Origin of the sequence: Paramicrobacterium fandaimingii, assembly GCF_011751745.2 — a bacterium.
Lineage (GTDB): Bacteria > Actinomycetota > Actinomycetes > Actinomycetales > Microbacteriaceae > Paramicrobacterium > Paramicrobacterium fandaimingii.
The window spans coordinates 1,647,793-1,705,463 of record NZ_CP061170.1 but is presented as its reverse complement, the minus strand read 5'-3'; the positions used below and the strand labels follow the sequence as shown (position 1 = coordinate 1,705,463).

Sequence of the window (57,671 nt, the reverse complement as noted above, 5' to 3'; positions counted from 1 at the left end):
TCGGCCTCATCGTCGGTTGGATCTTGAAGAAGGTCGGTTTCGGAGTCAACGGACCTCGCTATCTGCCGAAGGACCACTGAACCGGTGACTGATCTCCTGGCGGAGCTCACAGAAGGAGCGCGGGCCGATGCTCGTGCCCGAGAGCAGGCCCTGCCTCTCGAGCGCATTGAAGCCGCGGCTGTCGCGGCTGCTCCCGCCCGTGATGCGCTTGCCGCTTTAGCACCGGCCGATCGAGTGAAGATCATCGCAGAGGTCAAACGCGCCAGCCCCTCCCGCGGCGATCTTGCAGAAATCCCTGACCCGGCGCGGCTCGCATCTCTCTACGAGGAAGGTGGCGCCAGCGCGATCAGCGTGCTGACAGAGGAGAGACGCTTCAAGGGTTCTCTTGATGACCTCCGTTCGGTGAAGTCGACAGTGTCGATCCCCGTGTTGCGCAAAGATTTCGTGTCGGAACCGTACCAGGTGCTCGAGGCACGCGCGGCGGGCGCAGACATTGTGCTGTTGATCGTTGCGGCGCTCCATCAGACGCGGCTGCGCACGCTTCACGATCTCATCGTCGGCCTTGGAATGACGGCGCTCGTCGAAGCGCACACGGCTGAGGAGCTCGAGCGAGCTCTCGAGCTCGATGCGAAACTCGTGGGAATCAACGCCCGGAACCTTAAGACGTTCGAGCTCGATCGCGATCTGTTCGGCACCCTGGCCGAGACGATTCCCTCCGGAGTGATCAAGGTCGCCGAATCAGCGGTCGCCGCTCCGAAAGACGTCGCTCACTACCGGCAGTCGGGCGCGGATGTCGTTCTCATTGGGGAAGCGCTTGTCACGAGCGACCCCGTATCAACACTCACAACCTTCTTGGCGGTCTGACCATGTCTCTGCGAAACAGCTCGGGGCCCTACTTTGGCGAGTTCGGCGGCCGCTTCGTCCCCGAATCGCTCATCGCCACCCTCGACGAACTCACGACAGCCTGGGAGGCTGCAAAAGCCGATCCGGAGTTTCACCGCGAGCTCGATGCCTTGCTGCGCGACTACGTCGGCCGCCCCTCGGCCATCACCGAAGTTCCGCGCTTTGCTGAGCACGCAGGCAACGCGCGAATCATCCTCAAGCGCGAAGACCTCAACCACACAGGCTCGCATAAGATCAATAACGTTCTCGGGCAGGCGCTTCTCACAAAGCGCGTGGGAAAGACACGCGTCATCGCTGAGACAGGTGCAGGGCAGCACGGCGTCGCGACGGCAACGGCCGCAGCGCTTTTCGGTCTGGACTGCGTCATCTACATGGGTGAGGTCGACACAGAGCGACAGGCACTGAATGTTGCACGCATGCGCTTACTCGGTGCCGAGGTGATCGCCGTCAAGACGGGGTCGCGCACGCTCAAAGACGCCATCAATGAGGCAATGCGCGACTGGGTGACCAACGTCGAGACAACAAACTACATCTTCGGAACCGTCGCCGGTCCGCACCCGTTCCCCGCAATGGTGCGCGATCTCCAGAAGATCATCGGCGAAGAGGCACGCGAGCAGGTACTGGCCCTCACCGGGCGGCTTCCGGATGCTGTCACAGCATGCGTCGGTGGAGGGTCGAACGCAATGGGAATCTTTCACGCATTCCTCGACGACGCCGACGTCGACCTCTATGGGTTCGAGGCGGCTGGAGACGGTGTTGACACGCCGCGCCATGCCGCGACGATCACGAAGGGGAGGCCCGGGATGCTGCACGGCGCCCGAAGCTTCCTCCTGCAGGACGACGATGGACAGACGATCGAGTCCCATTCGATCTCGGCGGGTCTCGACTACCCCGGTGTCGGCCCAGAACACTCCTGGCTTGCCACGTCTGGACGCGCTATTTATCGCCCGGTCACCGATGCTGCGGCCATGGATGCACTCAGGCTGCTCAGCCGCACTGAAGGAATCATTCCGGCAATCGAATCGGCGCACGCACTTGCCGGCACGATGACCCTTGGTCGGGAACTCGGGCCAGATGCGGTCATTCTCGTCAGTCTCTCTGGCCGCGGCGACAAAGACATGGAGACCGCGGGATCCTACTTCAATCTGATCGACGAAGGAGCCGAGCAATCGTGACCGGTGTATCCGAGACGCTTCGGGCAAAACGAGAATCGGGCGATGGCGCTCTCATCGGGTATCTTCCCCTGGGATTTCCGACTGTCGACGAGAGCATTGACGCCGCCATCGGCATTGCCCGTTCCGGTGTCGACGTTCTCGAGCTTGGCGTCCCCTATTCCGACCCCGTCATGGACGGCCCTGTCATTCAATCTGCAACGCAGCGTGCCTTGGCGAATGGTTTTCGTCTCTCTCACATTTTCGAAGCGGTGAGGCGCATCACGGCGGAATGCGATGCTGACGTGCTGCTGATGACCTATTGGAACCCCGTGGTTCAGTATGGCGTCGAACGGTTCGCCGATGATCTGCTCGATGCGGGCGGTGCCGGCCTGATCACGCCGGATCTCATTCCGGACGAAGCATCCGATTGGCTCGCGGCGTCGGAGCGCACGGGCCTTGATCGAGTATTTCTTGCTGCACCGTCTTCGAGCGATGCGCGGCTCGCACAGGCCGTGGAATTCAGCAGGGGCTTCGTCTACACCGTCTCCACGATGGGCATCACCGGCGCCCGCACCGACGTCGATGCGGCGGCACGCACCCTCGTATCGCGGCTACGCGATGCCGGAGTGGAGAATGCCTGCGTCGGACTGGGAATCTCGACTCCCGAACAGGTTCGAGAGGTGTTGGAATACGCCGACGGAGCCATCGTCGGTTCAGCGCTCGTGAGGGCGCTGGGCGACGGCGGCGTCGATGCCGTCAGCGCACTCGCCGCACAACTTGCCTCTGGTACGACGCGCACGCGAAAAACTTTGAAAGGCTCATGGTGACCCTTCCCGCAAGCATTCCGAGTCCCGACGTCAGCTTCATTCAGCTGGGGCCGTTCACGATTCACTTCTATGCCCTCTGCATTCTCGTTGGAATCATCGCGGCGACGCTGATCACCAACGCCCGCCTCACACGACGTGGCGCCGAGCCCGGAATCATCATCGACCTTCTGCTCTGGGTCGTACCGCTTGGCCTCATCGGCGCACGCATCTTCCATGTGCTGACGCACCCAGACGACTACTTCTACCCCGGGGCAGATCTGCTGAGAACTCTCTATATCTGGGAGGGCGGCATCGCTATCTTCGGGGCGCTGATCGGTGGTGGAATCGGTGCGTGGATCGGCTGCCGGGTTCTTGGACTGCGCTTCTCGGTTTTCGCCGACGCGCTGGCGCCCGCCCTGCTTGTCGCTCAGGCATTCGGCCGTTTTGGCAACTGGTTCAACCAAGAGCTCTTCGGCCTGCCAACCGATCTCCCCTGGGGGCTCGAGATCGACGCGTCAAACCCCGCGTACCCGGTCGGCCTTCCCGCGGGCACCCTCTTTCACCCGACGTTCCTCTACGAGGTCATCTGGAACCTTCTCGGTGCCGCTGTGATCGTTTGGCTCGGCCGCCGATTCACTCTGCAATGGGGGAGACAGCTCGCGGTCTACCTCATCTGGTACGGGGCCGGACGTGTTGTCTGGGAGTCCATCCGCATCGACCCGAGCGAGGTATTTCTCGGACTGCGGGTCAACGTGTGGGCCGCCCTCATCGCCGTGGTTCTCGGCATCGTCATCTTCTTTGTTCAGGCCAGACGGCACCCTGGCCTCGTTCCGAGCGCGTATCGGCCCGGACGTAACACGACCGAAACAGACGGAGAGTTAGACTCAGATTCCCCTGATTCGGTGTATGTCGATCTCAGTGACGATGCTGATGGAGTCGTCGATCAGGGAGAGCCAGCCGCCACAAGCGAGCGAGACTCGTTGAACCGGACCTGAGCGGCCACCGCCCGCCGGGCTCCACATCAGACCAGCACTGTCTGATTTCCCGGCGGGACGCAGCAGCCCCGTCTTAACGCCGACTGAGGGCCCTGCGATTGATGACCACTCACACTCCGTACTCCCGGTTTAGCCTCGTACCTGAAAAACAGGGGCTGTATGACCCGTCCTGTGAAAAGGACGCCTGTGGACTGGCCATGGTTGCCACGTTGCGTGGCAACGGCGGCCACGACATTATCGACGCTGCGCTGATGGCGCTGCGCAACCTTGAGCACCGCGGTGCCGTCGGCTCCGATGCGGGCACCGGTGACGGCGCCGGCATCCTCACCGAGATCCCTGACGTTTTTCTGCGCTCCGCAGTGGCGTTCGACCTCCCCGACGCTGGCGAATATGCCGCAGGGCTCGTCTTCCTTCCGACAGACGACGATGAGCGCACCGCTGAGAAGCGCTCCATCGAGTCGATTGCCGCCGAGGAGGGTCTGGTCGTGCTCGGCTGGCGCAGCGTTCCGACCGCGCCAGCGCAGCTTGGTCGACTTGCACGGCAGGCAATGCCCGTGATCGAGCAGCTCTTCGTGTGCACCGGTGCGTCAGCACCGGGTGACACTCGAGAGTCCGGTGTGGAACTCGACCGCATCGTCTATCGGCTCCGAAAGCGCGCAGAGCGCGAAATCGGGGCCTATTTTGTTTCTCTGTCGTGCCGCACGATCGTCTACAAAGGCATGGTCACGACGTTGCAGCTCGAACCGTTCTACCCTGATCTTGCGGACGAGCGTTTCGCCTCCCGCGTGGCGATTGTGCACTCCCGGTATTCGACGAACACGTTCCCGTCGTGGCCTCTCGCCCAGCCGCTGCGAATGATGGCCCACAACGGCGAGATCAACACGGTGCAGGGAAACCGCAACTGGATGCGTGCTCGACAGTCTCAGCTGGCATCAGAGCTGCTCGGGGATCTCACACCGCTCCTGCCGATCATCACAGACGGCGCGAGTGATTCCGCCTCATTTGACGAAGTGCTGGAGCTTCTCACTCTCACCGGACGGTCGCTTCCGCACGCCATGCTCATGATGGTGCCCGAAGCGTGGGAGAAGCGCACCGATCTCGATCCGACGAGACGTGCCTTTTTCGAGTATCTCTCTATGCAGATGGAGCCGTGGGACGGGCCAGCAGCTCTCACATTCACCGACGGCTCCGTCGTTGGTGCAACGCTCGACCGCAATGGGCTGCGCCCGGGGCGCTGGCTCGAGACCGACGATGGACTCATCGTGCTCGGAAGCGAGATCGGTGTGATCGATGTCGCTCCGGAGAAGGTCGTGCGCAAGGGCCGCCTGCGGCCTGGGCAAATGTTTCTCCTCGATCTCGACGAGGGGCGCATTATCGACGACGACGAGATCAAGGACTCGCTCGCGGCATCCCGCCCGTGGGGCGACTGGCTCGAGCAGGGCCGCATCAACCTTGCGGACCTGCCCGAGCGCGAGCACGTCATTCACACTCCGGCATCGGTAACCAGACGTCAGCGCACCTTTGGGTACACAGAAGAAGAGGTGAACCGCATCATCAAGCCCATGGGCGCCACCGGTGCGGAGCCTCTCGGGGCGATGGGAACCGACACTCCGATCGCTGCCCTCTCTGACCGGCCGCGGCTTCTGTTCGACTACTTCACACAGCGATTTGCCCAGGTGACAAACCCGCCTCTCGATTCCATCAGAGAACGGGTCGTCACGTCGTTGACGCTCACGCTCGGCCCCGAACGGAATCTTCTCGTCTCTGGGCCGGAGCATGCGCGGCAGATCGTTCTCGATTTTCCCGTGATCGACAACGATCAGCTGGCAAAGATCGAGCACATCGACCCGCTCCCCGGCGGCACCACGACGGCCATCGTCCGCGCCCTGTACCGCTTCGACGAGGGAGACAATGCCCTACGGAACCGTCTCGATGCGATAAACACCGAGGTGGATGCTGCCATAGCCTCGGGCGCTCATTTCATCGTTCTGAGCGACAGGGACTCCACAAAAGACCTGGCGCCGATTCCCTCGCTGCTTGCCGTAGCTTCCGTTCACCATCACCTGATTCGCGCCCAGAACCGCATGAAAGTCGGTCTCATCATTGAAGCGGGAGACGTGCGCGAGGTTCACCATGTTGCAACGCTCATCGGGTATGGAGCATCTGCCGTGAACCCGTACCTCGCGATGGAGACGTGCGAAGACCTCGTGCGCCGGGGAGAGATCACGGGCGTGACGGCAGATGCCGCTGTGGCGAACGTCATCTCCGCTTTGGGGAACGGTGTGCTCAAGATCATGTCGAAGATGGGAATCTCGACGGTGTCGTCATACGCGGGCGCTCAGACGTTCGAGGCAGTCGGCCTCAGCCAAGAACTCGTCGATGCCTACTTCACCGGAACGGTAACGCGGCTCGGAGGCGTCGGACTCGACGTTCTTCAGAGTGAGAACCTCGCCCGACACTCGTCTGCATTTCCGGCGAATCCGCCGAGCCGCGCCCACGAACGCCTCGACACGGGCGGCGAATACCAGTGGCGGCGTGACGGCCCACCGCACCTCTTCAACCCGGATACTGTCTTCCGGCTCCAGCATGCGACACGGTCTCGCCGTTATGACATCTTCAGGCAATACACCGATCTGATCGATGACCAGGCGGAACGCCTCATGACGATCAGGGGCCTCTTCGGTTTCGTCGAGGGCCAGCGTCCGCGCGTTCCGATTGACGAGGTCGAATCGGTAGCCGAGATCGTCACGCGCTTCTCCACGGGTGCCATGAGCTACGGTTCGATCTCACAGGAGGCCCACGAGACACTCGCGATCGCCATGAACCGCCTCGGTGCGAAGTCGAACACCGGGGAAGGCGGCGAAGATGTCGACAGGCTGCTTGACCCCGAGCGACGAAGCGCGATCAAGCAAGTGGCCTCGGGCCGATTTGGCGTGACAAGCATGTATCTCACGCACGCTGACGATCTGCAGATCAAACTCGCGCAGGGCGCGAAACCGGGGGAGGGCGGGCAGCTTCCGCCGGGGAAGGTATACCCGTGGGTCGCGAGAACGCGTCATGCGACCGCGGGCGTCGGGCTGATTTCTCCGCCGCCGCACCACGACATCTATTCGATCGAAGACCTCAAGCAGCTCATCTTCGACCTCAAGCGGGCGAACCCGCGAGCGCGTGTGCATACGAAGCTGGTGAGCGAAACAGGCATCGGGGCCGTCGCTGCCGGCGTGGCAAAGGCGCTGAGCGATGTCGTGCTCATCTCCGGACACGACGGGGGAACAGGCGCGAGTCCGCTGAATTCGCTGAAGCACGCGGGAACACCATGGGAGCTCGGGCTCGCCGAGACACAGCAGACGCTCCTGCTCAATGAGCTGAGAGATCGTGTTGTCGTGCAGGTCGATGGTCAGCTGAAGACCGGGCGAGACGTGGTGATCGCAGCGCTGCTTGGTGCCGAGGAGTTTGGGTTCGCGACGGCACCCCTCGTGGTGTCCGGGTGCGTCATGATGCGCGTCTGCCATCTCGACACGTGCCCTGTCGGGGTCGCCACGCAGAACCCCGAACTGCGTCAGCGCTTCTCGGGGAAGCCTGAGTTCGTGGTGACGTTCTTCGAGTTCATCGCCCAGCAGGTGCGTGAGTACCTTGCCGACCTCGGATTCCGCAGTCTCGACGAGGCGATCGGGCATGCCGAAAGCCTCGACACGAGCCGCGCTGTCGCGCATTGGAAGGCAGATGGTCTCGATCTCACGCCCATCCTCGGCGATCGATCGGATGCAGGTCATGATGGCGCCACGGCGCTGCACCATATGCGCGATCAGAATCATGAGCTCGACAAGCACTTCGACGTCGAGCTCATTCGCCGAAGCTCGCCAGCGCTCTCGGGGGGCGAGGCCGTCGACATCGGCCTGCCCGTCGCGAATACGGACAGGGCAGTCGGAACGATGCTCGGCAACGAGGTAACGCGCAGATTTGGCGCCAACGGTCTGCCCGAGAATACGATAACCATGACGTTGAACGGCTCCGCCGGGCAGTCTTTCGGGGCGTTCGTTCCGTCGGGAATCACACTTCGGCTGAGCGGCGATGCGAATGACTACGTGGGCAAGGGGCTCTCTGGGGGCCGCATCGCCATCCGCCCGGACGATGCCGCAACATTCAGCCCCGAGAAGAACGTGATCGCAGGCAACGTGGTGGGTTACGGTGCCACAGCCGGAAGCATGTTCATCAACGGCGTCGTGGGGGAGCGGTTCCTCGTTCGCAACTCAGGGGCGACAGCCGTCGTCGAGGGCGTCGGCGACCATGCTCTCGAATACATGACCGGAGGACTCGCTGTCATTCTCGGCACCGTCGGTCGAAACCTCGGCGCGGGCATGTCGGGCGGAAGCGCCTATGTGTATGACTTCGATGAGGCGTGCCTCAACCGTGAGGCCGTTGCTGCGGGAGAGCTTGAGCTCTCGGCGCCCGGGCCGGGCGATCGCGAGATCATCGCGGATCTTCTCAGGCAGCATCTCGCAGAGACACGATCGCCGCTGGCAGCGCGACTTCTCGACGACCTCGACGCGACGGTCTCCGCGTTCGTCAAGATCCAGCCGCGGGATTACACGGCGGTACTCGAAACACGACAGCATGCGATCGCCGAGGGTCTTGACCCAGACAGCGACGAAGTGTGGAAGCGCATCAGGGAGGCAACCCATGGCTGATCCGCGGGGATTCATGAAGACGACGGAACGCGAGCTTCCCAAGCGCAGGCCCGTTTCTGTTCGCATTATGGACTGGAAAGAGGTGTATGAACGGCAGGATGCTGACCAGCTGCAGCGTCAAGCAGGTCGCTGCATGGACTGCGGCATCCCGTTCTGCCACAAAGGCTGTCCCTTGGGAAACCTCATTCCCGAGTGGAACGACCTCACGTGGAAAGGCGACGCGCGTGGGGCATCCGATCGCCTTCACGCAACGAACAACTTTCCCGAGCTCACCGGCCGACTCTGCCCCGCCCCCTGCGAGAGCTCGTGCGTGCTCAGCATCAACCAACCGGCCGTCACCATCAAGCAGATTGAGGTGTCGATTGCCGACCAGGCCTTCGACAGCGGTTGGATCGACGCCCAGCCTCCCGAGAGGCTCACGGGAAAGACCGTTGCCGTCGTCGGCTCAGGCCCCGCTGGGCTCGCTGCTGCCCAACAGCTCACCCGTGCCGGCCACACGGTCGCCGTCTACGAGCGTGACGACAGAATCGGGGGACTCCTGCGGTACGGCATCCCCGACTTCAAGCTCGAAAAGCAGGTTCTCGACAAGAGGCTGAAGCAGATGCGCGAGGAGGGCACCCGCTTCCGCCCCGGAGTCAGCATCGGAACCGACATCAGCTGGGAGGAGCTTCGCGCGCGATTCGACGCGGTGGTCATCGCCACAGGCACCCCCGTCGCACGCGACCTCGAGATTCCCGGTCGCGAGCTCGACGGTGTGCATGTCGCCATGGATTACCTCGTCAGGTCGAACCATGCGGTCGCAGGCGACGACGTGCCCAGTCCGATCTCGGCGACAGGCAAACACGTTGTCGTTCTCGGCGGAGGAGACACCGGCTCTGACTGCATCGGCACCGCACACCGTCAGGGCGCAGCATCCGTCACAAATCTTGCGATCGGGCGTCGCCCGGCCGGAGAACGGCCCGAACATCAGCCGTGGCCGATGATGCCGACGATCTTCGAGGTTCAGACCTCTCACGAAGAGGGAGGTGAAAGGGAGTATCTGGTCTCCACTGTCGAGTTCGTGTCAGACGATTCCGGAGCTGTGCGCGCGCTGCGCGTGGCAGAGACCGAGTACCTTGACGGTCGCCGCGTTCCGAAGGCCGGAACGGAGTATGAGATTCCCGCGGATCTGGTGCTGCTCGCGCTGGGCTTCACGGGCCCGGAGTCCGACACGGAGACGACACAGCTGGGAATCGAGCTGGGCGAAACCGGAGCGTTCACGCGCGCTGCGGACTACCAGACGTCCTCCCAAGGGGTCTTCGTCGCCGGCGATGCCGGGCGCGGACAATCGCTGATCGTCTGGGCAATCGCCGAGGGCCGTTCAGCGGCGGCGGCCGTTGACCGGTATCTTGAAGGGGAGAGCGAATTGCCGTGGCCCGTCGCACCGACGGATCGGCCCCTTGCACTCTGATACCGCGTTCCGGGCGAACTCGGTGTTGTTCTAGTCAAACCAGCGCATTCCCCCTGCGCAGGACATGGAGAAACTCATACATGAGACGAGCAAAGATCGTCGCAACCCTCGGGCCCGCGACATCCAGCTACGAAAAGATCCGCGCATTGATCGACGCGGGCGTCAACGTGGCTCGGATGAACCTGAGCCACGGAAGCTATGACGTCCACGAGGGCGTCTACGCGAATGTGCGCAAGGCGGCAGCCGACATGGGTAAGCCCATTGCCGTACTTGTCGACCTGCAGGGACCGAAGATCCGTCTCGGCACCTTCGCAAACGGGCCGCACGAACTCGCAGAAGGCGACATCTTCACAATCACCACAGAGGATGTTGTCGGTGACGCGACCATCTGCGGCACGACGTTCAAGGGCCTGCCCAACGATGTCTCCCCAGGCGACTTTCTGCTGATCGATGACGGCAAGGTGCGCGTGCAGGTTCTCGAGACCGACGGCGTTCGCGTCAAGACAAAGGTCATCGTTCCCGGTCCGGTGTCAAACAACAAGGGAATCAACCTTCCCGGCGTCGCTGTCAATGTCCCCGCGCTCTCGGAGAAAGACGAGGCAGATCTGCGTTGGGGGCTCAAGCTGGGCGCGGACTTCATCGCGCTCTCGTTCGTGCGCGACGCAGCAGACATCGATCGGGTGCACGAGATCATGAACGAAGAGGGCATCACCCTTCCCGTGATCGCGAAGATCGAGAAGCCTCAGGCCGTCGACGCCCTTGACGGAATCATCGACGCCTTCGACGGCATCATGGTCGCTCGTGGCGACCTCGGTGTCGAGCTCCCTCTCGAGGCCGTTCCTCTCGTGCAGAAGCGTGCGGTCGAGCAGTGCCGTCGCATGGCGAAGCCCGTTATCGTCGCGACGCAGATGCTCGAGTCCATGATCTCCAGTCCCGTGCCGACGCGCGCGGAGACCTCCGACGTCGCGAACGCGATTCTCGATGGCGCAGACGCCGTCATGCTGAGCGGTGAGACAAGCGTCGGCGAATACCCCGAGATCACCGTTCAGACGATGGCGCGGATCATCGCGACAACCGAAGAGCACGGTCTCGATCGCATTGCGCCGCTGGGAAGCAAACCGCGCACTCAGGGAGGCGCTCTGACGCTCGCGGCATCTGAGGTTGCCGATTTCGTGGAGGCACGCTTTCTCTGCGTCTTCACGGAGTCAGGCGATTCGGTGCGGCGCATGGCTCGACTCCGCACGAAGATTCCGGTGCTCGGGTTCACACCAAATGAGGCGATCCGTCGTCGCATGCAGCTCAACTGGGGCATCGAGTCGTTCCTCGTCGACACCGTCACGCACACGGATGAGATGTTCGGGCAGGTCGATGACATTCTGCTGGCGAAGGGCCTAGCCGCAGAAGGCGAGAAGGTCGTCGTGATCTCGGGATCACCTCCCGGAATCTCCGGTTCGACGAATGACGTTCGCGTGCACACCATGGGTGACGTGCACCAGGAGGTCGCGCCGGCGTACGCGCTGCGCAATAACCACAAGCAGTAAGTAGCTCACGACACAGCGAATGGATGCTGTCTGGCACAACGCCAGACAGCATCCATTCTGTTCTGCGGTACGCCACGCGCGAAACGCCCGGCCCCGCAGATCGACAGTCGCAACGCACAGGGCGCGACAAAGCCCGGCGGTTCGCCCGCCCAGAAATTGTCGCGACATCCACGAAAATCCGCGAGAAGACGCCGGAAATCCGAGAGAATTCACGACGTCTTCTGCTGTGCCGGTGGTGGGATTCGAACCCACACGCCCGTGAAGGCAAAGCATTTTGAGTGCTCCGCGTCTACCGTTCCGCCACACCGGCTGACACAACCTCGACAAGCGTATCGTAGGATTCTAGAGTGACTGAGCAAGAGACAACCGCAAACGCCCCCCGCCGCGTCGTCGTCGCCGAGGACGAATCGCTGATTCGCCTCGACATCGTCGAGATCCTCCGTGACAACGGATTCGAAGTGGTCGGAGAGGCTGGTGATGGTGAGACGGCCGTGGCTCTGGCAACTGAGTTGCGCCCCGACTTGGTGGTCATGGACGTCAAGATGCCGAAGCTCGATGGCATCTCCGCTGCTGAGCGCCTGAGCAAGGCTCAGATCGCGCCCGTCGTGCTGCTCACCGCGTTCAGCCAGAAGGACCTTGTCGAGAGGGCATCCGAAGCCGGAGCACTCGCCTACGTTGTCAAGCCGTTCACGCCGAACGACCTGCTTCCCGCGATCGAGATCGCCCTCAGCAGGCACCAGCAGATCATCACGCTCGAGGCTGAGGTCGCCGACATGGTCGAACGCTTTGAGACGCGCAAGCTCGTCGACCGCGCCAAGGGTCTGCTCAACGAGAAGATGGGTCTCAGCGAACCCGAGGCATTCCGTTGGATTCAGAAGGCATCGATGGATCGCCGGCTGACCATGCACGACGTCGCAGAAGCGATCATCGAACAGCTCAGCGCCAAAAAATAGCGTACTTCACACGATTCTGAAGCCCGCACAGGTATGCCCTGTGCGGGCTTCTTCACTGGTACGACACGCGCGATCCGTGCCATGCCGGGCTGCGTCTCAATCACGTAACGGCCGCGTGCCCCTTTGACACGCTGTGAAATCCAGCCGTATCGTACAGAACACTGACCCCAAACGAGGATATTCCCTCACGAAAGGTATCCGTGAACCACAAAAGAAGACTGCTTGCCAGCGGTGCGATGTTCGCTTCGCTCGCCCTGATGACGGGCCTGACGGCATGTTCGAGCGACAGCGGCGGGGGAGAATCCGATGCCGCTCTCGAAGAGTCATACGTCGTCGCGACGGACACATCGTTCGTGCCGTTCGAGTTCAAGCAAGACGGCGAGTACGTCGGCTTCGACATCGACCTCATCAACGCCGTTGCTGACGAGGCTGGCTTCAAGGTCGACCTGAAGACCACGAACTTCGATGGGATGATTCCCGGGCTCCAAACCGGAACCTTCGACATTGCGATCGCGGGCATGACCATCAAGCCCGAACGCGCGAAGAAGGTCGACTTCTCTGATCCCTATTACAAGTCGGGCCTTCGGATCGGCGTCCCCGTCGACAATGAAGACATCACCAGCGTCAAAGATCTCGAGGGCAAGAACATTGCGACGCGCCTCGGCTCCACAAGCGCTGATTACATCAACAACAACATTGAAGGCGCGACGGCCCAGACGTTCGAGCAGCTCGACCAGGCCTACCTGGCCGTGCAAAATGGCACCTCCGATGCCATTCTCTACGATGCTCCGAACGTCGCGTATTACATCCAGACAAAGGGCAAGGACAGCCTGAAGATGGTGGGTGAGCTCCTTGAGGCGCAGGACTACGGCATTGCTATCGCACAGGGCAACGAGAACCTCGTGAAAGCAATTGACAAGGCACTCGCAACGCTCAAGGAGAACGGCACATACGACGAGCTCTACGAGAAGTGGTTCGGCGAGGCTCCGCCAAGCGACGAATAGTCCACGACGGTAGATCAGAAAATCACACAATGCGCAGCGGGCACGTAGAGTATCTCCACGTGCCCGCTGCCTGTGAGAGGTAGAAATGATTCATACAATCTCATTCGATTGGCTCGGTGTCGTCGAATTCTTTCCCATTCTGCTCGTCGGCTTGTACTACACACTGCTCGTATCCGTTGTCGGGCTACTCATCGGGTTCGTGCTCGGCGCGATCTTCGGGCTTGGCAGAATCTCCCGAAATAAGATCATTTATGGGGCATCGACCGTGTACGTCGAGGTCTTTCGCGGGGTCCCGATTCTGATCCTGGCAATTTGGGTGTTTTACGCGCTGCCGCTGGTGCTCGGCTTCAATATCGCCCCCCTTGTCGCCGGAATTATCTCCATTGGTCTCAACTCGGGCGCATACATTGCCGAGGTCGTCCGCGGCGCCGTGCAATCTGTCGAGAAAGGGCAGATGGAGGCCGGACGTTCACTCGGAATGAGCCATCACTTCACGATGCAATACGTCATCTGGCCGCAGGCGTTTAAGCGCATGATTCCCCCTCTCGGCAACCAGTTCATCGTCAGCATCAAGGACACGTCCGTCCTCTCGGTGATCCTCGTTCCCGAATTGGTGTTCCAAGGGCGCACAATCGTGGCGAGCCACTTCAACGCACTCGAAATCTACACGGTGGTCGCGGTAATCTACCTTGTCGTCACCATCACCCTGTCCAAGGTGCTCAATATCACCGAGAAGAGGCTGACATACTCATGATCATCCACGTTGCAGACCTGCATAAGAAGTTCGGTGATAACGAGGTACTCAAGGGAATCAACTGCGACGTTGAGCCTCAAGAGGTCGTCTGTGTTATCGGTCCGAGCGGCTCGGGAAAGAGTACGTTTCTGCGCTGCCTGAACATGCTCGAAGACATCACGAGCGGCGAAGTTGTCATCGATGGCCAAAGCCTCACGGACAAGAACGCGGACATCAACGCTGTGCGCACCGAGATCGGCATGGTGTTTCAGCAGTTCAACCTCTTCCCGCACAAGTCCGTTCTCGAGAACATCATGCTTGCACCCCAGAAGGTGCGCAAGCTCTCGACGGCAGACGCTCGTGAGCGCGGCCTCAAACTGCTCGACAAGGTCGGTCTTGGCGACAAGGCTGACGCCTACCCGGCGCAGCTCTCCGGCGGGCAGCAGCAGCGCGTCGCCATTGCGCGGGCTTTGGCGATGGAACCGAAGATGATGCTCTTCGACGAGCCGACGAGTGCCCTCGACCCGGAGCTTGTCGGTGACGTGCTCGCCGTCATGAAGCAGCTCGCGCTCGAGGGAATGACGATGGTCGTCGTCACCCACGAGATGGGCTTTGCTCGCGAGATGGGCGACCGCGTGATCTTCATGGATGACGGATACGTCGTCGAAGAGGGCAAACCAGATCAGATCTTCGATGCTCCCGCTCACGAGCGCACGAAGGCATTCCTCGACAAAGTTCTCTGACGAAAATCGTCGCGTGAAAGGCTCGCCCGATCATCGGGTGAGCCTTTCGGCGTTAAGACGTCGGGCGGTCTTTGATCATGTTCGTGATGCGCAGCGTCGAGCAGCGTCGGCCCTGATCGTCTGAAATCGCGATTTCGTGTACGGTGACACTCCGCCCCAGGTGAATGGGCGTGCAGACGCCGGTGACCGTGCCGCTTGTCGCTGAGCGCGTGTGCGTCGCGTTGATATCGATGCCGACAGCGAGCCTGCCCTCGCCTGCATGGAGATTCGCCGACATCGACCCGAGAGATTCGCCCAGCACGACATACGCTCCGCCATGCAGCAGCATTGCGGGCTGCGTATTCCCCGCGACAGGCATCGTCGCAACCGCGCGCTCGAGCCCGAATTCAGTGAACTCGATGCCCATCTTGTCGGCGAGAGCGCCCAATCCGCGCTGGCGCACAAACTCAAGGGGGTCGGATGCTGACTGGCTCATGTATACCTTCGAACTCGCATTCCCCAGCCGATGTCGTCTCCGACTTGTAGGCTGGGACCTGTGTCGGACAACGAAAAGCCTACCCTGCTCGTGATCGATGGCCATTCGCTGGCCTTCCGTGCGTTTTACGCACTGCCGGTCGATAGTTTTCAGAACAGTGAAGGGCAGCACACGAACGCCATTCATGGCTTCATCGCTATGCTGCTCAATCTTTTGAAGAACGAAAAGCCGACGCACATCGCCGTGGCGTTCGACATCTCTCGCTACTCATTCCGCACGCGTGAGTACCCCGAATACAAGGGCACTCGCGGAGAGACGCCTCCGGAGTTCATTGGTCAGATTCCGCTTCTGCAAGAGGCGCTCAAGGCGATGAACATCACAACGATCTCCATCGAAGACTTCGAGGCAGACGACATTCTTGCGACGCTCTCGGTTCGCGGCACTGATGAGGGTTATAGCGTGTTCGTCGTCTCGGGCGATCGCGACACGATTCAGCTTGTGAACGAGAACGTCACGCTTCTCTACCCGTCGAGGCAGGGCGTCACCGATCTCACCCGCTACGACCCGGCCAAGGTCAAAGAGCGCTACGACATCGAGCCCCACCAGTACCCCGAGATCGCCGCCCTCGTCGGTGAGACGAGCGACAACCTCCCCGGCGTGCCCAAGGTCGGCGAGAAGACCGCAGTGAAGTGGCTGCACCGGTTCGGCAGTCTCGATGAGATCATCGCGCATGCAGACGAGATCACCGGCAAGGTTGGCGAAAGCTTTCGGGAGCACAAAGAGAATGCCGTTCGCAATCGCTGTCTGAACCGTTTGGTCACCGATGTTGAGCTCCCGTGCGAGATCGCCTCACTCGAGAAGGAGCCAATCGACCAGGCAGCCGTGCGCGAGATCTTCGCGAAGCTCGAGTTTCGCTCTCTCCTCGATCGTGTGATGAAACTCGAAGGGGTCGAGAACTCTGAGCCGGTTGCGCCCATCGTCACGGCGCCTGATGCACAGAACCTTCTCGACGAAGAACTGGGAGCGTGGCTGACGCGTCAGTCGCAAGCGAGCACGAACGGGCTCGCCGTCTCTGTTGAGGTCATCGACGATCGACCTGCCTCCATCGGGGTGTCAGGGGAAACGGAATCTGTCGCCCTCGCCTGGCAGCCGGATCGAGCCGATTACGCACCGTTCGAGGCGTGGCTCGCCGACGCGAGCATCCCCAAGGTGATGCACGGCGCAAAGGCACAGCTCAAAGCGCTCACTCGAGCGGGACTCACCGTGAGGGGACTATCCTTCGACACCTTCATTGCCGGGTGGCTTCTCCGCCCGAGCGGGCAAGAGAAGACCCTCTCCGACCTGGTCTTCCGCTATCTCGACGAGAAGCTTCCCGAAGCCGATCCCAATCAGCTCGTCCCCGAGGTCGAGCCGTCGACAGCTGCGGCACTCGCGTGGTTTACGCACCGCCTCGTCGAACCGCTGCTCACGCGCCTCGATGACGGTTCTGCGCGTGTGCTCCGTGATATCGAGATGCCGATCGTGAATGTGCTGGCCGCAATCGAAGCCAGGGGAGTGGCCATGGATGCTCCCGCCCTCGACACGCTCTCCGAGTCGCTGGGTGTTACGGCACGTGAGCTCGCGGAGAAGGCCTTTGCCGAGATTGGGCGTGAGATCAATCTCGGTTCGCCGAAGCAGATTCAAGACGTGCTCTTTGACCAGCTTGAGATGCCGACGACCCGTGCAACCAAGACGGGGTACTCAACGGATGCCGCGTCGCTTGCCGACCTTCAGGCATCGCACCCGCATCCATTCCTCGGCCTTCTGCTTGAGCATCGCGATGCAACGAAGCTGCGGCAGATCGTTGACACCCTCGTCAAAGCAATCGGCGACGACGGCCGCATTCACACGTCGTACGTGCAGACCGGAACCTCAACCGGGCGAATCTCGTCAACAGATCCCAACCTTCAGAACATTCCCGTCCGTACCGAGGCCGGGCGCCGCATTCGCGAGGCCTTCCGCGTCGGTGCACCATATGACAGCCTCCTCACGGCGGACTACTCGCAGATTGAAATGCGCATCATGGCGCACCTGTCAGAAGATCCAGGGCTGATTGAGGCGTTCCGCACCGGAGAAGATCTCCACAGGTTCGTCGGCGCTCGCATCTTCGGTGTCGAGCCGGCAGATGTCACCTCGGAGATGCGCTCGAAGGTGAAGGCGATGTCGTATGGCCTTGCCTACGGGCTCAGCGCTTTCGGTCTGTCTCGCCAGCTGCGCATCGACAACAAAGAGGCGAAACAGCTCATGGCCGACTATTTCGAGCGATTCGGAGCAGTGCGCGATTACCTGCGCAACGTCGTCGAGCAGGCGAAGATCGATGGCTACACCACGACGATCTTCGGCCGCCGCCGACCGTTCCCCGACCTGAAGAGCCCCAATCGCACCCTGCGTCAGAATGCTGAACGCGCGGCGCTCAACGCGCCGATACAGGGCTCTGCTGCAGACATCATCAAGATCGCGATGAACGAGATTGAGAACGACATTCGCGAGGCACAGCTCACGAGTCGCATGCTCATGCAGGTGCACGATGAGCTGGTATTCGAGGTCAGCGACGGAGAACACCAAGAACTTGAGCGCATTGTGCGAACGCGCATGGGCGATGCTGCACAGCTCAGCGTCCCTCTCGACGTTCAGGTGGGCTACGGCCCAAACTGGGATGCTGCCGCTCACTGATTGCACCGCGTCAGCCGTCCCCCATACCCTCGAGATATGACTGCACAACAGAAGAGAAGCGCGACGGCAATCGACGCGGTCGCTGAAGGCTGGGTCGACACACTCGTCGACCTTGAGCCGACTGCAGGAACGTACATCGGTCGCAACGAAGCGAACGACCGTTTCTCCGACTATTCGCCCGAGGGAATCCAGAAACTGCGCGAGTCGCTCGCACGTACCAAATCTGCTCTCGATGCGCAGACCGCTGTCGACGACGTCGACAGCGTGACGAAAGAAGATCTGGGCCGCGAACTCGACCTGTCAATCGAGACGCTCGATGCCGGTCTGCCCCTTCGCAACCTCAATGTCATCGAATCGCCGTCACAGGAGATTCGAGAAGCCTTCGATCTCATGCCGACCGACACTGTCGATGATTGGTCAACGATCTCGGCACGTCTCTCCCGCGTTCCCGAGGCCATCTCCGGTTACCTCGAGACCCTCCAGAGCGGAATCGAGCAGGGCATCACGCCAGCACGACGCCAGGTGTTCGAAGTCGCAGCGCAGGCACGCAAAGTTGCAGCATCCGATGGTTTCTTCTCGACATTCGCCGCGTCTGCCTCACCGGCAGATGGCTCGCTTCCGTCCTCGCTCGCAGCCGACCTCACAGAGAGAGCAACACGCGCGGCCGAAGCATACGGCCGGCTCGCGAGTTTTTTGACAGATGAGCTCGCCGGCGCGGCAACCGAACGCGACGCCATCGGCCGCGAGCTGTACGCGCTGCGATCACGTCAGTTTCTCGGAGCGACGATCGACCTCGACGAAACATACGAATGGGGAATCGAGGAGCTGGCGCGCATGGTCGACGAGCAGGAGTCGATCGCAAGGCAGATCAAGCCTGGGGCAAGCGTGCTCGAGGCAATTGAGCACCTCGAGCACGATGAGAGTCGCAAGCTTCAGGGGACCGACGCTCTGCAGAGGTGGATGCAGGCGACGAGCGATCGTGCCGTCGCCGATCTGGGGAAGGACCACTTCGACATCCCAGACGAGATCAGGACGATCGAGTGCATGATCGCGCCGACGCAGGAAGGCGGCATCTACTACACCGGTCCAACCGACGACTTCTCGCGCCCTGGCCGCATGTGGTGGTCTGTTCCCGAGGGCGTCACGGAATTCGATACCTGGCGCGAGCTGACGACCGTGTACCACGAAGGCGTGCCAGGGCATCATCTTCAAATCGGGCAATCCGTCTATAATCGCGACTCGCTGAACTCGTGGCGCCGACTTCTCGCGGGAACCTCGGACCATGCGGAAGGCTGGGCGCTGTATGCGGAGCGGCTCATGGAGCAGCTTGGGTACCTCGATGATCCAGCCGACAGGCTCGGGATGCTTGATGGACAGCGCATGCGGGCGGCCCGAGTTGTTCTCGACATCGGCGTGCATCTCGAAAAGCAGCGTCCCGATGGTGCCGGTCCGTGGACGGCCTACTACGCCTTCGACTTTTTGGGACGCAACGTGAACATGAACGAGGGTTTCGTCCGTTTTGAAGTCAATCGGTACCTCGGGTGGCCAGGTCAAGCTCCGTCGTACAAGGTCGGGCAGCGCATTTGGGAGCAGATGCGTGACGACGCTCGCGCGGCGGAGGGGGAGTCATTCGACATCAAGGACTTCCATCGTCGCGCCCTCGCCCTCGGCGGCGTCGGGCTCGACACCCTCAAAAACGCGCTTACCGTCTGATGCTGGAGATTCCAGCGCAGAATTCGCTTCACGCCGTTTGATTCGCGCGCCGAATCCCCGCTATGATGGAGTGTCACTTCTGTGACGTCCTATCCGCCTGCCCATCGCGTCAACGAACCACTCGCGAATCGGGCCTGACAACATGTCCACCCTGGAGCATTTACTTATATGACAACCGCAACGACCGCCAAGCAGGTCGCTATCAACGACATCGGATCTGCTGAAGACTTCCTGGCAGCGGTCGAGAAGACACTGAAGTTCTTCAACGACGGAGACCTCATCGAGGGCACAGTCGTGAAGATCGACCGCGACGAGGTTCTCCTCGACGTCGGATACAAGACAGAGGGCGTCATTCCCTCTCGCGAACTTTCCATCAAGCACGATGTCGACCCCACCGAGGTCGTCGAGGTCGGCGACAGCGTTGAAGCGCTCGTTCTCCAGAAGGAGGACAAAGAGGGCCGCCTCATCCTGTCGAAGAAGCGCGCACAGTACGAGCGCGCCTGGGGCGATGTCGAGAAGATCAAGGAATCCGACGGCGTCGTGACCGGTCAGGTCATCGAGGTTGTCAAGGGCGGACTGATCGTCGACATCGGCCTCCGTGGCTTCCTCCCGGCCTCGCTCATCGAGCTTCGCCGTGTTCGCGACCTGACCCCGTACCTCGGGCAGGAGCTTGAGGCCAAGATCCTCGAGCTCGATAAGAACCGCAACAACGTCGTGCTGTCACGCCGCGCGCTGCTCGAGCAGACGCAGTCCGAGAGCCGCACGTCGTTCCTGAACAACCTCCACAAGGGCCAGGTTCGCAAGGGCATCGTCTCGTCGATCGTCAACTTCGGTGCGTTCGTCGACCTCGGTGGCGTTGACGGCCTCGTTCACGTTTCCGAACTCAGCTGGAAGCACATCGAGCACGCCTCAGAGGTTGTCGAGGTTGGCCAGGAGGTCACCGTTGAGATCCTCGAGGTCGATCTTGACCGCGAGCGCGTCTCGCTGTCGCTCAAGGCGACGCAGGAAGACCCGTGGCAGGTGTTCGCACGCACGCACGCGATCGGTCAGATCACGCCGGGCAAGGTCACCAAGCTCGTTCCCTTCGGCGCATTCGTTCGCGTTGCCGATGGCATCGAGGGTCTCGTTCACATCTCCGAGCTCAGCTCGAAGCACGTGGAACTCGCCGACCAGGTGGTTTCGGTCAACCAGGAAGTCTTCGTCAAGATCATCGACATCGATCTTGAGCGTCGCCGCATCTCGCTGAGCCTCAAGCAGGCAAACGAGGGCGTCGACCCCGAGGGCACCGAGTTCGACCCGGCCCTCTACGGCATGGCAACGGAGTACGACGACGAGGGGAACTACAAGTACCCCGAGGGCTTCGACCCCGAGACCAACGAGTGGCGCGAAGGCTTCGAGACTCAGCGCGAGAAGTGGGAGCAGGATTACGCTGCTGCCCAGGGACGCTGGGAAGCTCACAAGAAGCAGGTCGCGGCCTCGCTTCTCGAGGACGCAGAGGTCGAGGCGCCTGAAGCCGCAGCGAATTACGCAGCCGACGCGAACTCAGCGGGCACCCTCGCAGACGACGCATCACTCGCCGCGCTTCGCGAGAAGCTCTCGAACACCAACTGATCGTTCGACATCATCGAAGGCCGGCCCAGAACACACTGGGCCGGCCTTCGGCGTTGTCGCTGGGCACCGTACGATCGCATGCCTGCTAGTGTTTTCCCATAGTGACCATGCCGAGATGTTCTCGGCCACAGACAAGTTCAAGGTGAGTAGTGATAGTTGACCCGTTGACGGAATTCCTGTCGATCGAGTACGCGGATGCCTCGCTCTTGCGCAACAGTCCTCAGCAGAGCCGCAGCAAGCAGAGTCTCGAAAAGATTCTGAGGGCGTGCGGTGAGATCATTGACGAGTCCGGTCACGCTGGAGTGACGACGGCCGAAGTTGCCAAGCGCGCCGACATGGCGATCGGCACCGTCTATCGCTTCTTCCCTGACCGTGTTGCCCTCCTGCTCGGCGTGTACGACTTCATGATCTCTCGCTACATCGAGATTGCGCTTGACACTTTTGCCGAGGAGCCCGCCACCACATGGCAAGCGGCGTTCACAACACTTGTCGAGAGCACGTGCACGGCGCGCCGCACGATCCCCGGCTACAAGGCAACGCACTACCGCATCCTTCCCGACGGCCCGAATGAGAGCAAGTATCAGGAGCGCACCGGTGCTTACATCGACGCCGTTGTTGCCCTGCTCAGCCAGTTTGATGGCGTGCCGACGGGTGCAGACTGGCGAGAGAAGGTCGCCATTTCGATTGAGCTTTCACGGACGATGCAGCGCATCGCGTTCGATGCGAATCCCGACGGTGACCCGACACTCATCGCGGAGGCAGCGTCAGTTCCACTCGCGTATCTCTCAACGTACATCGACAGCGTCAACTGACCGCTGATGCTGATCGGCCTCACGGGCGGAATCGCCTCCGGCAAGTCGACGGTGGCCCGAATGCTTCACGCTCAGGGGGCCGTCGTTGTCGACGCGGACCTTCTGGCGCGAGAGGTCGTCGATCCCGGCACGCCGGCCCTTCGCAGCATCCGGGAGCAGTTTGGCGACGCCGTGATTCACGCCGACGGTTCGCTCGATCGAGCACAGCTCGGAACCATCGTGTTCGGGGATGAGGGAGCACGGATGCAACTCAATGCCATCGTCCACCCGGCCGTGCGAGAACTGGCGACGAAGCGCTTCGCCGAGGCGGCCGCCGCCGACCCCGAGGCCATCATCGTCTACGACGTTCCGCTGCTCGCGGAATCTGAGACTCCAGCGCAGTTTGACGTGATCGTGCTGGCTGACGCGCCGGCAGACACGCGACAGACGCGCCTCGTGGAACTCCGCGGGCTCAGCCCAGAGGAGGCAGCGCGGCGTGTGAATGCGCAGGCGTCAGATGACGCACGCCGTGCGATCGCCGATGTCATCATCGACACAGCGGGTTCGCTCGACCACACTGCCTCGGAGGTAGAACGACTCTGGACGCGCCTCACCGCCAGCGACAACGCGTGAGTCAGCCGAACGTCAGTGGGGCAACCTAGACTCGAAACATGGAACCGACACGCTCCGTTCATCCGTTCAAGGTGGTCAGCGAATATGAGCCGAGCGGCGACCAGCCGAAGGCGATCGCCGAGCTCGCAAGTCGCATCAATGCGGGGGAGACCGACGTTGTGCTGCTCGGCGCGACGGGTACCGGCAAATCAGCGACCACGGCGTGGCTGGTCGAACAAGTTCAGCGCCCGACGCTGATCCTCGCTCACAATAAGACTCTTGCCGCGCAGCTCGCCAACGAGTTCCGTGAGCTCATGCCGGAGAATGCTGTCGAATACTTCGTTTCCTACTACGACTATTACCAGCCTGAAGCGTATGTGCCTCAGACAGATACGTTTATCGAGAAGGATTCGTCCGTCAACGCCGAAGTCGAGCGACTGCGCCACTCGACAACCAACTCACTGCTCAGCAGGCGCGATGTCGTCGTCGTCTCGACGGTCTCGTGCATCTATGGTCTCGGTGCAGCTGAAGAGTACCTCGAAGCCATGGTGGCGCTGCAGGTCGGCCAGCGCATCTCGCGCGACGAACTTGTTCGACGCTTCATCGGCATGCAGTACAACCGCAACGACGTGGACTTCTCGCGCGGCAACTTTCGCGTTCGCGGCGACACGATCGAGATTATTCCGGTGTACGAAGAACTTGCCATACGCATCGAGATGTTCGGCGACGAGATCGAGTCACTGTACGCGTTGCATCCGCTCACGGGCGACATCGTCAAGACTCTCGACGCCGTGTCGCTGTTTCCGGCAACGCATTACGCCGCGAGCCCCGAGACGATACATCGCGCCATCGGCACGATTCGAGACGAGCTTGACGTGCGCCTCGCCGAACTCGAGAAGCAGGGAAAGCTCCTCGAGGCGCAGCGGCTGCGCATGCGCACGACGTTCGACCTCGAGATGATGGAGCAGATCGGATTTTGCTCTGGAATCGAGAACTACTCGCGCCACATCGACGGCCGCCAACCAGGCGAGGCACCAAACTGCCTTCTCGATTACTTCCCCGACGACTTTCTCGTCGTGATCGACGAATCGCACGTCACCGTTCCGCAGATCGGTGCGATGTACGAGGGAGACGCCTCACGCAAGCGAACCCTCGTCGAGCACGGCTTCCGGCTTCCCAGCGCTCTAGACAACAGGCCACTCACGTGGAACGAGTTCTCGGCGCGGGTCGGCCAGACCGTCTATCTCTCCGCGACTCCCGGCCGGTACGAACTCGGAATTGCCGATGGCGTCGTTGAGCAGATCATTCGCCCGACGGGTCTCATCGACCCGGAGATCGTCGTCAAGCCATCGGACGGACAGATCGATGATCTCCTCGAGGAGATCAGGGCACGCTCAGAACGCAATGAGCGGGTGCTCGTCACAACGCTGACGAAGAAGATGGCCGAAGAGCTCACCGACTTCCTCACGGACGCAGGCGTGCGTGTGCGCTACTTGCACTCTGACGTCGACACTCTGCGCCGTGTGGAGCTCCTGACAGAGCTGAGAGCCGGAACCTACGACGTTCTCGTGGGCATCAACTTGCTTCGTGAGGGCCTCGACCTCCCCGAAGTCTCGCTCGTCGCCATCCTGGATGCCGACAAGGAGGGTTTCCTCCGATCCTCGACGTCGCTCATTCAGACCATTGGCCGTGCGGCACGTAACGTCTCGGGCGAGGTTCACATGTACGCAGACAACATGACCGACTCGATGCGATTCGCCATCGATGAGACGAACCGTCGACGCGAGAAGCAAGTGGCGTACAACACGGAGAACGGCATCGATCCGACGCCCCTGCGCAAACGCATCGCCGACATCACAGACATTCTCACACGAGAGGGCGCCGACACCGAGAAGATGCTGGCTCAACGCGGGGTTGAGCGAACATCATCGCCGACGCCGCAGCTGCGTCACCACGAAGGGCTCGCCTCCGAGGGCGCGAACGATCTCGAGGCGATCATCGCCGATTTGAATGCGCAGATGCTTGCGGCGGCGCGCGAGCTGAAGTTCGAGCTTGCTGGTCGCCTGCGCGATGAAGTCGCCGATCTCAAGAAGGAGCTGCGGAACATGGAAAGGGCAGGACACATCTGAGCCTGACATCCACGCGATAGTGTGGAGAGATGAGCAGCACCGCGGGCGTGTCGACTGAAGATTCTGCATGAGCAGACGGCATCTCTTCCCCGGCGTCATCATCTGCGCTGTGCTGGTCATTATGATCGCTGCTCTGCAAGGCCCCCTCGTCGTCGGGGCGCCACGCCTCGACCTCATCGTTCCTCAGCTTGGCAGCTCACTGCCGCCGGCAACAGAGCCAGCGGCCCCGGGGAACACGGTTCCAGAAAACGATGCTCCGGAGTCGACGGGGCTGCTGAACCCCACAATAATCCTCTTTGCACTCGGCTCGCTCGCGGCTGCGGCTCTCGTCATCACGGTGTTTCTGATCGTGCGCGCCGTTCGCCGTCGGCGACGTGCCGAACTCGACACGGCAGCCGTCTCGACGCTCCCGTCCGCTCAGGAAGACGCCGGTGACAGGGAACAGACGATCTCGGCTCCAGCCGTTGCCCGCGGCATCGATCGCGCCTTGACGGCACTTGACGAGCGCGGGGTCACGCACGATGCCATTGTCGAAGCATGGCTCGGTCTCCAGCAGTCAGCCGAGGACTCCGGGCTTCGGCTGCGTGCGTCTGAGACGCCGACGGAATTCACCGTTCGTGTTCTCGCCCGAGAGCAGAGCATCGTCAATGAGGTGGCAGTGCTTGTTTCGCTGTATCAAGGCGTGCGGTTCGGAGATCAGCGCCCGACAGCATCCGATATCGACAACGCGCGATCCGCTCTCCTTTCGATTCGGGAGGTGTGGTCATGACGATCGGTCGCGTTGTCGCCGTCTGCCTGCTCAGCATCACCCTCGGCGCAGGGCTCTGGCTTTTCGGGGTGGCCTCGCCATTCGCGTTCGCGTTCGCGCTTCTCGTTCCCGTCGTTGCCCTCCTCTGGGCCTGTCGTGCCGACAACGACTCTGCCCCGTTGGAGCCGCCAACCCCCTACCGAGGTGTGGGTGCACGTCAAGACATCTCGCGTCTGGCCTGGGCACTTCGCTCGACGCAGGGCCAGGTTGGCGACACCGCGAGAAACCGCGTGCGCACCCTCGCCTCACACCGACTCGAGCGAATCGGCCTTCACCTCGACGAGCCGGCCGACGAGCCGGCGATCGTCGCCGCGATCGGCGAACGCGCATTCGCCGTCGTGGCTCCGACGTCGCTCAAACGGTGCGACCGCACCGACGTTGACGTTGCACTCTCTCGCCTGTCTGAACCGCTGAAGAAGGAGCCTCAATGACCGAACACATGTCTGTGGACCGCGTCGCAGAACTCAGTCAAGACATTCTCGAGCGAATTCGCAGCGTCGTCGTCGATATGCACGATCCCCTTGACCTGGCACTCGCAACGATCCTCGCGGGCGGGCACGTGCTGTTCGAGGACGTCCCCGGTCTCGGCAAGACTCTCGCCGCGCGCAGCCTCGCAGCGGCGCTCGGGTTGGAGTTCCGGCGCATCCAGTGCACTCCCGATCTGCTGCCGTCAGATATCACCGGTTCGTTCGTCTATGCTCCGGCGACGGGCGATTTCGATTTTCGAGCCGGGCCGATTTTCGCCGGCCTCGTACTGGCAGACGAGATCAATCGCACGACTCCGAAAACACAGTCGTCGTTTCTCGAGGCGATGGCAGAGGGCCACGTCACTGTCGAGGGGCAACATTTCGAGCTGCCTCGCCCCTTTCACGTCATCGCCACCTCCAACCCGATCGAGTTCGAGGGCACCTACGCTCTGCCGGAGGCCCAGCTTGATCGCTTCATGGTGCGCTTGTCCGTCGGCTATCTCGCAGCCGAAAGCGAACAGAGGATCCTGCTGTCTCGCGCACACAGGCAGCATGACCTCGTGCAGATCGACGCGGTCATCGATGCTGAGACTCTTCGTGCAATGCAAGAGGGTGTCGAGTCGGTGCATGTCGACGCCGATATTGCCCGCTACTGTGTGGATCTTGCGGGCGCCACTCGCACAGACCAGGCTGTGCAGGTTGGAGCGTCGCCTCGAGGCTCGCAGGGCCTGATGCTGGTGGCCCGCTCGATTGCGGTCATGGCGGGCCGTGCGTTCGTGACCCCGGACGACGTCAAGCGAGCGGCGGTTCCGGTACTGGCGCATCGCCTGACGCTCACGCCTCAAGCCTGGGCGAATGGCGTGCAGCCGGCTCATATCGTCTCTCGGCTGCTCGGCGCCGTCGCCGGACCGCCGGCCGTCACGGCATCCGCTGAATGACCTCCGCGCGCCACACCATCACCTGGCACCCGAGCGGTTCGTTCGCCGGGGCTGTCATCGCGGGCGTCGTCGTTCTCGGCGTCGGCTTCGTGTCGTCGCGTCCCGACATTGCGTGCTGCGCTCTTCCGCTTCTCAGCTGGGCAGCGTGGATGTGGCGGCGACGGCCTGCCGACGAGACAGAGATCGGCAGCGAGATTGACACGCAGCTCGTGCGGGATGGCGCATCGCGCCTCACTGCAACCCTTCAGCTGAGGGCAAGCGCCGATGTCGAGATATCTCATGCCCGCATGATCGTCGGTGGCTCGCGAACGGTTTCTGCCGTTCTCGACTGCCGGGAAACGGCGCAGCTCGTCGCCTCGTCTCCGGTTCTTCACTCCGGCCCGTGCGATGTGCTCGCCGCGCGGTTCACCGTCGCGAGCGCCGATGGCTCCTTCGTTTCGCAGCCAACGGCCGTTCATGAGGTCTCCCACACCGTCAGGCCCGAGATCGTGCCGCTTCCGCGCCTGCTTCTGCCACATCGGCTGCACGGGCTCACGGGTTCTCACGAGTCAACGCGTCCTGGTGATGGCGGGGGCTTCCGAGACATTCATCCGTTCGCGCCGGGTGATCGTCTGCGCCGCATCGATTGGAAGGCGACGGCCAGGCTCTCCAGACGCGCCGGTGATCTCTACGTTCGGCGCACCTTCGCAGCAAGCGATGCGACAACGGTCATCGTCATGGACACGGGAGATGAGCTTGGCGAGAGTGTGGCGGAGTGGGCGCGCGGGCGCCCGCACAAGAGCGGAATCACATCGATGGATGCCGCGCGCGAAGCTGCGGTCGCCATTGCTGTTGCCTACACAGAGGCGGGGGACCAGGTGGCGCTTCAGAACCTTGCCCTCGGCACCCGGCAGGTGCGCCGAGGCTCGGGCGACCGTCACCGAGAGAGGCTGATTGCGACGATCGCCGAGACCCGACCGAACGGTGTCGGTGTGACTCGGCGACGAGCGCCACTTGTCGCGGCGGGCGCGATCATCTACGTGCTCTCCACATTCGTGGATGCTGAAGCTGCCTCGCTTGCCGCGATGTGGCGCGCCGTCGGGCACCGCGTAATCGCGATCGACACGCTCCCGGCGGGAACCAGGCACGGCCTCACGCCGGAGCAGACAACGGCCCACACGATTCTCATGATGGAGCGCGACGATCGCCTCGTCGATATGGAGTCGACCGGCGTGAGCGTCGTGCGCTGGGCCGACGCCCCCGGGGTCCCCCGTCGCGACGCACAGTTCTCAGTGCTGGCACGAGAGCGGGGGCGAGCTCGATGAATGCGGCGCCAGCATCCGTTCATGTACCGCGGGGACTGCCCGCAATGCTTGTGCACGTGAGTCTCGTCACCGTCACGACGGTTCTGTCGCTCGCGATCATCCCCAGTGTTTTCTGGCTGGTCGTGGCCATCGCCCTCGGCGCTGCTGCGGGGGCGTTTCCACGCCTGTACACAGCGTGGGCGCTCATCATTCTGCTCTCGCTGTCTCAGCTGTCGCGCGACCCGTCAGCGACCGACTGGAGGCCATATGCGCTCCTCGCCGGCCTGCATCTGATCCACGTTCTTGCGTCTCTTGCCCTTGTTGTTCCGGTGCGCGGCATGATCGACGCTCGCGTGTTCCTCAGGGTTCTGCGTCGGTTCGCCATCGTGCAGGTGCCGTGCCAGGCTCTGCTCGTGCTTCTGCTCGTCGTGTTTTCGACAGAGCGGTTCTCGCTCGCCATACCGTGGCTCGCTCCGCTCGGCGCCGCAGCGCTGGTCGTGCTGGCGGCCATCCTCATCGTTCCTCTCGCTCGCCGGCGCGAGAGGAACTGGCCGACGAGCCACCGGTGACGAGAGGGACGAATCGAACTCCGCCGAAATCTGTCTCGATCCAGTCACCGCGCGCATCTCTGCGCACGCTGCGAAGCCGCTGCCCGCTTCGGGTGCCGACGGGGGCGACGATGCGGCCGCCTGGAGCCAATTGCTCGCTCCACGACTCGGGTATGTTCGCGGCCGCCGCTGCCGAGATGATCACGTCGAACGGCTCATGCTCTGGCGCTCCTCGAGTTCCGTCGCCGATCAGCAGCTCGATATTCTCGTAGCCCAGTTTCCGCAGGACAGTTTCCGCCTGGCGGGACAAATCCGATACCCGTTCAACGGAGACGACTCTCGCCGCGATCCGCGACGCCACAGCGGCGGCGTACCCCGACCCGGTTCCGATGTCGAGAACCACATCGTCAGGTTGGATGTTCGCCGCCTGCAGGGTGAGCGCCACGATGTACGGCTGCGAGATTGTCTGCGCATTGCCGAGGGGGAGAGGGTGATCGTCATAGGCGGCTTCCCAGAGGTGGCCGGGAACGAAAAGCTCGCGAGGCACCGTGCCCATCGCGGCGAGCACGCTGGCATCCGTGATTCCGCGAGCCGCAAGGTGGTCGTCAAGCATCTGACGCCTCTCCCGCTCAAGTCTTCTCTCCACACCGTCATTGTGCGCCCGGATGGCGGCGGATGTGAAGCCTTGCTGAGAACTCTGTCGGTCGTCACGATTAGGCTAGGGGAGTGACGATTTCACCAGCTTCCACGAACTCCACCCTGTCGGTCAGCGGGGCTCGCGTACATAATCTCGACAACGTCGATGTCGAGATCCCGCGTGACTCTCTCGTCGTCTTCACCGGCCTCTCGGGTTCGGGCAAGTCTTCTCTCGCGTTCGATACGATCTTTGCCGAGGGGCAGCGCCGCTATGTCGAGTCTCTCTCGGCATACGCTCGCCAGTTTCTCGGCCAGGTTGACCGCCCCGACGTCGATTTCATCGAGGGGCTGAGCCCGGCTGTATCCATCGATCAGAAGTCGACGAACCGCAACCCTCGGTCGACGGTGGGCACGATCACCGAGGTTTACGACTACATGAGGCTGCTGTGGGCACGCATCGGCGTTCCCCACTGCCCCGAATGCGGTGAGCCGATTCAGCGCCAAACGGTTCAGCAGATCGCCGATCAGCTGATGACGCTCGAGGACGGCACACGCTACATGGTGATGAGCCCGGTCGTCTCCCAGAAGAAGGGCGAATTCGTCGACCTCTTCGCCGAATTGAGTGCCTCTGGCTACGCTCGTGCGCTCGTCGACGGCGAGACAATTCAGCTGAGCTCACCTCCGACGCTCAAGAAGTCGTACAAGCACGATATCTCTGTCGTTGTCGACCGGCTCGTCGCCGGGCCCGAGATGCTCACGCGACTGACCGACTCGCTCGAGACGGCGCTTCGTCTCACCGATGGTGTTGTGCAAGTGAGCTTCGTCGACGCCGAGGGCGACGACGCGGTGCGCACGTTCTCAGAGAAGCTGTCGTGCCCGAACAATCACCCGATTCAGCTGTCGGAGGTGGAGCCGCGCACGTTCTCGTTCAATGCTCCGTTCGGCGCATGCCCTGAGTGCTCGGGACTGGGCACGCGAATGTCCGTTGACGCCGACCTTCTGCTCGCAGACGATCAGCTGAGCATCAACCAAGGAGTCGTCGTTCCATGGACGACGCAGGGCAAGGGCCTTTACCAATACTACGAAAAGCTCCTCGTCGGGCTCGCAAACGACCTCGACTTCTCGCTCGACACCCCATGGGAGTCCCTTCCCGAGACCGTACGTGAAGCTGTTCTGCGCGGAAAGAACTTCAAGGTCCGCGTCAAGTGGCGCAACCGCTTCGGACGCGAAGTGTCGTATACATCGGGGTTCGAAGGTGTCATCCCGTACATCGAGCGCCAGTACATGCAAGCAGAAACCGATGTTCAGAGGGCGCGGTGGGCCGAGTACCTCCGGGAGATCCCCTGTCCCGTCTGCGACGGAAACCGGCTGAAGCCCGAGGTGCTGGCCGTACTCGTCAACGAAACGAGCATCGCCGATGTCGCAAATCTCAGCCTGACGGATGCTCGCACGTTCATGGAAGAGCTCACGCTCAGCGATCGTGATGCGCGCATTGCAGCTCAGGTTCAACGTGAGATCAAGGCTCGACTCGACTTTCTCATTCAGGTCGGTCTCAACTACCTCACGCTGTCGAGGTCGGCGGGCTCGCTCTCTGGAGGTGAAGCTCAGAGAATCCGACTCGCAACGCAAATCGGCTCGGGACTCACCGGGGTGCTCTATGTTCTCGATGAACCGAGTATCGGATTGCACCAGCGCGACAACCGACGCCTCATCGAGACGCTGCTCGCACTGCGGGACTTGGGCAATACCCTCATCGTCGTCGAGCATGACGAAGACACGATCCGCACAGCAGACTGGGTCGTCGACATCGGGCCGGGAGCAGGCGAAGGTGGGGGACACGTCGTTCATTCGGGCACCGTAGCCGACCTGCTCACGAATGAGCGTTCACTGACAGCCGACTACCTCTCAGGCCGTCGTCAGATCGAGACGCCGGCCACGCGGCGCACGGCCGACCCCGATCGCATGATCTCCGTCCTCGGGGCGTCAGCGAACAACCTGCGCTCGGTGGCCGTCGACTTTCCCATCGGCCTCTTCACCGCCGTCACCGGCGTCAGCGGGTCGGGTAAATCGACGCTCGTCAACGACATTCTCTACCGCGTGATGGCCAACAAGCTCAACGGCGCACGGAAGGTGCCGGGGAAGCACAAACGTGTAACGGGCCTCGACAATCTCGACAAGGTTGTGCACGTCGACCAGGCACCGATCGGGCGAACGCCGCGCTCGAACCCGGCGACGTACACGGGCGTCTTCGACCGCATCCGCACGCTCTTCTCTGAGACTCCTGAAGCAAAGGTTCGCGGGTATCTGCCCGGCAGATTCAGCTTCAACGTCAAGGGAGGTCGCTGTGAGGCCTGTTCGGGTGACGGCACGATCAAGATCGAGATGAATTTCCTTCCCGATGTGTACGTTGCCTGCGAAGTCTGCGGGGGAGCGCGCTACAATCGCGACACCCTCCAGGTGCACTACAAGGGGAAGAACATCTCTGAGGTGCTCGAGATGCCCATTGTCGAAGCCGCTGAGTTCTTTGAGCCGATCACCGCGATCCATCGGTATCTCAAGACCCTTGTCGACGTTGGCCTCGGGTATGTGAAGCTCGGCCAGAGCGCGACGACCCTGTCAGGGGGCGAGGCGCAGCGCGTCAAGCTTGCGACAGAGCTTCAGCGTCGATCGAACGGCCGCAGCGTCTATGTTCTCGACGAGCCCACAACGGGCCTGCACTTCGAGGATGTGCGAAAGCTGCTGCTCGTGCTCGGCAGCCTTGTTGACAAGGGGAACACCGTCATCGTCATCGAGCACAATCTCGACGTCATCAAATCCGCAGACTGGATCATCGACCTCGGCCCTGAAGGTGGCGCCGGCGGAGGCCAGGTCATCACGACGGGAACGCCCGAGAAGGTGGCACGGTCAACGAAGAGCCACACCGGGATGTTCCTGAAGGAGATCTTCAAAGCCGAGCTCGGTGACGCACGCCGGGCGGGATGACCGTGGCAGAACAGCTCTCCTATCGTCCGAAGGCGGGTGAAATTCCCACCCAGCCGGGCGTATACCGCTTCAGAGACGCCAACCGGCGGGTGCTGTACGTCGGCAAGGCGAAGAACCTCCGCTCGCGGCTGAGCAACTATTTCGCGCCGCTGCGCACGCTTCACGAGCGCACTCGGCGCATGGTGACGACGGCAACGAGCGTCGAATGGACGGTTGTCGGAAGCGATGTCGAGGCTCTTCAGCTCGAGTACACCTGGATTAAGGAGTTCGAGCCTCCCTTCAACGTCAAGTTCCGTGACGACAAGACCTACCCGTACCTTGCGGTCACGCTGGGAGACGAGGCTCCGCGTGTGATGGTCACTCGCAATCCCCGCATCAAGGGTGCGCGCTATTTTGGGCCGTATCCGAAGATCTGGGCTGTACACGACACGATCGATCTGATGATCAAGGCGTTTCCCATTCGCACCTGCTCGGACTCGAATTATAAGCGGGCGATGCAATCGGGGAAGCCGTGCTTCCCTGGGCAGATCGGCAAATGCGGCGGCCCCTGCTCGATGACGGTGAGCATCGAGGAGCACCGTCGTATCGTCGACGACTTCGTCAGCTTCATGAGCGGAAACGACAAGCGCTTCACACGGGAACTGCAACGCTCGATGAAAGATGCCGCCGAGCGGCAGGACTACGAGTCTGCGGCGCGTTATCGCGATCAGCTTCTGTCTCTTGAGGCGGTCCTCGACAAGAGCACCGTGGTCATGAAGGAGTCCGTTGATGCCGACATGTTCGGTATCGAGCACGATGAGCTGTCGGCGGCTGTTCAACAGTTCGTCGTGCGCGGTGGCCGCATTCGCGGCGTGCGGTCGTGGACTGTCGACAAAGAGCTTGATGTCGAAGCGGGCGACCTGATCGAGGGAGTCATCCGCACGGCCTACAGCGCACCGAAGGTAGATGTTCCGCGCGAGATCGTCGTTCCTGTTCTGCCCGACGACGCGGCAGAGATCTCTGAGTGGCTTACCACGGTGCGCGGGCGAGGAACCGTGCGGCTCAAGACCGCCCAGAGAGGCGAGAAAGCGGCACTCATGGAGACAGCCGTGCTCAACGCCAAGCAGGCTCTGATTCGGCACAAGACTCGACGCAGCTCCGATTTCGCCTCACGCAGCCAGGCACTCGCCGACCTTCAAGATGCCCTCGGAATGTCTGAGGCCCCGCTTCGCATCGAATGCTTCGACATCTCTCATCTTTCGGGCACGAACATCGTCGCCTCAATGGTGGTGTTCGAAGATGGTTTGGCACGCAAGAACCAGTACCGCACGTTTTCGATCGCCGAGTCGACGGATGACACCGACTCCATGTATCAAGTGCTCATGCGTCGCCTCGCTCACCTTGATGAGCCGAGCGATGCGGAGGAACCGACGGACACCGCGCCCAAGCGGTTCTCGTACCCGCCGCAGCTGCTTCTCGTCGACGGTGGCCAACCGCAGGTCGCTGCGGCAAAGAGAGCGCTCGAAGAGTCAGGCCGAACGGGCATTCAGATTGCGGGAATAGCGAAGCGGCTCGAGGAGCTCTGGCTCCCTGACGATGATTTCCCCGTGATTCTGCCCCGCAACAGCGAGGCTCTCTACCTTGTGCAGAGGCTCCGCGACGAAGCACACCGCTTTGCGATCACGTACCAACGAAAACGCCGGAAGCGCGACATCTCGACGGTGCTCTCCGAGGTGCCCGGTGTTGGTCCAGCGCGGGTGAAGAAACTGCTCACTCACTTCGGATCGGTTGCCCGCCTCAAGTATGCATCGCCCGAAGAGATCACGGAAGCGACGGGCGTTGGGCCCGCTCTTGCGCAGGCAATCCACGCGAAGCTCCACACTCGGTAGTCTTGTAGCTACCCGAGACGCCCGAGCGAAAGACACACTATGGCAAGCGACGAACCAGCATCCGAGCAGGAAGTCCTCATCGTCACCGGAATGTCGGGGGCCGGACGCTCAAGCGTTGCCAACGCTCTGGAAGATCTCGATTGGTATGTCGTCGACAATCTTCCGCCGCAGATGCTCAAGCCGCTCGTTGATCTTGCGGAGCGCGCCGAAGGAACGGAAAAGCTCGCCGTTGTCGTTGACGTGCGCGGTCGCGACTTCTTCAGCGACCTCCGATCGATGCTTCAGGGTCTGAGAGAGGGAACCCATCTGCGAGTGCTGTTCCTTGACGCCGCCGACGATGCTCTCGTCAGGCGCTTCGAGGCTGTGCGTCGACCGCATCCGCTTCAGGGAGACGGAACGATCCTTGACGGCATCCGTCTCGAACGCGCGCGCGTCGCCGCCATTCGCGAGCTCAGCGACCTCATCATCGATACAACAGACCTGAACGTTCACCAGCTCGGATCATCAGTGCGAGATCTGTTCAAGAGCGATGCAACGCCTGGCGTGCAGGTCACGGTGATGAGCTTTGGGTTCAAATATGGGATCCCGACTGACGCGGATATGATTGCTGACGCGAGATTTCTGCCGAATCCCTTCTGGGTTCCGGAACTGCGGATGCACACCGGCCTCGATTCCGAGGTTGATTCGTACGTCTTCACACAACCGGGCGCCGAGGAGTTCCTCACCGCATATGCCTCCGCGCTGACCCCGGTTCTCGCTGGGTATCAACGCGAGAACAAGCGACATGCGGTTGTGGCCGTGGGATGCACAGGCGGAAAGCATCGTTCAGTCGCAATGGCTGAGCGTCTCACAACTATGCTTCAAGATCAGCCCGACGTCGTCGTGAACGTGAAACACCGAGACCTCGGCCGCGAATAGGCGACCGGGCACCCGAGCAGATAGGACAACGATTGGCTCTTACAGCCGATGTCAAGGACGAATTGACCGCAGTAGCCGAAACGCGCAACACGGTTCGAGCGGCCGAACTCGCCTCCCTCCTGCGGTTCAGCGGCGGCCTCCACATCATCTCTGGTCGCATCGCCATCGAGTCCGAGGTTGATTCCCCGCAGATCGCGCGACGCGTACGCAAAGACCTGGCAGAACTCTACGGAGTGCGCAGCGAGGCGACGGCGATCTCGCCGTCCGGGGCGCGACGCGCGCCGTATTTCCTCGTACGCGTTGTCGCCGGGGGAGAAACCCTTGCGCGTCAGACCGGCCTGCTCGACTCCCGGCGTCGCCCCGTTCGTGGCCTTCCGAACCGGCTAACGACGGGGTCTCGCGACGAGCTCGCCGCCATCTGGCGCGGCGCATTTCTCGCTAGGGGCACGCTGTCAGACCCCGGTCGATCTGCGGCGCTCGAGGTGTCCTGCCCAGGGAACGAGTCGGCAATGGCGCTCGTCGGGGCTGCGGGACGCCTGGGCATCTCGGCCAAGGCACGAGAGGTTCGCGGCATCCATCGAGTCGTCATTCGCGACGGCGAGGCAATCGGCGCGATGCTCACGGCGATGGGGGCTCACAGCACCGTCACCGAGTGGGAAGAGATGCGCCAACGGCGAGAAGTTCGCGCGACGGCGAATCGCCTCGTCAACTTCGACGACGCAAATCTTCGGCGATCGGCGCAGGCTGCCGTTGCCGCGTGCGCGCGCGTTGAGCGCGCCCTGGAGATTCTCAACGCCGACGTTCCCGACCACCTGGCCTACGCCGGCAAGCTGCGCCTCGACCACCGCGACGCAAGTCTCGACGAGCTTGGGCATTTCGCGACACCGCCCATGACGAAGGACGCCGTTGCCGGCCGGATTCGTCGGCTGCTCGCCATGGCAGACAAGAAGGCAAGCGATCTCGGCATTCCCGACACCCAGGCGAATCTTCCGGCGCATCTCGACTAAGAGTCCCTCGCCGTCATGTTCAGCATCCGCGTGTGGCCAAGTCAGCTGTCGGGACTAGACTGTTGGCGTCACTCAGTGCCATGCGCGGCTTCTCGCGCGTGAGATGAAACGGAGAGATCTATATGGCTGAATACACGCTTCCTGAGCTTCGATATGACTACGGCGCACTCGAGCCGAGCATTTCGGGCACGATTATGGAGCTACACCACTCAAAGCATCACCAGACGTACGTGACGGGAGCCAACACCGCACTTGAAAAGCTCGCGGAAGCCCGCGATTCCGGTGATTTCGCAAACGTCAGCAAGCTTGAGAAGGACCTCGCGTTCAACCTCGGCGGACACGTCAATCACTCGATCTTCTGGACGAACCTTTCACCAAACGGCGGGGACCGCCCGACCGGTGAACTCGAAGCGGCCGTCAACGATAACTTCGGCTCGTTCGATAAGTTCCAGGCACACTTCAACGCCGCCGCACTGGGCATCCAGGGCTCAGGGTGGGGCGCGCTGATGTGGGATTCGATTGGCCAGAAGCTGCTCATTCAGCAGTTCTACGACCAGCAGTCGAACTTCCCCGCTGGAACTGTTCCCATTCTGCTCCTCGATATGTGGGAGCACGCGTTTTACCTTGACTACCAGAACGTCAAGGGAGACTACGTGAAGGCGTTCTGGAACATCGTCGACTGGGCGAACGTGCAACAGCGTTTCACGACCGCACGTGAGAAGACCTCAGGCCTGCTGGTACTGTCGTAAGACAGACAGGGTTGTCCCAGGCTCCTGTCTGGGACAACCCTCTCCACCTCGCTTGCGAGATTAATTGAAATCGCGCTTCCCAGCGCCCAGTTACAGGAGAAATTCTTGTCAGTAAAGATCGGAATCAACGGCTTCGGCCGCATCGGACGCAACTTCCTTCGCGCGGCACTCGCGCAGGGCGCTGACCTCGACATCGTCGCGGTCAACGACTTGACCGATAACAAGACGCTTGCCCACCTGCTCGCGTACGATTCGGTGGGTGGCCGCCTCGGTCAGCCTGTCAGCCACGACGGAGACGTCATCACCGTCGGCGACAAGAGCATCAAGGTGTTCGAAGAGCGCGACCCCGCGAACCTTCCGTGGGGAGACCTCGGCGTTGACATCGTCATCGAGTCGACGGGCCGTTTCACAAAGGCAGCAGACGCGGGCAAGCACATTGCGGGGGGCGCCAAGAAGGTGCTCATCTCTGCTCCCGGCTCCGATGTCGACGGCACGTTCGTCATGGGCGTGAATGAAGACACCTACGACTCGGCGACGATGAACATCATTTCAAACGCCAGCTGCACCACCAACTGCCTCGCGCCGCTTGCCAAGGTGCTCAACGACGCTTTCGGCATCGAGCGTGGCTTCATGATGACCGCTCACGCATACACAGCCGACCAGAACCTCCAGGACGGCCCGCACTCGGACCTGCGTCGTTCGCGCGCTGCCGCGATCAACATCGTTCCCGCTTCGACGGGCGCAGCCAAGGCCATCGGTCTCGTGCTTCCCGAGCTGAACGGAAAGCTCAGCGGCTCGTCGTATCGTGTTCCGGTTCCCACCGGTTCCATCGTCGATCTCACCGCTGTCATCGAACGCGATGACGTCACCGTCGACCAGGTAAATGCCGCGTACCGCGAGGCCGCCGAGTCCGGTCGCCTCGAGGGATTCCTGAAGTACACAGCTGACCCGATCGTCTCCAGCGACATCCAGCAGGACCCGCACTCGTCGATCTTCGACTCAGAGCTGACAAACGTCAGCGGCAACCTGGTCAAGGTATCGAGCTGGTATGACAATGAGTGGGGCTACTCCAACCGCCTTGTCGACCTCACCGAGTACGTGGCCGAGCGCCTCTAGGCGCCGAGGAAATTCAGCGTGCTACGCACTTTAGAGTCACTGGGTTCGCTGAGCGGCAAACGCGTCGTCGTCCGGTGTGATCTCAACGTCCCTCTCTCGGACGGGGTCATCACCGACGACGGGCGCGTTCGCGCGTCTCTGCCGACCCTCAATGCACTGATCAACCAGGGTGCCCGTGTCGTGGTCATCTCGCACCTCGGCCGTCCGGAGGGCGCCCCCGATGCCCAGTACAGCCTCGCACCGGTCGCTCAGCGGCTCAGCGAGCTGCTGGGAACGTCTCTCACCTTCGCCGCCGACACCACCGGGCACGCGGCGGCTGATGCCGTCGCGAACCTGCAGGACGGACAGATCGCGCTTCTCGAGAACCTCCGCTTCAACACGGGGGAGACCAGCAAGGACGACGGCGAGCGTCGCGAGTTCGCCAAGAAGATCGCCGAACTCGGCGACGCCTTCGTGTCTGACGGCTTCGGTGTCGTGCACCGCAAGCAAGCAAGCGTCTACGAGCTTCCCCAACTGCTGCCGAGCGCGGCGGGCACTCTCATCGAGACGGAGCTCACGGTTCTTGACCAGCTCACAGAGAACCCGAAACGTCCCTACTCGGTTGTGTTGGGCGGCTCAAAGGTCTCAGACAAGCTCGGCGTGATCGAGCACCTTCTGCCCCGTGTCGACTCGTTACTCATCGGTGGCGGAATGCTCTTCACCTTCCTCGCCGCGCACGGACACAAGGTGGGGTCGAGTTTGCTTGAGAGCGACCAGATCGACACCGTCAAGAAGTATCTCAGCGACGCCGAGGAACGAGGTGTCGAGATCGTTCTCCCTGAGGACGTCGTCGTCGCTTCAGCTTTCAGCGCTGACGCCGATCACGAGATTCGTCCCATCGATTCCATCGAAGACACCCCGTTCGGGTCCTCAGGACTCGGACTCGATATCGGGCCGAAGACGGCGCAGGCATTTGCCCAGCGCATCTCCGAGTCGAAAACGGTGTTCTGGAACGGTCCCATGGGTGTCTTCGAGCTCGCTCCCTTCGCGGCCGGAACCAAGGTCGTCGCCGAAGCGCTGACGCGCGTCGACGGGCTCAGCGTCGTCGGTGGGGGAGACTCGGCAGCGGCAGTTCGTGCTCTCGGCTTCGCTGATGATCAATTTGGCCACATTTCAACGGGCGGCGGGGCGAGCCTCGAATTCCTCGAAGGCAAGAAGCTTCCCGGACTGGAGGTTCTCGGATGGCAGCAGTAACTCGTACCCCGTTCATTGCGGGCAACTGGAAGATGAATCTCGATCACCTTCAGGCGATCGCGTTCGTGCAGAAGCTCGCCTGGAGCCTTCAGGACGCCAAGCACGATTTCGATGCTGTCGAGGTGGCGGTCTTCCCGCCGTTCACCGATCTTCGCAGCGTTCAGACGCTGGTCTCGGCCGACAAGCTTCCGCTTGCCTATGGCGCACAAGACGTATCTGCGCAGGACTCGGGTGCGTTCACGGGAGAGATCTCGGGATCGTTCCTCAGCCAGCTTGACTGCCGCTACGTCATCATCGGCCACTCGGAGCGCAGAACTCTGCACAACGAAACCGATGAGGTCGTCAAGGCGAAGACAGCGGCAGCGCTGAAACACGGGGTAACACCCGTGATCTGCGTTGGTGAGACGGCAGAAGACCTCGAGAAGCACGGTTCTTCGGCTGTTCCCGTCTCGCAGCTGCGCACCGCGCTTGAGGGCGTGTCAGCTGATGCTGATGTTGTCGTCGCCTACGAGCCCGTCTGGGCAATCGGCTCCGGTCAGGCCGCCACGCCCGATCAGGCGGAGCAGGTCGCGGCAGCTCTGCGCGCAGTGCTTACCGAGTCACTCGGAGAGGATGCCGCGGCACGCACCCGCATCCTGTACGGCGGGTCAGTGAAATCCGGCAACATTGCCGGATTCATGCGTGAACCGAACGTCGATGGAGCGCTTGTCGGAGGCGCAAGCCTCGACGCAACCGAGTTCTCGAACATCGCTCGTTTTCAGAAGCACGTCGGCGTCTGACCGTCGAAGTACGGGCACGGCACGCTCTCGCGTATAATCGTCGTGGTCTTGCCGTGCCCGGCACCTGACGAAGTGAAAGGTCCCCTGTGGAGATTCTCCAGATCATCCTCCAAGTACTGCTCGGAATAACGAGCTTGCTCTTGACGTTCCTCATTCTGTTGCACAAGGGGCGCGGTGGCGGCCTCTCTGACATGTTCGGTGGAGGGATGGGCTCAAACCTCGGTGCGTCTGGCGTCGCCGAGCGGAACCTGAACCTCATCACGGTTCTGCTGGGAAGCATCTGGTTTGCCTGCGTTATCGTTCTCGGACTCATCACCAAGTTCCAGTCAGGCGTCTAGGAGGGCACAGAGATATGGCACTCGGAGGAAACACAATTCGTGGGGCTCGCGTTGGCGCGGGTCCGATGGGTGAACAAGACCATGGGCATCACGCTGACCGAAATGCCATCTCGTACTGGGATGCTCTCGGCAACGAGACTGTGCGATATTTCGCCGCTGATGTCCCCGACGAAGAGATCCCTGACACCATCAGTTCACCGGCTTCAGGCCTGCCGGCGGGACGCGACAAAGACAACCCTCCCGCGGCACTGAGAAATGAGCCGTACAAGACTCACCTTGCCTATGTGAAGGAACGGCGCACAGACGAAGAGGCCGAGCAACTGCTACAGGATGCTCTCACGCAGCTGCGTGAGCGTCGCGGCACCGCCTGATCGCGGCCACGCGGCAGGGCCGGTGCACACGACTGAGGGCCACGCACGTGCGTGGCCCTCAGTCGTGTGCACCGCGAATTCTCAGTACGACTGCGCGATCAGGTTCTCAGGAACCTCGGCCGCTGCCTCTTTGTCAACGAAGAACACGGTGCGGCGACGCCCTTTGATCCCCGCAATCGGCACTTCGGAATACGATGCGCCAGCCAGTGCAAGCCCGAGTGATGACGCCTTTTCCGCTCCAGATATCTCTACCCAGATCCGTTGCGATGAGTTCAGAGCCGGACGAGTCAGCGTCAACCGGTCCGATGGCGGCTTCGGCGACTCCGTCACGGGCAAGACAAGAGCTGACTTCTCGAGTACTTGCGTGTGGTCGGGAAAGAGCGACGCGGTATGCCCATCGGGCCCGACGCCGAGGAACGTAATGTCGAACCGGGGGAGTGCCAGGCTCCCCTCCGCGTATTCGGCCAGCTCGGTCGCGTAGGCCCTGGCTGCCGCATCAAGATCTAACCCCGAGTCCGTTGATGGCATCGGGTGGATGTTTGCCTCGGGCACATCGATGTGATCGAGCAGCGCCGTACGCGCCTTTGTATCATTCCGCTCAGCGTCATCAGACGATACGTATCGCTCATCACCCCACCAGAAGTGTACGCGGGCCCAATCAACGGTGTCTCGCGCTGGGTTCGCATTGATCTGTGTGAGGACGTCGAGGGCGACGCGGCCGCCCTCGAGAACGATGCTCACGCGTTCCTGCTCGTCGAGAAGATCGACGACCTTTGTCAGAAACCGAGCGGCAATCGATGCCGCCAATGCCGACTTGTCGTTGTGAATCAGCACGCGCCGTTCGTTCGTCACTTGGCACCTTCCGCCGGTTCGGACTCCATGCCTTCCAGCGCAGCGAGTCCTCTCACTATCACGTCACCGTACAAGACATCGGGGTCAAGTCGGCGTAATTCCTCGGCAAGGCTGTCCCGCAGGTTGCGACGGGGGAGGGCGATATCTTGCACGGGCTGTCCCGGTATCGTCAGCGTCGCGATGTTCGATACGGGCCGCTCGAGTGAGAACGTCCCTGAGGCCCGCGTCATCTCAACGCCGTGAATTCCTCCGACACCACCGATGTCGTGCGTGAGCTCGCAGGTCACGGGAACCTGAAGCTGCAATTGCAGCCAGGCCGCGAGAAGGGTCGTCGAGGGCGAATCCGCGGCGCCCGTCACCCGCACAGAGGTAATCGACTCGTATGGCGGCTGGTCGAGAACCGCGGCAAGCTGGGCGCGCCACAGCGTCAGACGAGTCCATGCGAAGTCCGTGTCGCCCGGCCGATACGAGCGCGCAAGCTGCCTGAGCGCCTCGTGGGGGTCGGAGTGGGCCGACGCATCCGTAATGCGCCTTTGAGCGATCTGGCCGATGGGGGAGGCCGACACGCTTTCCGGGGTCTCGCCTGGCCACCAGGCAACGACAGGCGCATCGGGCAGAAGCAGGCCGGTAACGAGGCTTACCTTGTTGTCGGTTGCCCCGCCGAATGCGCGCAGAATGATGACCTCGCTCGCACCGGCATCTCCACCCACTCGAATCTGGGCGTCAATGCGCGATTCGCCCTCGGTGGGCGAGTCGGCGACAGAGATCACGATCACGCGCATCGGATGCTCTCGCGAGGCATCGTTCGCGGCTTCAATCGCCTCTTCTTCGTCACCGCGCGTTGCGATGATGATGAGCGTGAGCACTCGGCCGAGTGCCACAACGCCACCTTCTTCGCGAAGCATGACGAGCCGCTTCGAGACAGCGCTCGTCGTGGTGTCAGGAATGTCAATGATCATGGACGCCTCCACGTGCGGCCGTCGCGAGCGAGGAGCTCGTCGGCGGATGTCGGACCCCATGTTCCGGGTTCGTACTGGTCGATCGGCCCGCCCTGCTTCTCCCAGAACTCCTCAATCGGATCGAGAATCTTCCACGAGAGCTCAACTTCTTCGTGCCGAGGGAAGAGCGGAGGGTCCCCGAGAAGCACGTCGAGAATCAGTCTCTCATACGCCTCGGGGCTGGCCTCGGTGAAGGCGTGCCCGTATCCGAAGTCCATTGTGACGTCGCGTACCTGCATGCCCGCTCCCGGCACCTTCGAACCGAAGCGGATTGTGACGCCCTCGTCAGGCTGCACCCGAATAACCAGTGCGTTCTCGCCGAGTTCGGCAGTCTGCGACTCCGCGAAGAGATACTGCGGTGCGCGTTTGAACACGACGGCGATCTCAGTCACTCGACGGCCAAGTCGCTTTCCCGAGCGCAGATAGAACGGCACCCCGGCCCAGCGACGCGTGTTGATGTGAAGCTTCATAGCCGCGTACGTCTCTGTGGCTGAGTCCGGATTCATGCCGTCTTCCTCGAGGAAGCCGAGCACCTTCTCGCCGCCTTGCCACCCGCCAGAGTACTGACCGCGCGCTGTCCCCGTGCTGAGGTCGGTTGGCAGCCGAACAGCCGCGAGCACCTTCTCCTTTTCGGCACGCAGATCGGCGGCGTCGAACGAGCCTGGCTCCTCCATTGCGGTGAGTGCGAGGAGCTGCAGAAGGTGATTCTGGATCACGTCACGGGCCGCACCAATGCCGTCGTAATAGCCGGCTCGCCCACCGACTCCAATGTCTTCGGCCATGGTGATCTGCACATGGTCGACGAAGTTGGCGTTCCAGATGGGCTCGAACAGCTGATTGGCGAAACGGAGCGCCATGATGTTCTGCACCGTCTCCTTGCCCAGGTAATGATCGATGCGAAAGACCGAGTCTGCGGGAAAAACCGACTCCACGACCTCGTTGAGCTCCCTCGCCGTCTCAAGATTGCTCCCAAAAGGCTTCTCGATGACAACGCGACGCCACTGGCCGTCCGTCTCCTCTGCGAGACCCGACTGCTTCAGCTGCGAGGTCACCTGGGGGAACGCCTTCGGCGGAATCGACAGGTAGAACGCATGGTTTCCCATAGTTCCCCGTGTGCGATCGAGCTCGGCGATCGTCTCTCCGAGCCGTTCAAACGCCGCGTCGTCACCAAACTCGCCTGAGACGAAGCGAATCCCTTGAGCCAGCTGCTCCCACACCTCTTCACGGAATGGCGTGCGCGCATAGTCCCGCACCGCGTCGTGAACGACCTGGGCGAAAGCTTGGTCCTCCCAATCCCGCCTGGCGAATCCGACCAGGGCGAACCCCGGGGGGAGAAGACCCCGGTTTGCCAAGTCGTAAACCGCGGGCATGAGCTTCTTGCGCGACAGGTCGCCTGTCACACCGAAGATGATCAGACCGCTGGGGCCCGCGATGCGATTCAGGCGGCGGTCGATGCTCAACCGAAGCGGATTGTGCTCTGAGGTGATATTCACCGGGGACATTCGACTCCTAGACAGCATCCTTCGATGTGGGTGCTGCGTCGTGTGTTAGTTGATTGCCTCGAACAGTGCGAGGGAATCATCTTGCGGGTTCGTCAGGTTGAGCGAGAGCACGGGGCGGCCATGATCGCGCAGAACACCGGCATCGCCTGCGGCCTGTGCTTCAATCAGCTGCCCGAAAGTGAACGGACGATCCGGAATCTCAAGGTCGACGGGTGCTGCCTGCGTGATCTGCAGGTACACGCCCTGCTTCGGACCGCCCTTGTGGTATTGACCCGTCGAGTGGAGAAATCGTGGCCCCCAGCCGAACGTGACCGGGCGACCGGCACGTGCCGCAACCATGCTTCGCAAGCCGTCTAGCTGAGGCAGCTCAAGCCGGTCAACGTACGCTTGAATCGATACATAGCCGTCCTCCGGCAAAGCCGCGATCAGGCGGTCAACGGCATCGCGGACCGTCGCGACACCGGAGACCAGCTCGTCGTCTCCGCGAACCTCGATGCCGGCTTCGGCGAATGCAGGGTCTGCTGGCTCGGGACGATCGTCGAGAAGTCCGCGAGCCGCGACCTTCGCAGACTCGACGTCAGGCTGGTCAAAGGGATTGATGCCGAGAATGCGGCCAGCGACAGCAACGGCATACTCCCACACAATCAGCTGTGCGCCGAGGGAGCCGCTCACGAGAATCTCGCCCTCGTGACGGTCACGGGGAAACAGGTGGAGCGCTTCGGCGTTCTCGACGAGCCGGACGATCTGAAGGTCGGCCGGACTGCTCTCCAACTCTGGCGCGAGCGTGTCGAGCACGACGGGAAGAATTCCCGTGCCTTCCTTCCCCGTGGACTCGGCGATCAGCTGCTCAGCCCAGTCGGCGAACCCCGCAATGTGGGTGCCGTCCGACACGATTCCCAGCTTGTCCTTGCGCGGGGAGGTCGCTGAGATCGCTGCGCCGAGAATGAGCCCTGGATTGCGCTCGTCATCGATCGACAGCTCGGCCAGAACCCGGTCTGCCTCGTCAAGCAGCGCGTCGATGTCGACGCCGGCGAGACCAGACGGAACGAGTCCGAAGGCGGTGAGGGCCGAATATCGTCCTCCGACATTCGGGTCAGCGTTGAAGACGACGAAGCCACCCTCGCGTGCCGACACATCGAACGGCGAGCCGGGGTCGGTGACGATGATGATTCGCTCTCGCGGATCGATTCCGGCATCGCTGAAGGCCTTCTCGAAGACTCGCCGCTGGCTGTCGGTCTCAACTGTCGATCCGGACTTCGACGAGACAACGACAGCCGTGTTCTGCAGCCCGGCATCAAGCGCAGCGCGCACCTGCCCCGGTGCTGTCGAGTCAAGCACGGTGAGGTCGACGCCGAAGGTGCGGGTAATCACTTCGGGAGCGAGCGATGAGCCGCCCATTCCCGCCAGAACAATATGGTTCACACCATCGGCAGCGAGCTTCTCGCGCAGTGCAGTGATCTCGGGAACGAGCGGGCGCGACACGGCGACAGCCTCGGTCCAGCCGAGCCGCTTCGCGGACTCGTCTTCGGCCTTCGGCCCCCAGAGCGTCGGATTCTGCTCGGTGATGCCCGAGGCGACGAGATCCTTGACAAGCGTGGGCACCACGGAGCGGACGGCTTCTTCAGCCGCTCCGCTCACGTGGATCTCGATGCTCATCGGGATTCCTCCATCGCACCCTTGACGTCTTCACGGAGTTCGTTCCACGACACGATGAACTTCTCGACACCCTCTTTCTCAAGCACTGCCGTGACGTCGTCGTATGAGACCCCGACAGCGGCGATCGCGTCAAGAACGCCGTTCGCCTCGTCGTAGCGTGCTGACACGGTGTCGCCCTCAACCACGCCGTGGTCGAATGTCGCTTCGAGTGTCTTCTCCGGCATCGTGTTCACGACGCCCTTGGCGACGAGCCCCGTCACGTACAGCGTGTCGGGGAGCGAGGGATCTTTCACGCCCGTCGACGCCCACAACGGACGCTGCGGGTTCGCGCCGGCCTCGAGCAGCCCCTTGGCACGCACCGAGCTGAATTCCTGCTCAAACACCTCGTACGCCAGCTGCGCATTTGCAACGCCGGACTTGCCCTTGAGCGCACGTGCCTCATCAGAGCCGATAGCGTCAAGACGCTTGTCGATCTCGGTGTCGACGCGAGAGACGAAGAACGAGGCGACCGAGTGGATCGTCGACAGGTCGATGCCCGCCTCCTTCGCCTGCTCGAGACCGGTCAGGTAGGCGTTGATCACCTCGCGGTGGCGCGTCAGGCTGAAGATCAGCGTCACATTGACGCTGATGCCTCGTGCCGTTGCCGCTGTGATTGCCTCAAGGCCCTCAAGCGTCGCGGGAATCTTGATCAGCACGTTCGGGCGCTGAACCTTCTCCCAGAGCTCTGCTGCCTGGTCTATCGTGCCCTGCGCGTCGTGAGCGAGCCCTGGCTCGACCTCGATCGATACGCGTCCGTCGACGCCGTTCGTCGCGTCGAAGATCGGGCGAAAGACGTCTGCCGCGTCGGCGACGTCCTTTGTTGTCAGCTCCCTGACCACCCCGTCGACATTCTCACCTGCGGCAGTGAGCTCACCCACCTGTGCGGCGTAACGGTCACCGTTTTTGATGGCGTTGGCGAAGATCGTCGGGTTCGTCGTGATTCCGACAACATTGCGGCCCTCGATGAGCTCGGTTAGGTTGCCCGTCTCGATGCGCTCACGGGAGAGGTCGTCGAGCCAGATGCTGACGCCGGCGGCCGAAAGTTGTGCAGTAGGTGTCTCAGTCATGATGATTTCTCCTCTGCCCGGCTCAGTGAGCGCCGAGCGTTTCCTTAGCGGCGTTCACAACGGACTCGGTCGTGATGCCGAATTCGCGGAACAGCGTCTTGTAATCAGCCGATGCACCAAAGTGCTCGATCGAGACAGACCGGCCACGATCCCCGACGATGCCGCGCCAGGTCAGGTCAAGGCCTGCCTCGACGGAGACGCGAGCGGTCACGGATGCCGGCAGAACCGACTCGCGGTACTCGGCGGTCTGCTCGTCGAACCATTCAAGCGACGGGGCCGCGACGACACGAGCGTTGACGCCCTCGCCGCGCAGCTGCTCCCGGGCCTCAACGGCAAGCTGCACCTCAGAGCCCGTTGCAATCAGAATCACGTCTGGCTTTCCGTTCGGCGCCTCGGCGAGAACGTACGCGCCCTTGGTGACGTTCGACGCCGCAGCGAGAGTGTCGCCGTTCGCCTCACCGTCGCCACGCTCGAAGACCGGCAGGTTCTGACGGGTCAGCGCGATTCCTGTGGGACCATCGTGGCGCTTCAGAATCTCGAGCCAAGCGTATGCGACCTCGTTTGCGTCCGACGGGCGCACAACCGCGAGGTTGGGGATGGCACGCAACGTCGACAGCTGCTCGATCGGCTGGTGAGTCGGGCCGTCTTCTCCGAGCGCGACGGAGTCGTGAGTCCACACGAACACGCTCGGCACGTTCATAAGCGCTGCCAGCCGCACGGATGGGCGCTGATAGTCGCTGAAGATCAGGAAGGTTCCGCCGTATGCGCGAGTCGGCCCGTGCAGCACGATCCCGTTGAGGATCGCGGCCATCGCATGCTCGCGAATGCCGAAGTGCAGAACGCGTCCGTAGGGGTTACCCGCCCACGAATCGGTCGAGTGCTCGGCCGGCACGAATGACGCCGCGCCGTCGATCGTCGTATTGTTCGAGCCAGCCAGGTCGGCAGAGCCGCCCCACAGCTCCGGAAGCTCGGTTCCGAGAGCCGAGAGCACCTTCCCCGATGCGGCACGCGTCGACACATCGGTTCCCGCCTCGAAGCGGGGGAGTGCGTTTTCAATGCCGGCGGGGAGGTCGTGGGCGAGCAGTCGCTCCAGCAGAGCGTTGCGATCGGCATTCTCTGCTTTCCACGCGTCAAATGACTTCTGCCATTCCGCGCGCTGCTGCGCACCCCTTTCTGCGGCACCCCGGGTGCGGGTGATGACCTCGTCTGAAACCTCGAAGGTCTTCTCCGGGTCAAACCCGAGCGCCTCCTTGACACCAGCAAGCTCGTCCGCGCCAAGCTTCGCCCCGTGGATGGCACCCGTGTCCTGCTTGTTCGGTGCGGGCCACCCGATGATTGTCTTGAGCACGATCAGCGTCGGCTTGTCGGATTCGGCCTGAGCCGCCGCGATCGAATCATTGAGTTCGCGAATGTCTTCGACGTAATCGCCGGTCTTCTTCCAGTCGACCGTCAGCACCTGCCAGCCGTACGCCTCGTAGCGCGCGGCGACGTCTTCGGTGAAGGCGATGTCTGTGTCGTCTTCGATCGAGATCTGGTTGCTGTCGTAGATCGCGATGAGGTTGCCAAGCTGCTGGTGGCCAGCGAGCGATGATGCCTCGCTCGTGATGCCCTCCTGCAGGTCGCCATCGCTCGCGATGACATACACAAAGTGGTCGAAGGGGCTCGTGCCCGCTTCAGCATCCGGGTCGAAGAGACCGCGCTCGTAGCGAGACGCATAGGCGAAGCCGACGGCAGACGATAGTCCCTGACCGAGCGGACCCGTCGTGATCTCAACGCCCTTCGTGTGCCCATACTCCGGATGCCCCGGGGTCAGCGATCCCCAGGTGCGAAGCGCCTTCAGGTCGTCGAGCTCGAGGCCGTCTCCCGCGAAGTAGAGCTGAATGTACTGCGTGAGCGAACTGTGCCCCGCAGACAGGACGAAACGATCGCGGCCAAGCCACGCGTCGTCTTGCGGATCCCGGCGCATAACCTTCTGAAAGAGAAGGTAGGCGGCTGGCGCGAGGCTCATTGCCGTTCCGGGGTGGCCGTTTCCGACCTTCTCAACAGCATCCGCGGCGAGAACGCGAGCGGTGTCAACTGCCTTGTCGTCAATGGAATCCCATTGCAGTGCTGCCACGTTGTTTGACCCTTCTGTCTTTTCGTCCGGGCCTGACGGCCCGCCGAAGCGTTTACACGCACATTTGGCTACTTTGGCACGTCGCGGTTCCACACGGATGAGATATCGATCATGGTGGATACCGCGAAGGTAGGCGAGCACCCCCAGTATAGAGACAGCCGACCATGCATGCGCACAAATGTGACAACGCGTGAAGGGTGCTCATTGTTCCGTGGATCGCTCTCACGCGCGATGGCCTAGAATTGACTGGAACCCAGCAGTCGAGGAGCAATGGACGTCACCACCCCCACCCCAGTTGAAGCACGCACGATCGGTTTTCGACGCAAGGCAGCCGCCTACTTCTCACTGACGAAACCTCGCGTGATGGAGCTGCTTCTCGTCACAACGGTTCCCGTGATGATCCTTGCCTACGGCGGCATCCCCAACCTGTGGCTCGTCGCCGCAACGGTGATCGGTGGTGCCATGAGCGCGGGGTCGGCCGGTGCCTTCAACTGCTATATCGACCGTGACATCGACCGGCACATGAAGCGCACCGAGAACCGCCCGTTGGTGACGGGCGAACTGTCACCGCGTGAGGCGCTCGTCTTCTCGTGGACGCTCGCCATTGGCTCGACGGTCTGGCTTGCCCTCACGACGAACCTTCTCGCGGCGGGACTCTCGGTTCTTGCCATCTTCTTCTACGTCTGCGTGTACACGCTCTGGTTGAAGCGCCGCACCGAGCAGAACATCATCTGGGGCGGCATCGCCGGATGCTTCCCTGTGCTCATCGGCTGGTCGAGTGTCACAGCATCCCTTGACTGGGAGGCGTGGGTTCTGTTCGCCGTCGTCTTCCTCTGGACGCCACCGCATTATTGGCCGCTGTCAATGAAGTACCGCTCCGATTACAAGGAAGTCGGTGTGCCGATGCTTGCTGTGGTGCGCGGTCGCGCGGTCGTCGGTCTGCAGACGATCCTCTACGCATGGGCGACTGTCGCCTGCTCGCTGCTGCTTGTGCCGATCGCTCCCATGGGAATCACCTACACAGCGATCGCGCTGGTTGCCGGCGGTTGGTTCATCTACGAGACGCACCGCCTGTACAACCTCGCCATCCGCAACGAAGAGGCCTCTCCGATGCGCGTCTTCCACGGGTCGATCACCTACCTGTCGCTTCTGTTCCTTGCTGTGGGAGTCGACCCACTGCTGCCGTTCTGATCCTCGTCTGAGCTATCGGGCCGACGGCCCCGCAATGGGCCGCTTCAGAAAGAAGAGCACAGCGGCCATGAACGCCGCGAGCACGCAGGCAAGAACCATATGGCTCCCCACGAGCACTCCGGGCAGCCCGAGTCGAGACTGGGCCACACCGATGAGAATCTGCGCGCACTGCACAACGACAAGCCACGACAGCCAGACACGCGGAGCTGTGATGCCTCGCGTCCACGCAGCGACAAACAAGATGAGTGTGAGCGCGAGCATCACGTAGGCGGGCCAGGAGTGAACGTGCTGCATCACTTCGGACGGCAGATTGTTGCGTGCCGCGCCTTGGTCACCCGCGTGCGGGCCCGATCCCGTCGTCAGGATGCCGATGATGACGGACACTGCAACAAAGAACGACGCCACGTGGGCGAGACGCGCAAACCACAGCGGAACCACACGCTCACGAGGCCCTGGCGTGGTATAAACCCGCATCACCAGCAATGCACCAAGAACCACGAGCGCGACGCTCAGCACGAAGTGCAGACCGACAACGTAGGGGTTGAGGCCAGACAGAACGGTCAGGCCGCCGATCCCGGCTTGAAAGAGAACGCTACACGCAGGGATCAGCGCGAGCACGAAGAGGTCTCGGCGCTCCTTCCGGTACTTGATCACGAAGAGCAGCACAATGATTGCGATGGCCTGCAGCACGAAGAACAACGTTCGGTTTCCGAACTCGATGACGCCGTGAATTCCCATCTCTGGCGACGTGATGAACGATTCGGCCGTGCATTTGGGCCACGTCGGACACCCGAGACCGGATGCTGTCAGCCGCACCGCACCACCGGTGCCGACAAGCACCGTTTGAAAGATGACGTTGAGCCACACCGCTACCCGAACGCGCTTGTCGTCAGCGCTGCTCGGCAGCCACGCCCAGAAACGTGCAACCGCGTTTCTCGGTGCCGCGTCGCGGCTTTCGGCCTCATGTTCTGATGTCACACGGCTCACTGCGGGTTCCTTCACTCATACCTGTCGGGGACGCCCCGGCTTCGTGTCGTCTGTGTACCTCACATTTTCGCCGACACAACCTGTAGAATTGCATTGTTCAAGTAACCAACCCGAAATTGGCGTGTGCCAAACGCAGATTCGATTGCATATGAACAATTGTAGGTTCACGCCGACGCGGACCACATTTCCTCGCATTCAGCTTTCGAGAATGCGCAGGTAAAGCCGTGAACAGAGATCCTGTTTCTTAGCGGTTCAAGAGAGGTAGATATGTCAGATGTTCTGATCGACCGCCCTGAACTTGAAAACCTTGGTGTTTACGAGTTCGGTTGGAGCGATTCGGACGCCGCTGGTGCTTCGGCCCGTCGAGGCCTGAACACCGAAGTCGTCTCCAACATCTCGGGCCTGAAGAGTGAGCCCGAATGGATGCTGAAACGCCGACTTAAGGCTCTCAAGCTCTTTGAGCGCAAGCCGATGCCGACGTGGGGCGCCGACCTCTCGGAAATCGACTTCGAGAACATCAAGTACTTCGTCCGTTCAACGGAGAAGCAAGCGACGTCGTGGGAGGACCTGCCCGACGACATCAAGAATACGTACGAGCGTCTGGGTATCCCCGAGGCCGAGCGCTCGCGCCTCGTCGCCGGCGTTGCCGCGCAGTACGAGTCCGAGGTCGTGTACCACCAGATTCGCGAAGACCTTGAGCAGCAGGGCGTCATTTTCATGGACACCGACACCGCTCTGCGCGAACACCCCGAGTTCTTCGAGGAGTACTACGGAACGGTCATTCCCTCCGGCGACAACAAGTTCGCTGCGCTGAATACGGCTGTGTGGTCTGGCGGTTCCTTCGTCTATGTGCCGCCAGGCGTGCACGTTGACATTCCGCTCCAGGCTTACTTCCGCATCAACACCGAGAACATGGGGCAGTTCGAGCGCACACTGATCATCGCGGACGAAGGCAGCTACGTCCACTACATCGAGGGTTGCACTGCGCCGATCTACAAGAGCGACTCGCTGCACTCCGCTGTCGTCGAAATCGTTGTGAAGAAGAATGCTCGCGTTCGCTACACGACGATTCAGAACTGGTCGAACAACGTCTACAACCTCGTCACAAAGCGCGCCATCGCCGAAGAGGGCGCGACGATGGAATGGGTCGACGGAAACATCGGCTCCAAGGTGACGATGAAGTATCCCTCGATTTACCTCACGGGTGAGCACGCCAAGGGCGAGACGCTCTCGGTGGCTTTCGCCGGGCCAGGGCAGCACCAGGATGCCGGTGCCAAGATGATCCACATGGCGCCGTACACGCAGTCGTCGATTACGTCGAAGTCGATCGCACGCGGCGGGGGACGCGCAGGGTACCGCGGCGAAGTTCGGGTTGACCCGTCTGCGCACCATTCATCGAATTCCGTTGTCTGTGACGCTCTGCTCGTCGACACGATCTCACGATCCGACACATACCCTGCTATCGACATCCGCGTCGATGATGTTCAGCTCGGCCACGAGGCAACGGTCTCGAAGGTCAGCGAAGAGCAGCTGTTCTATCTCATGAGCCGCGGGCTCGAGGAGACCGAGGCAATGGCGATGATCGTGCGCGGTTTCATCGAGCCGATCGCGCGCGAACTCCCCATGGAGTATGCGCTCGAGCTCAACAAACTCATCGAAATGGGCATGGAAGGATCCGTCGGCTAACAATGACTGTCACAGATACCACAGCGACACCAGCAGCGCCAGGCCAGCACGGATTCAAAGAACACTCAGATGGGGGCTGGGGCCTCGTTCCCCTTCAGACCCGCTCCGAGAGGTTTCGGTCGGCGAACGTCGACGATTTCGCCGCGCTCACCGGGCGCGAGGCCGAATGGCGTTACACACCCGTCGACCGTCTCACCTCACTCAGCGAGGGAGAACTCGACGGGGCCCCGTACACCGTTGCCACGACAGATTCAGACGGCGTGACCGCCGAGTGGATCGACATGAACGATGCCCGGGTCGGCAGCGCCGCTCTTCCAGAGGAACGACCGTCTGCGAACGCCTGGTCGAAGACGGAGAAGGCATACGCCATCACCATCTCTGGCGAAGAAGCAAAGACGATCACGGTCGAGCGCTCCGCGCTCGGAAACGCCGCTCGCGGCGCACACACGGTGATCACAGCCGAGCCGAACAGCCAGGCTCTGTTGATCCTCAAGAACAGCGGCAGCGCGCTTCTCACGGAGAACGTCGAGATCGTTGTCGGCGAAGGCGCGCGCCTCACTGTCGTCAGCGTTCAATGGTGGGACGACGAGGCGGTTCACCTCGCGTCTCACTTCGCCCGGATCGGCCGTGACGCCTCACTGAAGCATGTGCTTGTCACGTTGGGCGGCAGCCTCGTGCGGGCGAACCCTTCGCTTCACCTTGCTGAGCCGGGATCAAACGTCGAGTCACTCGGTCTGTATTTTGCAGACGCGGGTCAGCACCTTGAGCATCAGGTATACGTCCATCACGAGGCACCCCACTCTCGCAGCCGAGTCACATACAAGGGTGCGCTGCAGGGCGAGGGAGCACACACTGTGTGGATCGGCGACGTTCTGATCGGTCCGGATGCAACCGGAACGGACAGCTACGAGCAGAACCGCAACCTCGTGCTCACAGACGGCACACGCGCCGATTCCGTACCCAACCTCGAGATCGAGACAGGCGATATCGCCGGCGCCGGGCACGCGAGTGCAACCGGGCGTTTCGACGATGAGCAGCTTTTCTACCTTCAGGCGCGGGGCATCACCGAAGAAGAGGCTCGCCGCCTCGTCGTTCGCGGGTTCCTCACCGAGATCATTCAGCAGATCGGCAATGCAGAGCTGCAGGAGAGCCTCGAGCGCGCTGTCGAAGAGGAGTTGGCCTCGACGAAGCTCACGGGGGACGCACGCTAACGTGACATCCCTGAAAGCTTGTGAACTCAGCGAACTGACCGTCGACCAGGCAAAGCGTTGCGTGCTCGACGGAGTGCCTGTGGCCGTTGTGCTCGATTCATCGGGCGACGTCCACGCCATTGGCGATACCTGCACCCACGGTGACATCTCACTGTCTGAAGGCTTCGTCGAGGACGGAACCCTCGAGTGCTGGGCGCACGGCTCTCAGTTCTCACTCACCACGGGAAAGCCGCTCTCCCTTCCGGCTTACGAACCCGTCCCGGTGTACTCCGTCGATATCGTCGACGGCTCCATCTTCATTGACCCGACCGTAACGAAAGAGATTTAGCCCATGTCTGTCATCGAGATTCGCGACCTGCACGTCAGTGTCGAAACCGACCAGGGAACCAAGCCCATCCTCAAGGGCGTCAACCTCACGATCAACACCGGCGAAACACACGCCATCATGGGCCCGAACGGTTCAGGCAAGTCGACCCTTGCCTATACGATCGCCGGCCACCCAAAGTACACGGTTGATTCCGGAAGCATCACGCTCGATGGCGAAGATGTTCTCAGCATGACCGTTGACGAGCGGGCTCGCGCGGGACTCTTTCTCGCCATGCAGTACCCGGTCGAGATCCCCGGCGTCACCGTCACCAACTTCCTGCGCACAGCGAAGACGGCAATCGATGGTGAAGCACCGGGCATCCGCGGGTGGATGAAAGATGTCAAGGGCGCCATGGACAACCTGCGCATGGACTCGAGCTTCGCGGCCCGCAACGTCAATGAGGGCTTCTCCGGCGGCGAGAAGAAGCGCAATGAGATTCTTCAGCTCGAACTGCTCAAGCCCCGGTTTGCCGTTCTCGATGAGACGGACTCCGGTCTTGACGTCGACGCGCTGCGCGTCGTCTCAGAGGGCGTGAACCGTGCGAAGGAGAACACCGGACTCGGAGTTCTCCTGATCACCCACTACACGCGCATTCTTCGCTATATCAAGCCGGACTTCGTGCACGTGTTTGTGAACGGTCGCGTTGCAGAAGAGGGCGGCTCTGAACTGGCCGATCGTCTTGAGGACGAGGGCTATGATCGCTTCCTCACCGAAACGTACGTATCATAACAGTATGGTCACAACGCTCAGCCCTGAAAAGTTCGACGCGGTCGAAGATGCACTCAAGGACGTTATGGACCCCGAGCTTGGGGTCAACATCGTCGACCTTGGGCTTATCTACGACCTCAGCTGGGATGACGAGACAGACGCTCTGATCATCCACATGACGTTGACAAGTGCGGGATGCCCGCTCACAGACGTCATCGAGCAGCAAACTGCCGAGTCGCTCGAGAGCGTCGTCGAGCAGTTCCGCATCAATTGGGTGTGGATGCCGCCGTGGGGCCCTGAGCGCATCACCGACGATGGTCGTGACATGATGCGCGCTCTCGGCTTCGCCATCTGATCGCTTCACGTCGTCATGGCTCGGCTCCTCACCCGGAGCCGAGCCATGACGCTGTCATTTACAATATTCACCCCGTCATGACGGGAGAACGGAAACCTTGTGCTGAACGTCCGAGACCTCGAGATTCGCGTGGGAGCTCGCGTGCTGATGCAGAATGTCAGCTTCCGTGTGCAGCCCGGCGACAAGATCGGCCTCGTCGGGCGAAACGGCGCGGGCAAGACGACGCTCACCAAGGTGCTTGCTGGCGACTTGCAGGCAAATGAGGGAACGGTAGAGCGCTCGGGTGAGCTGGGATACCTCCCGCAAGACCCGCGGTCGGGCGATCCGGAGGAAACCGCTCGCACGCGCGTGTTGAACGCCCGCGGCATCGGCGACCTCGTCAGCGGTATGCGCGCGGCCACCGATGCCATGGCCAGCAGCGACGAAGCGACGAGTGCGGCGGCGATGAAGAAGTATTCGCGACTTGAAGAGCGCTTCAATGTGCTCGGCGGCTATGCTGCCGAGGCAGAGGCCGCGTCGATTGCGAGCAATCTCAACCTTCCCGACCGCATTCTCGACCAACAGCTCAAGACGCTGTCTGGCGGGCAGAGGCGCCGCATCGAGCTCGCCCGCATTCTCTTCTCCGACGCGGGAACGATGATCCTCGACGAGCCGACGAACCACCTCGACGCGGATTCCGTCGTGTGGCTGCGCGAATTTCTGAAGAGCTACGCTGGTGGCTTCATCGTGATCAGCCACGACATCGACATCGTGGGAGAGACCGTCAACCGCGTTTTCTACCTCGACGCCAATCGCACGACGATCGACGTCTACAACATGAACTGGAAAAACTACCAGCGCCAGCGCGAAGCGGATCAGGAACGCCGCAAGAAAGAGCGCGCGAACGCCGAGAAAAAGGCGTCGGCCCTGCAGCAGCAGGCTGCGAAGTTCGGCGCGAAGGCATCGAAGGCGGCGGCAGCCCACCAGATGGTCGCCCGTGCCGAGAAGATGCTCTCGGGCCTCGAGGAGGTCAGGCAGGCTGATCGGGTCGCGAAGCTGCGCTTTCCGAAGCCAGCGCCCTGCGGCCGCACTCCGCTCATGGGCTCCGGTCTCAGCAAGAGCTACGGGTCGCTTGAAGTTTTCAGCGCCGTCGATCTTGCGATCGATCGCGGATCGCGGGTCGTCATTTTGGGGCTCAACGGTGCCGGAAAGACGACAATGCTGCGCATTCTCGCGGGAGTTGATGAGCCTGATACCGGTGTGATCGATGCCGGGCATGGCCTGCGCGTCGGATACTACGCACAGGAGCACGAGACAATTGACGCGGCACGGAGCGTGCTTCAGAACATGATGTCGTCATCTCCCAATCTCACGGAGACCGAGGCCCGCCGTGTGCTCGGATCATTTCTGTTCACCGGCGATGACGTGCTCAAGCCAGCGGGGGTTCTCTCCGGTGGGGAGAAGACGCGTCTGGCTCTCGCGATGATCGTCGTCTCGGGCGCGAATGTGCTGCTCTTGGACGAGCCGACGAACAACCTCGATCCTGCGAGCCGCAGCGAGATTCTCGATGCCCTCGCGCATTACGAGGGCTCGGTGATCCTTGTCAGTCACGATGAGGGCGCGGTCGAAGCGCTCAACCCCGAACGCGTGCTGATCATGCCCGACGGGGTCGAAGACCTGTGGACGAAGGATTACGCAGAACTCATCTCACTCGCATAGCCTCAGTGGACGGTGTCGAGAATCTCATCTTCGACATCGGCATCCGTTCGCTTCTCTCGCCTCTTGCGCTCTCGCTTCTCGACAGCCTCACGCACCCGAGGATCGTCAGCGTTTCGCTGCCGGTACTCCTGCCGCACCGCGTACGCGAGAAAGGCGAAGGCGAGAAGAGCGAAAATCACCCACT

50 protein-coding genes and 1 tRNA gene (2 of these 51 only partly in view) are annotated in these 57,671 nt (G+C 61.9%); 40 read left to right on the top strand and 11 right to left on the bottom strand.

Annotated features, from left to right (window positions below; genetic code table 11):
- The 8 genes from HCR84_RS08270 to pyk all read left to right on the top strand — a co-directional run.
- Positions 1-80, top strand: partial view of a DUF6704 family protein gene (locus HCR84_RS08270; protein WP_166983605.1) — the final stretch only. 151 nt of this gene lie to the left of the window's left edge; only the last 80 of its 231 coding nucleotides appear in the window; the start codon falls outside the window, past its left edge; it ends in the stop codon at positions 78-80.
- 4 nt (positions 81-84) lie between these two features.
- On the top strand, positions 85-864 hold the full coding sequence (trpC, locus tag HCR84_RS08265) for an indole-3-glycerol phosphate synthase TrpC (protein WP_166983604.1): 780 nt from the start codon (positions 85-87) through the stop codon (positions 862-864).
- A 2-nt stretch (positions 865-866) separates the two neighbouring features.
- Complete coding sequence (gene trpB / locus HCR84_RS08260; RefSeq protein WP_166983603.1) at positions 867-2,078, top strand: tryptophan synthase subunit beta; 1,212 nt, start codon at positions 867-869, stop codon at positions 2,076-2,078.
- Positions 2,072-2,884, top strand: coding sequence for a tryptophan synthase subunit alpha (trpA, locus tag HCR84_RS08255; protein WP_434063559.1), 813 nt, complete (start codon positions 2,072-2,074; stop codon positions 2,882-2,884). Before trpB ends, trpA begins: the two co-directional genes overlap by 7 nt.
- Complete coding sequence (lgt, locus tag HCR84_RS08250) at positions 2,878-3,858, top strand: prolipoprotein diacylglyceryl transferase (RefSeq protein WP_166983601.1); 981 nt, start codon at positions 2,878-2,880, stop codon at positions 3,856-3,858. Before trpA ends, lgt begins: the two co-directional genes overlap by 7 nt.
- 101 nt (positions 3,859-3,959) lie before the next feature.
- A complete protein-coding gene (gene gltB, locus HCR84_RS08245; protein ID WP_166983600.1) occupies positions 3,960-8,546 on the top strand; it encodes a glutamate synthase large subunit in 4,587 nt (1,528 codons plus the stop codon).
- The gene (locus tag HCR84_RS08240) at positions 8,539-9,996 is read left to right on the top strand and encodes a glutamate synthase subunit beta (protein WP_166983599.1); all 1,458 of its coding nucleotides are present in this window, start codon (positions 8,539-8,541) and stop codon (positions 9,994-9,996) included. The genes gltB and HCR84_RS08240 overlap by 8 nt, the downstream gene beginning before the upstream one ends.
- A gap of 80 nt (positions 9,997-10,076) precedes the next feature.
- Positions 10,077-11,537 carry a pyruvate kinase gene (pyk, locus tag HCR84_RS08235; RefSeq protein WP_166983598.1) on the top strand — a complete coding sequence of 487 codons (1,461 nt, stop codon included), beginning with the start codon at positions 10,077-10,079 and terminating at the stop codon, positions 11,535-11,537.
- Positions 11,538-11,764: 227 nt separating this feature from the next.
- Here the strand turns inward: pyk and HCR84_RS08230 are convergent.
- A tRNA-Leu gene (locus tag HCR84_RS08230) sits at positions 11,765-11,847 on the bottom strand.
- A 37-nt stretch (positions 11,848-11,884) separates the two neighbouring features.
- Between HCR84_RS08230 and HCR84_RS08225 the strand changes: the two genes are divergently transcribed.
- The 4 genes from HCR84_RS08225 to HCR84_RS08210 all read left to right on the top strand — a co-directional run bounded on the left by HCR84_RS08225 (position 11,885) and on the right by HCR84_RS08210 (position 14,970).
- Positions 11,885-12,490, top strand: coding sequence for an ANTAR domain-containing response regulator (locus HCR84_RS08225; protein WP_166983597.1), 606 nt, complete (start codon positions 11,885-11,887; stop codon positions 12,488-12,490).
- A 200-nt stretch (positions 12,491-12,690) separates the two neighbouring features.
- A complete protein-coding gene (locus HCR84_RS08220; RefSeq protein ID WP_208322134.1) occupies positions 12,691-13,494 on the top strand; it encodes a transporter substrate-binding domain-containing protein in 804 nt (267 codons plus the stop codon).
- Positions 13,495-13,579: 85 nt separating this feature from the next.
- Positions 13,580-14,248: an amino acid ABC transporter permease gene (locus HCR84_RS08215; protein ID WP_166983596.1), complete on the top strand. Its 669-nt coding sequence runs from the start codon at positions 13,580-13,582 to the stop codon at positions 14,246-14,248.
- On the top strand, positions 14,245-14,970 hold the full coding sequence (locus tag HCR84_RS08210) for an amino acid ABC transporter ATP-binding protein (protein WP_276511814.1): 726 nt from the start codon (positions 14,245-14,247) through the stop codon (positions 14,968-14,970). The genes HCR84_RS08215 and HCR84_RS08210 overlap by 4 nt, the downstream gene beginning before the upstream one ends.
- A gap of 52 nt (positions 14,971-15,022) precedes the next feature.
- On the opposite strand, the gene HCR84_RS08205 is transcribed toward HCR84_RS08210, so the two are convergent.
- A complete protein-coding gene (locus tag HCR84_RS08205) occupies positions 15,023-15,445 on the bottom strand; it encodes a hotdog fold thioesterase (RefSeq protein ID WP_166983595.1) in 423 nt (140 codons plus the stop codon).
- Positions 15,446-15,505: 60 nt separating this feature from the next.
- Between HCR84_RS08205 and polA the strand changes: the two genes are divergently transcribed.
- The 11 genes from polA (at position 15,506) to HCR84_RS08150 (ending at position 29,078) form a co-directional block, all read left to right on the top strand.
- On the top strand, positions 15,506-18,157 hold the full coding sequence (polA, locus tag HCR84_RS08200) for a DNA polymerase I (RefSeq protein WP_166983594.1): 2,652 nt from the start codon (positions 15,506-15,508) through the stop codon (positions 18,155-18,157).
- A gap of 36 nt (positions 18,158-18,193) precedes the next feature.
- Entirely contained in the window at positions 18,194-19,870 is a 1,677-nt protein-coding gene (locus tag HCR84_RS08195) for a DUF885 domain-containing protein (protein WP_166983593.1), read from the top strand.
- A gap of 168 nt (positions 19,871-20,038) precedes the next feature.
- Complete coding sequence (gene rpsA / locus HCR84_RS08190) at positions 20,039-21,481, top strand: 30S ribosomal protein S1 (protein ID WP_166983592.1); 1,443 nt, start codon at positions 20,039-20,041, stop codon at positions 21,479-21,481.
- A gap of 164 nt (positions 21,482-21,645) precedes the next feature.
- On the top strand, positions 21,646-22,293 hold the full coding sequence (locus tag HCR84_RS08185) for a TetR/AcrR family transcriptional regulator (protein ID WP_166983591.1): 648 nt from the start codon (positions 21,646-21,648) through the stop codon (positions 22,291-22,293).
- Between the two features lie 3 nt (positions 22,294-22,296).
- Positions 22,297-22,905 carry a dephospho-CoA kinase gene (gene coaE / locus HCR84_RS08180; protein ID WP_166983871.1) on the top strand — a complete coding sequence of 203 codons (609 nt, stop codon included), beginning with the start codon at positions 22,297-22,299 and terminating at the stop codon, positions 22,903-22,905.
- A 38-nt stretch (positions 22,906-22,943) separates the two neighbouring features.
- The gene (gene uvrB / locus HCR84_RS08175; protein ID WP_166983590.1) at positions 22,944-25,013 is read left to right on the top strand and encodes an excinuclease ABC subunit UvrB; all 2,070 of its coding nucleotides are present in this window, start codon (positions 22,944-22,946) and stop codon (positions 25,011-25,013) included.
- 67 nt (positions 25,014-25,080) lie between these two features.
- Positions 25,081-25,782 (top strand): DUF4129 domain-containing protein, encoded by a 702-nt coding sequence (locus HCR84_RS08170; protein ID WP_166983589.1) that lies wholly within the window; start codon positions 25,081-25,083, stop codon positions 25,780-25,782.
- On the top strand, positions 25,779-26,252 hold the full coding sequence (locus HCR84_RS08165; protein WP_166983588.1) for a hypothetical protein: 474 nt from the start codon (positions 25,779-25,781) through the stop codon (positions 26,250-26,252). The genes HCR84_RS08170 and HCR84_RS08165 overlap by 4 nt, the downstream gene beginning before the upstream one ends.
- Positions 26,249-27,226 (top strand): AAA family ATPase, encoded by a 978-nt coding sequence (locus HCR84_RS08160; protein WP_166983587.1) that lies wholly within the window; start codon positions 26,249-26,251, stop codon positions 27,224-27,226. Before HCR84_RS08165 ends, HCR84_RS08160 begins: the two co-directional genes overlap by 4 nt.
- Positions 27,223-28,530, top strand: coding sequence for a DUF58 domain-containing protein (locus HCR84_RS08155; RefSeq protein ID WP_166983586.1), 1,308 nt, complete (start codon positions 27,223-27,225; stop codon positions 28,528-28,530). Before HCR84_RS08160 ends, HCR84_RS08155 begins: the two co-directional genes overlap by 4 nt.
- On the top strand, positions 28,527-29,078 hold the full coding sequence (locus HCR84_RS08150) for a hypothetical protein (RefSeq protein WP_166983585.1): 552 nt from the start codon (positions 28,527-28,529) through the stop codon (positions 29,076-29,078). Before HCR84_RS08155 ends, HCR84_RS08150 begins: the two co-directional genes overlap by 4 nt.
- Here HCR84_RS08150 and HCR84_RS08145 read toward each other — a convergent pair.
- Positions 29,023-29,703 (bottom strand): protein-L-isoaspartate(D-aspartate) O-methyltransferase, encoded by a 681-nt coding sequence (locus HCR84_RS08145; protein WP_235940845.1) that lies wholly within the window; start codon positions 29,701-29,703, stop codon positions 29,023-29,025. The genes HCR84_RS08150 and HCR84_RS08145 overlap by 56 nt on opposite strands.
- An 80-nt stretch (positions 29,704-29,783) precedes the next feature.
- On the opposite strand from HCR84_RS08145, the gene uvrA reads away from it, so the two are divergent.
- The 10 genes from uvrA to HCR84_RS08095 all read left to right on the top strand — a co-directional run bounded on the left by uvrA (position 29,784) and on the right by HCR84_RS08095 (position 41,054).
- Complete coding sequence (gene uvrA, locus HCR84_RS08140) at positions 29,784-32,675, top strand: excinuclease ABC subunit UvrA (protein WP_166983584.1); 2,892 nt, start codon at positions 29,784-29,786, stop codon at positions 32,673-32,675.
- 2 nt (positions 32,676-32,677) lie between these two features.
- On the top strand, positions 32,678-34,543 hold the full coding sequence (uvrC, locus tag HCR84_RS08135) for an excinuclease ABC subunit UvrC (protein WP_166983583.1): 1,866 nt from the start codon (positions 32,678-32,680) through the stop codon (positions 34,541-34,543).
- Positions 34,544-34,582: 39 nt separating this feature from the next.
- A complete protein-coding gene (gene rapZ / locus HCR84_RS08130; RefSeq protein ID WP_166983582.1) occupies positions 34,583-35,461 on the top strand; it encodes an RNase adapter RapZ in 879 nt (292 codons plus the stop codon).
- A 32-nt stretch (positions 35,462-35,493) separates the two neighbouring features.
- Entirely contained in the window at positions 35,494-36,468 is a 975-nt protein-coding gene (gene whiA / locus HCR84_RS08125) for a DNA-binding protein WhiA (RefSeq protein ID WP_166983581.1), read from the top strand.
- A gap of 122 nt (positions 36,469-36,590) precedes the next feature.
- Complete coding sequence (locus tag HCR84_RS08120; protein WP_166983580.1) at positions 36,591-37,217, top strand: superoxide dismutase; 627 nt, start codon at positions 36,591-36,593, stop codon at positions 37,215-37,217.
- A 105-nt stretch (positions 37,218-37,322) separates the two neighbouring features.
- Positions 37,323-38,333, top strand: a complete 1,011-nt coding sequence (gene gap / locus HCR84_RS08115) for a type I glyceraldehyde-3-phosphate dehydrogenase (RefSeq protein WP_166983579.1) — start codon at positions 37,323-37,325, stop codon at positions 38,331-38,333.
- An 18-nt stretch (positions 38,334-38,351) separates the two neighbouring features.
- Positions 38,352-39,566 carry a phosphoglycerate kinase gene (locus HCR84_RS08110; protein ID WP_166983578.1) on the top strand — a complete coding sequence of 405 codons (1,215 nt, stop codon included), beginning with the start codon at positions 38,352-38,354 and terminating at the stop codon, positions 39,564-39,566.
- On the top strand, positions 39,554-40,345 hold the full coding sequence (tpiA, locus tag HCR84_RS08105) for a triose-phosphate isomerase (protein ID WP_166983577.1): 792 nt from the start codon (positions 39,554-39,556) through the stop codon (positions 40,343-40,345). The genes HCR84_RS08110 and tpiA overlap by 13 nt, the downstream gene beginning before the upstream one ends.
- An 86-nt stretch (positions 40,346-40,431) precedes the next feature.
- Positions 40,432-40,683, top strand: a complete 252-nt coding sequence (gene secG, locus HCR84_RS08100; protein ID WP_166983576.1) for a preprotein translocase subunit SecG — start codon at positions 40,432-40,434, stop codon at positions 40,681-40,683.
- Positions 40,684-40,697: 14 nt separating this feature from the next.
- The gene (locus HCR84_RS08095) at positions 40,698-41,054 is read left to right on the top strand and encodes an RNA polymerase-binding protein RbpA (protein WP_166983575.1); all 357 of its coding nucleotides are present in this window, start codon (positions 40,698-40,700) and stop codon (positions 41,052-41,054) included.
- An 81-nt stretch (positions 41,055-41,135) separates the two neighbouring features.
- Here HCR84_RS08095 and pgl read toward each other — a convergent pair whose 3' ends face one another.
- From pgl to tkt, 6 genes are read right to left on the bottom strand one after another with little or no spacing between them, the layout of a single operon-like run.
- A complete protein-coding gene (gene pgl / locus HCR84_RS08090; protein ID WP_166983574.1) occupies positions 41,136-41,906 on the bottom strand; it encodes a 6-phosphogluconolactonase in 771 nt (256 codons plus the stop codon).
- On the bottom strand, positions 41,903-42,865 hold the full coding sequence (locus tag HCR84_RS08085; protein ID WP_166983573.1) for a glucose-6-phosphate dehydrogenase assembly protein OpcA: 963 nt from the start codon (positions 42,863-42,865) through the stop codon (positions 41,903-41,905). The genes pgl and HCR84_RS08085 overlap by 4 nt, the downstream gene beginning before the upstream one ends.
- A complete protein-coding gene (gene zwf / locus HCR84_RS08080) occupies positions 42,862-44,406 on the bottom strand; it encodes a glucose-6-phosphate dehydrogenase (protein ID WP_166983572.1) in 1,545 nt (514 codons plus the stop codon). The genes HCR84_RS08085 and zwf overlap by 4 nt, the downstream gene beginning before the upstream one ends.
- A 45-nt stretch (positions 44,407-44,451) precedes the next feature.
- Positions 44,452-46,062, bottom strand: a complete 1,611-nt coding sequence (locus HCR84_RS08075) for a glucose-6-phosphate isomerase (RefSeq protein ID WP_166983571.1) — start codon at positions 46,060-46,062, stop codon at positions 44,452-44,454.
- On the bottom strand, positions 46,059-47,168 hold the full coding sequence (gene tal / locus HCR84_RS08070; protein WP_166983570.1) for a transaldolase: 1,110 nt from the start codon (positions 47,166-47,168) through the stop codon (positions 46,059-46,061). The genes HCR84_RS08075 and tal overlap by 4 nt, the downstream gene beginning before the upstream one ends.
- A 22-nt stretch (positions 47,169-47,190) precedes the next feature.
- On the bottom strand, positions 47,191-49,284 hold the full coding sequence (gene tkt, locus HCR84_RS08065; RefSeq protein ID WP_166983569.1) for a transketolase: 2,094 nt from the start codon (positions 49,282-49,284) through the stop codon (positions 47,191-47,193).
- A 270-nt stretch (positions 49,285-49,554) separates the two neighbouring features.
- Here tkt and HCR84_RS08060 point away from each other — a divergent pair, with 270 nt between their 5' ends.
- The gene (locus tag HCR84_RS08060) at positions 49,555-50,475 is read left to right on the top strand and encodes a heme o synthase (RefSeq protein ID WP_166983568.1); all 921 of its coding nucleotides are present in this window, start codon (positions 49,555-49,557) and stop codon (positions 50,473-50,475) included.
- Positions 50,476-50,487: 12 nt separating this feature from the next.
- Here the strand turns inward: HCR84_RS08060 and HCR84_RS08055 are convergent, their stop codons facing one another.
- Positions 50,488-51,462: a COX15/CtaA family protein gene (locus HCR84_RS08055; protein ID WP_235940844.1), complete on the bottom strand. Its 975-nt coding sequence runs from the start codon at positions 51,460-51,462 to the stop codon at positions 50,488-50,490.
- A 267-nt stretch (positions 51,463-51,729) separates the two neighbouring features.
- On the opposite strand from HCR84_RS08055, the gene sufB reads away from it, so the two are divergent.
- The 6 genes from sufB to HCR84_RS08025 all read left to right on the top strand — a co-directional run bounded on the left by sufB (position 51,730) and on the right by HCR84_RS08025 (position 57,487).
- Entirely contained in the window at positions 51,730-53,148 is a 1,419-nt protein-coding gene (gene sufB, locus HCR84_RS08050; protein ID WP_166983567.1) for a Fe-S cluster assembly protein SufB, read from the top strand.
- A gap of 2 nt (positions 53,149-53,150) precedes the next feature.
- Positions 53,151-54,359 carry a Fe-S cluster assembly protein SufD gene (gene sufD / locus HCR84_RS08045; protein WP_166983566.1) on the top strand — a complete coding sequence of 403 codons (1,209 nt, stop codon included), beginning with the start codon at positions 53,151-53,153 and terminating at the stop codon, positions 54,357-54,359.
- A gap of 1 nt (position 54,360) precedes the next feature.
- Positions 54,361-54,687 (top strand): non-heme iron oxygenase ferredoxin subunit, encoded by a 327-nt coding sequence (locus tag HCR84_RS08040; protein WP_166983565.1) that lies wholly within the window; start codon positions 54,361-54,363, stop codon positions 54,685-54,687.
- A gap of 3 nt (positions 54,688-54,690) precedes the next feature.
- Positions 54,691-55,455, top strand: coding sequence for a Fe-S cluster assembly ATPase SufC (gene sufC, locus HCR84_RS08035; protein WP_166983564.1), 765 nt, complete (start codon positions 54,691-54,693; stop codon positions 55,453-55,455).
- 4 nt (positions 55,456-55,459) lie between these two features.
- Positions 55,460-55,789 carry a metal-sulfur cluster assembly factor gene (locus HCR84_RS08030; RefSeq protein WP_166983563.1) on the top strand — a complete coding sequence of 110 codons (330 nt, stop codon included), beginning with the start codon at positions 55,460-55,462 and terminating at the stop codon, positions 55,787-55,789.
- Positions 55,790-55,888: 99 nt separating this feature from the next.
- On the top strand, positions 55,889-57,487 hold the full coding sequence (locus tag HCR84_RS08025) for an ABC-F family ATP-binding cassette domain-containing protein (protein ID WP_166983562.1): 1,599 nt from the start codon (positions 55,889-55,891) through the stop codon (positions 57,485-57,487).
- A gap of 2 nt (positions 57,488-57,489) precedes the next feature.
- On the opposite strand, the gene HCR84_RS08020 is transcribed toward HCR84_RS08025, so the two are convergent.
- Positions 57,490-57,671, bottom strand: the 3' end of a protein-coding gene (locus tag HCR84_RS08020; protein WP_166983561.1) for an SURF1 family cytochrome oxidase biogenesis protein. It continues 664 nt past the right edge of the window; the window shows 182 of its 846 coding nt (coding positions 665-846); its start codon lies beyond the right edge, outside the window — the gene reads right to left on this strand; it ends in the stop codon at positions 57,490-57,492.

What these genes read in the sequence shown, in the direction of transcription:
- trpB (WP_166983603.1), top strand. Translation starts at nt 867, where the DNA reads ATGTCTCTGCGAAACAGCTCGGGGCCCTACTTTGGCGAGTTCGGCGGC.
- HCR84_RS08060 (WP_166983568.1), top strand. Translation starts at nt 49,555, where the DNA reads ATGGACGTCACCACCCCCACCCCAGTTGAAGCACGCACGATCGGTTTT.
- rapZ (WP_166983582.1), top strand. Translation starts at nt 34,583, where the DNA reads ATGGCAAGCGACGAACCAGCATCCGAGCAGGAAGTCCTCATCGTCACC.
- HCR84_RS08215 (WP_166983596.1), top strand. Translation starts at nt 13,580, where the DNA reads ATGATTCATACAATCTCATTCGATTGGCTCGGTGTCGTCGAATTCTTT.
- rpsA (WP_166983592.1), top strand. Translation starts at nt 20,039, where the DNA reads ATGACAACCGCAACGACCGCCAAGCAGGTCGCTATCAACGACATCGGA.
- HCR84_RS08120 (WP_166983580.1), top strand. Translation starts at nt 36,591, where the DNA reads ATGGCTGAATACACGCTTCCTGAGCTTCGATATGACTACGGCGCACTC.
- sufB (WP_166983567.1), top strand. Translation starts at nt 51,730, where the DNA reads ATGTCAGATGTTCTGATCGACCGCCCTGAACTTGAAAACCTTGGTGTT.
- pyk (WP_166983598.1), top strand. Translation starts at nt 10,077, where the DNA reads ATGAGACGAGCAAAGATCGTCGCAACCCTCGGGCCCGCGACATCCAGC.
- HCR84_RS08030 (WP_166983563.1), top strand. Translation starts at nt 55,460, where the DNA reads ATGGTCACAACGCTCAGCCCTGAAAAGTTCGACGCGGTCGAAGATGCA.
- HCR84_RS08195 (WP_166983593.1), top strand. Translation starts at nt 18,194, where the DNA reads ATGACTGCACAACAGAAGAGAAGCGCGACGGCAATCGACGCGGTCGCT.
- tpiA (WP_166983577.1), top strand. Translation starts at nt 39,554, where the DNA reads ATGGCAGCAGTAACTCGTACCCCGTTCATTGCGGGCAACTGGAAGATG.
- sufC (WP_166983564.1), top strand. Translation starts at nt 54,691, where the DNA reads ATGTCTGTCATCGAGATTCGCGACCTGCACGTCAGTGTCGAAACCGAC.
- uvrB (WP_166983590.1), top strand. Translation starts at nt 22,944, where the DNA reads ATGGAACCGACACGCTCCGTTCATCCGTTCAAGGTGGTCAGCGAATAT.
- HCR84_RS08095 (WP_166983575.1), top strand. Translation starts at nt 40,698, where the DNA reads ATGGCACTCGGAGGAAACACAATTCGTGGGGCTCGCGTTGGCGCGGGT.
- HCR84_RS08210 (WP_276511814.1), top strand. Translation starts at nt 14,245, where the DNA reads ATGATCATCCACGTTGCAGACCTGCATAAGAAGTTCGGTGATAACGAG.
- HCR84_RS08075 (WP_166983571.1), bottom strand. Translation starts at nt 46,062, where the DNA reads ATGAGCATCGAGATCCACGTGAGCGGAGCGGCTGAAGAAGCCGTCCGC.
- lgt (WP_166983601.1), top strand. Translation starts at nt 2,878, where the DNA reads ATGGTGACCCTTCCCGCAAGCATTCCGAGTCCCGACGTCAGCTTCATT.
- HCR84_RS08205 (WP_166983595.1), bottom strand. Translation starts at nt 15,445, where the DNA reads ATGAGCCAGTCAGCATCCGACCCCCTTGAGTTTGTGCGCCAGCGCGGA.
- HCR84_RS08165 (WP_166983588.1), top strand. Translation starts at nt 25,779, where the DNA reads ATGACGATCGGTCGCGTTGTCGCCGTCTGCCTGCTCAGCATCACCCTC.
- HCR84_RS08240 (WP_166983599.1), top strand. Translation starts at nt 8,539, where the DNA reads ATGGCTGATCCGCGGGGATTCATGAAGACGACGGAACGCGAGCTTCCC.
- HCR84_RS08170 (WP_166983589.1), top strand. Translation starts at nt 25,081, where the DNA reads ATGAGCAGACGGCATCTCTTCCCCGGCGTCATCATCTGCGCTGTGCTG.
- HCR84_RS08160 (WP_166983587.1), top strand. Translation starts at nt 26,249, where the DNA reads ATGACCGAACACATGTCTGTGGACCGCGTCGCAGAACTCAGTCAAGAC.
- gltB (WP_166983600.1), top strand. Translation starts at nt 3,960, where the DNA reads ATGACCACTCACACTCCGTACTCCCGGTTTAGCCTCGTACCTGAAAAA.
- tal (WP_166983570.1), bottom strand. Translation starts at nt 47,168, where the DNA reads ATGACTGAGACACCTACTGCACAACTTTCGGCCGCCGGCGTCAGCATC.
- HCR84_RS08085 (WP_166983573.1), bottom strand. Translation starts at nt 42,865, where the DNA reads ATGATCATTGACATTCCTGACACCACGACGAGCGCTGTCTCGAAGCGG.
- sufD (WP_166983566.1), top strand. Translation starts at nt 53,151, where the DNA reads ATGACTGTCACAGATACCACAGCGACACCAGCAGCGCCAGGCCAGCAC.
- HCR84_RS08150 (WP_166983585.1), top strand. Translation starts at nt 28,527, where the DNA reads ATGAATGCGGCGCCAGCATCCGTTCATGTACCGCGGGGACTGCCCGCA.
- zwf (WP_166983572.1), bottom strand. Translation starts at nt 44,406, where the DNA reads ATGTCCCCGGTGAATATCACCTCAGAGCACAATCCGCTTCGGTTGAGC.
- HCR84_RS08155 (WP_166983586.1), top strand. Translation starts at nt 27,223, where the DNA reads ATGACCTCCGCGCGCCACACCATCACCTGGCACCCGAGCGGTTCGTTC.